At 32.3% G+C, this 57,671-nt stretch carries 45 protein-coding genes, 1 other RNA gene and 1 other annotated feature (1 of these 47 running past the window's edge); of the genes, 34 read left to right on the top strand and 12 right to left on the bottom strand.

From position 1 onward, the window contains the following. The 12 genes from cobA to Q5I67_RS06835 form a co-directional block, all read left to right on the top strand. Positions 1-1,427 carry the 3' portion of a uroporphyrinogen-III C-methyltransferase gene (gene cobA, locus Q5I67_RS06890; RefSeq protein WP_296923398.1) on the top strand. It extends 85 nt beyond the left edge of the window, so only the last 1,427 of its 1,512 coding nucleotides appear in the window; its start codon lies off the left edge, out of view; its stop codon occupies positions 1,425-1,427. 6 nt (positions 1,428-1,433) lie between these two features. Further along, positions 1,434-2,408 carry a porphobilinogen synthase gene (hemB, locus tag Q5I67_RS06885; protein ID WP_296923401.1) on the top strand — a complete coding sequence of 325 codons (975 nt, stop codon included), beginning with the start codon at positions 1,434-1,436 and terminating at the stop codon, positions 2,406-2,408. A gap of 494 nt (positions 2,409-2,902) precedes the next feature. Further along, an RNA gene (gene ffs, locus Q5I67_RS06880) (signal recognition particle sRNA small type) lies at positions 2,903-3,002 on the top strand. A gap of 60 nt (positions 3,003-3,062) precedes the next feature. Further along, entirely contained in the window at positions 3,063-5,015 is a 1,953-nt protein-coding gene (gene dnaX / locus Q5I67_RS06875) for a DNA polymerase III subunit gamma/tau (RefSeq protein ID WP_302486832.1), read from the top strand. 73 nt (positions 5,016-5,088) lie between these two features. Then, positions 5,089-5,412 (top strand): YbaB/EbfC family nucleoid-associated protein, encoded by a 324-nt coding sequence (locus Q5I67_RS06870; protein WP_008539847.1) that lies wholly within the window; start codon positions 5,089-5,091, stop codon positions 5,410-5,412. Then, positions 5,412-6,008, top strand: a complete 597-nt coding sequence (recR, locus tag Q5I67_RS06865) for a recombination mediator RecR (protein ID WP_302486831.1) — start codon at positions 5,412-5,414, stop codon at positions 6,006-6,008. The genes Q5I67_RS06870 and recR overlap by 1 nt, the downstream gene beginning before the upstream one ends. 27 nt (positions 6,009-6,035) lie before the next feature. After that, positions 6,036-6,287: a pro-sigmaK processing inhibitor BofA family protein gene (locus Q5I67_RS06860; protein WP_296898921.1), complete on the top strand. Its 252-nt coding sequence runs from the start codon at positions 6,036-6,038 to the stop codon at positions 6,285-6,287. A 155-nt stretch (positions 6,288-6,442) separates the two neighbouring features. Beyond that, complete coding sequence (locus Q5I67_RS06855) at positions 6,443-7,201, top strand: zinc ribbon domain-containing protein (protein ID WP_302486830.1); 759 nt, start codon at positions 6,443-6,445, stop codon at positions 7,199-7,201. A 120-nt stretch (positions 7,202-7,321) separates the two neighbouring features. Further along, a complete protein-coding gene (locus Q5I67_RS06850) occupies positions 7,322-7,552 on the top strand; it encodes a FeoA domain-containing protein (protein ID WP_296898917.1) in 231 nt (76 codons plus the stop codon). Beyond that, positions 7,545-9,596, top strand: coding sequence for a ferrous iron transport protein B (gene feoB, locus Q5I67_RS06845; RefSeq protein WP_302486829.1), 2,052 nt, complete (start codon positions 7,545-7,547; stop codon positions 9,594-9,596). The genes Q5I67_RS06850 and feoB overlap by 8 nt, the downstream gene beginning before the upstream one ends. Before the next feature lie 193 nt (positions 9,597-9,789). After that, positions 9,790-10,245 (top strand): GNAT family N-acetyltransferase, encoded by a 456-nt coding sequence (locus Q5I67_RS06840; protein WP_296922511.1) that lies wholly within the window; start codon positions 9,790-9,792, stop codon positions 10,243-10,245. Between the two features lie 33 nt (positions 10,246-10,278). Beyond that, the gene (locus Q5I67_RS06835; RefSeq protein ID WP_302486828.1) at positions 10,279-10,902 is read left to right on the top strand and encodes a PepSY domain-containing protein; all 624 of its coding nucleotides are present in this window, start codon (positions 10,279-10,281) and stop codon (positions 10,900-10,902) included. Positions 10,903-10,951: 49 nt separating this feature from the next. On the opposite strand, the gene leuS is transcribed toward Q5I67_RS06835, so the two are convergent. Continuing rightward, complete coding sequence (gene leuS, locus Q5I67_RS06830) at positions 10,952-13,423, bottom strand: leucine--tRNA ligase (protein WP_302486827.1); 2,472 nt, start codon at positions 13,421-13,423, stop codon at positions 10,952-10,954. A 53-nt stretch (positions 13,424-13,476) separates the two neighbouring features. After that, positions 13,477-13,667, bottom strand: a binding site (T-box leader). Positions 13,668-13,915: 248 nt separating this feature from the next. On the opposite strand from leuS, the gene Q5I67_RS06825 reads away from it, so the two are divergent. The 5 genes from Q5I67_RS06825 to Q5I67_RS06805 all read left to right on the top strand — a co-directional run bounded on the left by Q5I67_RS06825 (position 13,916) and on the right by Q5I67_RS06805 (position 20,816). Next, the gene (locus tag Q5I67_RS06825) at positions 13,916-14,377 is read left to right on the top strand and encodes an Rrf2 family transcriptional regulator (protein WP_302486826.1); all 462 of its coding nucleotides are present in this window, start codon (positions 13,916-13,918) and stop codon (positions 14,375-14,377) included. A gap of 221 nt (positions 14,378-14,598) precedes the next feature. Beyond that, entirely contained in the window at positions 14,599-15,759 is a 1,161-nt protein-coding gene (gene brnQ / locus Q5I67_RS06820) for a branched-chain amino acid transport system II carrier protein (protein WP_302486825.1), read from the top strand. Positions 15,760-15,971: 212 nt separating this feature from the next. After that, the gene (gene lepA, locus Q5I67_RS06815) at positions 15,972-17,768 is read left to right on the top strand and encodes a translation elongation factor 4 (protein ID WP_302486824.1); all 1,797 of its coding nucleotides are present in this window, start codon (positions 15,972-15,974) and stop codon (positions 17,766-17,768) included. Continuing rightward, a complete protein-coding gene (hemW, locus tag Q5I67_RS06810; RefSeq protein ID WP_302486823.1) occupies positions 17,768-18,910 on the top strand; it encodes a radical SAM family heme chaperone HemW in 1,143 nt (380 codons plus the stop codon). Before lepA ends, hemW begins: the two co-directional genes overlap by 1 nt. 238 nt (positions 18,911-19,148) lie before the next feature. Then, the gene (locus Q5I67_RS06805; protein ID WP_302486822.1) at positions 19,149-20,816 is read left to right on the top strand and encodes a ribonuclease J; all 1,668 of its coding nucleotides are present in this window, start codon (positions 19,149-19,151) and stop codon (positions 20,814-20,816) included. Positions 20,817-20,986: 170 nt separating this feature from the next. Here Q5I67_RS06805 and Q5I67_RS06800 read toward each other — a convergent pair whose 3' ends face one another. Beyond that, complete coding sequence (locus Q5I67_RS06800) at positions 20,987-21,871, bottom strand: diacylglycerol kinase family protein (protein WP_302486821.1); 885 nt, start codon at positions 21,869-21,871, stop codon at positions 20,987-20,989. Between the two features lie 15 nt (positions 21,872-21,886). Next, the gene (locus Q5I67_RS06795; RefSeq protein ID WP_302486820.1) at positions 21,887-23,542 is read right to left on the bottom strand and encodes a polysaccharide biosynthesis protein; all 1,656 of its coding nucleotides are present in this window, start codon (positions 23,540-23,542) and stop codon (positions 21,887-21,889) included. A 195-nt stretch (positions 23,543-23,737) separates the two neighbouring features. Here Q5I67_RS06795 and Q5I67_RS06790 point away from each other — a divergent pair, with 195 nt between their 5' ends. Then, positions 23,738-24,511 (top strand): DUF4931 domain-containing protein, encoded by a 774-nt coding sequence (locus tag Q5I67_RS06790; protein ID WP_302486819.1) that lies wholly within the window; start codon positions 23,738-23,740, stop codon positions 24,509-24,511. Between the two features lie 33 nt (positions 24,512-24,544). Here the strand turns inward: Q5I67_RS06790 and Q5I67_RS06785 are convergent, their stop codons facing one another. Next, entirely contained in the window at positions 24,545-26,173 is a 1,629-nt protein-coding gene (locus Q5I67_RS06785) for a peptide chain release factor 3 (RefSeq protein WP_302486818.1), read from the bottom strand. A gap of 402 nt (positions 26,174-26,575) precedes the next feature. Here Q5I67_RS06785 and Q5I67_RS06780 point away from each other — a divergent pair, with 402 nt between their 5' ends. From Q5I67_RS06780 to Q5I67_RS06750, 7 genes are all read left to right on the top strand, one after another. After that, on the top strand, positions 26,576-27,760 hold the full coding sequence (locus Q5I67_RS06780) for an ABC transporter substrate-binding protein (protein WP_302486817.1): 1,185 nt from the start codon (positions 26,576-26,578) through the stop codon (positions 27,758-27,760). Positions 27,761-27,825: 65 nt separating this feature from the next. Beyond that, positions 27,826-28,713, top strand: a complete 888-nt coding sequence (locus tag Q5I67_RS06775) for a branched-chain amino acid ABC transporter permease (protein ID WP_302486816.1) — start codon at positions 27,826-27,828, stop codon at positions 28,711-28,713. A 9-nt stretch (positions 28,714-28,722) separates the two neighbouring features. Further along, positions 28,723-29,670 (top strand): branched-chain amino acid ABC transporter permease, encoded by a 948-nt coding sequence (locus Q5I67_RS06770; RefSeq protein ID WP_302486815.1) that lies wholly within the window; start codon positions 28,723-28,725, stop codon positions 29,668-29,670. Then, complete coding sequence (locus Q5I67_RS06765; protein ID WP_302486814.1) at positions 29,667-30,434, top strand: ABC transporter ATP-binding protein; 768 nt, start codon at positions 29,667-29,669, stop codon at positions 30,432-30,434. Before Q5I67_RS06770 ends, Q5I67_RS06765 begins: the two co-directional genes overlap by 4 nt. Positions 30,435-30,437: 3 nt before the next feature. Further along, positions 30,438-31,151 (top strand): ABC transporter ATP-binding protein, encoded by a 714-nt coding sequence (locus Q5I67_RS06760; protein ID WP_302486813.1) that lies wholly within the window; start codon positions 30,438-30,440, stop codon positions 31,149-31,151. 89 nt (positions 31,152-31,240) lie between these two features. After that, entirely contained in the window at positions 31,241-31,885 is a 645-nt protein-coding gene (locus Q5I67_RS06755; RefSeq protein WP_302486812.1) for a CBS domain-containing protein, read from the top strand. 89 nt (positions 31,886-31,974) lie between these two features. Continuing rightward, positions 31,975-33,774 (top strand): AIPR family protein, encoded by a 1,800-nt coding sequence (locus Q5I67_RS06750; protein ID WP_302486811.1) that lies wholly within the window; start codon positions 31,975-31,977, stop codon positions 33,772-33,774. A 117-nt stretch (positions 33,775-33,891) separates the two neighbouring features. Here the strand turns inward: Q5I67_RS06750 and Q5I67_RS06745 are convergent, their stop codons facing one another. From Q5I67_RS06745 to Q5I67_RS06710, 8 genes are all read right to left on the bottom strand, one after another. Further along, positions 33,892-35,013, bottom strand: a complete 1,122-nt coding sequence (locus Q5I67_RS06745) for an MBL fold metallo-hydrolase (protein ID WP_302486810.1) — start codon at positions 35,011-35,013, stop codon at positions 33,892-33,894. A gap of 371 nt (positions 35,014-35,384) precedes the next feature. Beyond that, a complete protein-coding gene (locus Q5I67_RS06740) occupies positions 35,385-35,918 on the bottom strand; it encodes a flavodoxin family protein (protein WP_302486809.1) in 534 nt (177 codons plus the stop codon). A 71-nt stretch (positions 35,919-35,989) separates the two neighbouring features. Next, positions 35,990-37,363, bottom strand: coding sequence for a 23S rRNA (uracil(1939)-C(5))-methyltransferase RlmD (gene rlmD, locus Q5I67_RS06735; protein ID WP_302486808.1), 1,374 nt, complete (start codon positions 37,361-37,363; stop codon positions 35,990-35,992). A 30-nt stretch (positions 37,364-37,393) separates the two neighbouring features. After that, on the bottom strand, positions 37,394-38,050 hold the full coding sequence (locus tag Q5I67_RS06730) for an HAD family hydrolase (RefSeq protein WP_302486807.1): 657 nt from the start codon (positions 38,048-38,050) through the stop codon (positions 37,394-37,396). 32 nt (positions 38,051-38,082) lie between these two features. After that, complete coding sequence (locus Q5I67_RS06725) at positions 38,083-38,547, bottom strand: methylated-DNA--[protein]-cysteine S-methyltransferase (protein ID WP_302486806.1); 465 nt, start codon at positions 38,545-38,547, stop codon at positions 38,083-38,085. 2 nt (positions 38,548-38,549) lie between these two features. Beyond that, the gene (locus Q5I67_RS06720) at positions 38,550-38,915 is read right to left on the bottom strand and encodes a dihydropteroate synthase (protein WP_302486805.1); all 366 of its coding nucleotides are present in this window, start codon (positions 38,913-38,915) and stop codon (positions 38,550-38,552) included. A gap of 5 nt (positions 38,916-38,920) precedes the next feature. Continuing rightward, positions 38,921-39,547, bottom strand: coding sequence for an MBL fold metallo-hydrolase (locus tag Q5I67_RS06715; protein ID WP_302486804.1), 627 nt, complete (start codon positions 39,545-39,547; stop codon positions 38,921-38,923). A 24-nt stretch (positions 39,548-39,571) separates the two neighbouring features. Continuing rightward, complete coding sequence (locus Q5I67_RS06710) at positions 39,572-41,794, bottom strand: bifunctional (p)ppGpp synthetase/guanosine-3',5'-bis(diphosphate) 3'-pyrophosphohydrolase (protein ID WP_302486803.1); 2,223 nt, start codon at positions 41,792-41,794, stop codon at positions 39,572-39,574. 203 nt (positions 41,795-41,997) lie between these two features. On the opposite strand from Q5I67_RS06710, the gene Q5I67_RS06705 reads away from it, so the two are divergent. From Q5I67_RS06705 to Q5I67_RS06665, 9 genes are all read left to right on the top strand, one after another. Continuing rightward, complete coding sequence (locus tag Q5I67_RS06705) at positions 41,998-42,435, top strand: hypothetical protein (RefSeq protein ID WP_302486802.1); 438 nt, start codon at positions 41,998-42,000, stop codon at positions 42,433-42,435. Between the two features lie 240 nt (positions 42,436-42,675). After that, positions 42,676-44,220: a ribonuclease Y gene (rny, locus tag Q5I67_RS06700; protein WP_302486801.1), complete on the top strand. Its 1,545-nt coding sequence runs from the start codon at positions 42,676-42,678 to the stop codon at positions 44,218-44,220. A gap of 168 nt (positions 44,221-44,388) precedes the next feature. Next, complete coding sequence (locus Q5I67_RS06695; protein WP_302486800.1) at positions 44,389-44,913, top strand: hypothetical protein; 525 nt, start codon at positions 44,389-44,391, stop codon at positions 44,911-44,913. Positions 44,914-44,948: 35 nt separating this feature from the next. Continuing rightward, complete coding sequence (locus tag Q5I67_RS06690) at positions 44,949-45,722, top strand: TIGR00282 family metallophosphoesterase (protein ID WP_302486799.1); 774 nt, start codon at positions 44,949-44,951, stop codon at positions 45,720-45,722. 101 nt (positions 45,723-45,823) lie between these two features. Then, on the top strand, positions 45,824-46,084 hold the full coding sequence (locus Q5I67_RS06685; protein WP_008539893.1) for a stage V sporulation protein S: 261 nt from the start codon (positions 45,824-45,826) through the stop codon (positions 46,082-46,084). 242 nt (positions 46,085-46,326) lie between these two features. Further along, positions 46,327-47,157 carry an Asp23/Gls24 family envelope stress response protein gene (locus tag Q5I67_RS06680; protein ID WP_302486798.1) on the top strand — a complete coding sequence of 277 codons (831 nt, stop codon included), beginning with the start codon at positions 46,327-46,329 and terminating at the stop codon, positions 47,155-47,157. Positions 47,158-47,454: 297 nt separating this feature from the next. Next, entirely contained in the window at positions 47,455-49,101 is a 1,647-nt protein-coding gene (locus Q5I67_RS06675; RefSeq protein WP_302486797.1) for a ShlB/FhaC/HecB family hemolysin secretion/activation protein, read from the top strand. Positions 49,102-49,129: 28 nt separating this feature from the next. Beyond that, entirely contained in the window at positions 49,130-49,624 is a 495-nt protein-coding gene (locus Q5I67_RS06670) for a filamentous hemagglutinin N-terminal domain-containing protein (RefSeq protein ID WP_302486796.1), read from the top strand. A 33-nt stretch (positions 49,625-49,657) separates the two neighbouring features. Continuing rightward, positions 49,658-57,671, top strand: an 8,014-nt coding sequence (locus Q5I67_RS06665; RefSeq protein WP_302486795.1) for a hypothetical protein, incomplete at its 3' end; no start/stop codon positions are given.

The raw sequence follows: 57,671 nt of genomic DNA, 5'->3' as shown, positions 1-57,671 counted from the left end.
CCGATGTAGTCATTTGCGACTATTTAGCAGATAAACGCTTGATGGCTTTTGCTAGAGATGATGTCGAATATATTTATGTAGGTAAAAAAGCAGGCAATCATGCAATGCGTCAAGAAGATATCAGCCAACTTATCGCCGATAAAGCTAAAGAAGGAAAATGCGTGGTGCGTTTAAAAGGTGGCGATCCATTTGTATTTGGTCGTGGCGGTGAAGAAGCAGAAGTTTTAAAGAAAAATAATGTAGCTTTTGAAATCGTACCAGGTATCAGCTCTGCTATTGCAGCACCTGCTTATGCAGGTATTCCTGTGACTAATCGTAAAGTGGCAGTATCTTTTGCTGTAATCACAGGCCATGAAGATCCAACAAAGGGAAAATCTGATATAAATTGGGAAAAATTAGCTACCGCTGTAGATACATTAGTATTTTTGATGGGGGTAGGTAATTTACCACATATCACAAGTCAGTTGATTAAATACGGTAGAAGTGCAGATACGCCAGCTGCTTTAGTGCGTTGGGGTACAAAAGCAGAACAAGAAGTATTAGTGACTACAGTAGGTAATGCTGTAGAAGATGTAAAAAAACATAATTTAAAACCACCAGCAGTTTTTGTAGTCGGTAATGTAGTAAATTTACGTCAGACAATTCAATGGTTTGATAATAAACCATTATTTGGCAAAAATATCTTAGTTACAAGAGCTCGCGAACAGGCTTCTAAATTGACAACAGCATTAGAAGCTTTAGGTGCAAATTGTATCGAAGCTCCAGCTATAAAAATCACAACTCCTGATGATGATTTTGCAAGCTTAGATAAAGCTATCGCTAAAATCGGTGAATATGAATGGATTATCTTCACTAGTACAAATGGTGTAGATAGATTTTTTGCTCGTTTAAATGAAAAAGGATTAGATGTACGTAGTTTAAGAGATGCTAAAGTAGCAGCTATTGGTACATCTACTGCAAATAGATTGAAAAATTATGGTATCATCGCAGATAAAGTACCAACAATGTTTATGGCAGAAGGTATTTTAAATGTCTTAAAAGATGATATCAAAGAAGGCACAAAAGTTTTAATACCGAGAGCACAAAAAGCTCGCGAAGCTTTGCCAATAGGACTTCGTCAATTAGGTGCTATTGTAGATGTAGCAGAAACATATACTACAAAAATGGCAGATACAAATAAAGAAGAAATAAAAGCTTTATTGAAAGAACATAAAGTAGATATGGTAACATTTACAAGTTCATCCACAGTAGAAAATCTTTTAAAATTAATTGATGAAGATAAATCTTTATTAAATAATGTAGCTAAAGCAAGCATTGGCCCTATCACAGCCAATACTTGTAAAAACCATGGGCTTACAGTTGATGTAGAAGCCGATGTATATACTATAGATGGTTTAGTAGCAAAAATAAAAAATTTTGGATGGTGACTATTGATGAAACTCAATACTTTAAGACCACGCCGTTTGCGTTTAAATAACGCTGTTCGCGACATGGTTCGTGAAAATTCTTTATCTGTAAAAGATTTAGTTTATCCTATCTTTGTGGTTGCTGGTGAAAATGTAAAAGAAGAAATTCCTAGCATGCCAGAGGTATATCATCTTTCTGTAGATAATGCAGTAAAAGTAGCTAAAGAAGTTTATGAACTTGGAATACCAGCAATTGAAGTTTTTGGTCTTCCTGAATATAAAGATGAAATAGGTTCTAGTGCATGGGATTTAAATAGTCCTGTACAACGTGCTATGCGTGCGATTAAAGAAGCTGTGCCAAATCTCGTAATCATCGGTGATGTATGTCTTTGCCAATATACAACACATGGTCATTGCGGTCAGCTCTGTGGTCATGAAGTAGATAATGATGCTACTTTAAAATTATTAGCAAAAGTAGCTGTAAGCCAAGCACAAAGTGGTGCAGACATCATCGCTCCATCTGATATGATGGATGGTAGAATTGCAGTGCTTCGTGAAGCTTTAGATGAAGCTGGCTTTAAAAATGTATCTATCATGTCTTATGCAGTAAAATATGCTTCTGGATATTATGGACCATTCAGAGATGCAGCAGATTCTGCTCCTCAATTTGGTGATAGAAGAGCTTATCAGATGGATCCTGCTAATAGCCGTGAAGCGATGAAAGAAGTAGAACTTGATATGGAAGAAGGAGCAGATTTCATCATGGTAAAACCTGCTTTATGCTATCTCGATATCGTTCGTCAAGTTCGCGATAAAATCGATCGCCCTGTAGCTGTATATAATGTAAGTGGTGAATATTCCATGGTAAAAGCAGCAGCTCAAAATGGCTGGATTGATGAAAAACGCATCGTCATGGAAACACTTCTCAGTATGAAACGTGCAGGTGCAGATATCATCATCACATATCATGCTATTGATGTAGCAAAATGGTTAAAAGGTTAAATATTCATTTTTCTTTTGTTTAAAAGAAAAACGAACCAAAAAGAAAATACACCCGCGATATTGATTTTACTTTGGCAAAGATAAAATCATGTCTACAACGCTCTAAACTCGCTTCGCTCAAACAGTAGGACTAAAACCGTAGCCCTGATTTTATCTTTGCCAATAGCTTTTAGCTACCGTAAAAGTCTGCTAACGCGGGGAAGTTTGGTATTTATTAATAATACCGTACTATTAATTTCCGCATTATAAAATTTGAATGGTAACCTTTAGGTTATTGAAAATAATTATCGCTGAATACGTTTTTAGTCTGAATGTTTGAGCGAAGCGAGTTTCTAAGCGTTGTATGAAGCGATAATTATTTTCAAAGTTCAAATTTTATCTGCGGTGGCTTTCTTTGGTTCGTTTCTTTGCCATCAAAGAAATGAACACTTGTAATAATTCTTTTTTTATGCTAAAATATCATTCATGAGCAGTTTCTCATGTAAGACTGCGGTATTCGGGTCTCGCGCAATGGAGACTCATGAACCCCGCCAGGTCCGGAAGGGAGCAACGGTAAGTGATCATCTTCATGTGCCGTGAGGGCGCCTGAATACCGTGTTCTTACCTGAGAAGCTGCTTTTTTTATATCCAAAAATAGGAGGAGGAGCATTTATTATGGCTTATATGGCACTTTACCGAAAGTGGAGACCACAGGATTTTTCGGATCTTATAGGCCAAGAACATATCAGTGAAACTTTATCAAATGCCATAAATACAGGTAAAGTAGCTCATGCATATTTATTTTCTGGGCCACGTGGTACAGGAAAGACAAGCACAGCTAAGATTTTGGCAAAAGCTTTAAATTGCGAGCATGGACCGACACCAATACCTTGTAATCAATGTGTATGTTGTCAAAAGATAAATGATGGTTCATTCATGGATGTTTTTGAAATAGATGCGGCTTCTAATCGTGGTATTGATGAAATCCGTGATTTACGTGAAACTGTAAAATTCGCTCCTGTAGATGGTAAATATAAAGTATATATCATTGATGAAGTTCATATGTTGACGACAGAAGCTTTTAATGCTCTGTTGAAGACTTTAGAAGAACCACCATCTCATGTTGTATTTATTTTGGCAACGACAGAAGTGCATAAGGTGCCAATAACAATACAATCACGTTGTCAAAGATATGATTTTAAACGCATAACCAAAGATGATATCTTAAAGCGACTGGTGATGATTACCGATGAGATGGGATTAAATGCAGATAAAGATGCATTGTCTGTAATTGCTATCCAAGCCGATGGTGGTATGCGTGATGCACTTAGTTTGTTAGACCAATGCCTTGCTTTTACTAAAGATGAACTTACAGTCACTCAGGTAAGAAAAGTATTAGGGCTTGTCGGTCATGATTGGATATGGCAGATAACAGATGCTTTAGCTCAAAAAGATAGTCAAACTATTTTAACTGTCCTCGATGAGGTAATAGCTCAAGGTAAGGAAATAAAACAATTATTGAATGAATTGGTATTGCATTTCCGTTCAATTATGCTCTACAAAGCTTCAAATAAATTATTAAATTTAAATATGTATTTTGAAGATGAAGAAATATTAGCTCGTCAGGCCAAATCATTTACGCATGAGCAAATAATGCAAATCATTCAAAAAATACATGAAGCGATTAATGAAATAAAATGGGCAAGTCAACCTAGAATAACAGCAGAAGTTTTATTTTTAAAATTATGCTGGCAAGGCGAAGCTGAAGATAACAGTTCAGAAAAAATAATGCCAATGATAAATAATAATATATCTGCAGTAAACAACAAAGGTGCTTCAGAGGCTAAAATAATGGCATTAGAGCAGACTGTTTCTCGTTTGGATAGAATAGTGAAAGCATTAAGCAGTCAACTTGCCAATATGCAAGAAAAATATAAGACTGCATCTACAGGAAATACTCCAGTAAGTACGAATAATAATATAGAACAAATGCAAACAATGCCATTGCAACAACCGATGATGAAAGCAAAGGCAAATTCTATCAATAGTGGAAATAAAAATATTAATGTTAATGTGATGCCAATGGAAAATGCTGATGCTACAGCCATATGGCAAAATGTATTAGCAGGGCTTAATGCTCGTCGCAAAAAAGTTGTAGTGGCCTGCGTGAATAGGGCATTACCTTATCGCATAGCAGATAATCAATTTTTTATTCATTTTGATAGTCCATTTTTACAAGCTCGTACAGAAAAAGATGATTATCGTTTATTGATAGAAGATGTTTTACAAAATGTTACAGGTCATAATTTACGTTTAGTCTGTACTTGTGGAGATTTGAAAATAACGCAAATGCCACAAGCTAATAATTTTATAAATAATAATAATGACAATGTTGGTAAATTACAGGAAATAAAAGCACCAAAAGTAACAATCCCGATGATTGAAGATGAAGATGTATTACCGCAAGGTGATTATCAAGCAGATATACCAATGCCTACAGATGATGATTATGTAGATATAGCTTCTTCAGATGTCAATTATGATGATATGACTCCAGAAGGTAAACATACATTACAGACGGCGATTGAGATTTTTGGTGGAAAGATAATTCCTGAAAATAATAAATAAGATTGATAATTGACGATTTTATTTTATTTTGATACTCTAGATAGAGAAAAATATTTTATATGGAGGTATTTTGATGTTTAACCAAGGTAATATGGCTGGCATGATGAAAAAAGTTCAGAAAATGCAAGCTGATATGAAAAAAATGCAAGATGAACTCAAAAAGAAAACTGTTGAAGTAAGCGTTGGTGGCGGTGTTGTTAAAGTCGTTATGAACGGTGAAAAACAGATGCAATCCCTTGTTATTGATAAAGCTGCAGTAGACCCAGAAGATGTAGAAATGTTACAAGACCTTATTTTATCTGCTGTAAATCAAGCTATGGTAAAAGTAGATGAAATGATGGCTAGTGAAATGAGCAAATTAACTAGTGGTTTAAATCTTCCAGCTGGATTATTCTAATGAGATATATTGAGCCTATGGCTAAGCTAATAGAGCATTTTCGTGCTTTGCCAGGAATTGGTTCTAAGACAGCTGTACGCTTAGCATATCATATTTTAGACATGGAGCCTGCCCAAGCAAAAGCCTTGGCGCAGGCTATTATTGAAGCTAAAGAAAAAATAGGCTTTTGTAGTTGTTGTTTTAATCTCAGTGATACAGATCCTTGTGCTATCTGTACATCACCAAATAGAGATCATTCTACTATTTGTGTGGTTGAACAGCCCAAAGATGTAGTGGCCATGGAACGTATGCGAGATTATAAAGGTGTTTATCATGTATTACATGGTGCATTATCGCCGATTGAAGGAGTAGGGCCAGAGGATATTCATATCAAAGAATTATTAAATCGTTTGTATGATGATAAAGTGAAAGAAGTTATCATGGCTACAAATCCTAATATCGAAGGTGAAGCAACAGCTATGTACATTGCCAAATTATTGAAACCACTAGGCATAAAAGTAACAAGAATTGCTCATGGGCTTCCAGTTGGTGGCGATTTAGAATATGCAGATGAGGTAACTTTGGCTAAAGCTATTGAAAATCGTCGAGAAATGTAAGCTCATTAAGATAAAGGTTGTGATTTTATGATAGAATCTACATTAGTTATTGCATTTTTTGTTGGTCTATTAGTTTTATGTGCATTCACTAAAATCTTTTCTATGCCACTTAAAATTTTATGGAATTGTATTTATAATAGCATTATTGGTGCTATTGTTTTATATGTTATAAACTTTTTAGGTTTTGTTTATATTCCTATTAATTTTATAACGGCATTAATAGCGGGAATATTTGGTGTACCAGGTGTTTTGGTACTAGCGATTTATGCGATGTTATAAAAGCTACAGTTATTGACTGTAGCTTTTTTTAGATTAAATATAGATTAAAATTAGATATAATAGTTAATTAGATAATTGATTGATTATATTTTATATGTTAAAATAACTATAATTTAGATAGAAAATAACTATTAAAATAAAAGAGAGTGTGTATAATGAATTTCAAAAAAATATTAGCAATTGTGATGGTGTGTGTTTTTGCTTTTAGTGGTATCGGCATGGCAAAAGCAAAATCTGGTGGAGGCGGTTTTAAAGCTTCAGCTAGTACAACAAAATCTTTGACTCCATCTACAAAATCAACAACAACTACAACACCAAAAACAGATGCTCCAAAATCCAATGCTACAGAAGCACCTAAGTCTAACGCAACTACAAATAATACGACAAATAATGCAAGTACAAATACTGCCAATAAAACAAATACTACAAATAACACTGCAAATACTGCTAATAATCAGCAGTCTGGTAGTCGTTGGGGTAGTGCATTGAGAAATATTGGCTTATTTGCTGGTGGTATGTTTTTAGGTAGCATGCTCAGTAATATGTTTGGTTTTGGCGGTTTCATGGGTGATATTTTAGGTTTAATTGCCAATGTGGTACTTATCGGTATCGTAGTAATGGTGATTATGGCTATTTACCGTAAACTTTTTGGCAAAAAAAATGAAACTAATGCTTATGCTAGTAGCAGATATGCTGAAGATAATTTCCGTTGTCCTAATTGTGGATGGATGGCTCTAGATAGAAATAATCCACCAAAATTCTGCCCTGAATGTGGAAACCGTTTAAATGGTGCAAATCAAAGTGAATATCAGCAGTATAACCAATATACAAATGAACAGGATGCAGAGTATACTGAGTCTAAAAGTGGGAAAATAATAGATATTACGCCACCAAAAGATAAAAATAAATTTTAATTAAATAATGATTTTATGTATAAAAGCGACACTATTTAAAGGTGTCGTTTTTTATTTTTTAGATAAAATTTGCCTAGATGTGATAAAATGAGAATTGTTTATATTTAGGAGGCGATAAATTTGAATGTATCACAAGCAAAAAAAGGGAAATCTTATATTGTAAAAAAAGTGAACTTAGAAGGCAATATTGAACGTCGTCTAGAAATGTTAGGCATGACAGACCAAGTAAAACTTACAGTTTTGAATAAAAAAAATCAAGGTGCTGTAATTATAAAAGTACGTGGCACTCGTTTTGCCATAGGTAAAGAAATAGCAGATGCTATAGAAATCGAGGAATTAGAAAATGAGTAAAGATGTTCATGTAGCTTTTATTGGCAATCCTAATTGTGGGAAAACTACTTTATTTAATGCTTATACAGGTGCACATCTAAAAGTAGCCAATTGGCCTGGTGTAACTGTAGAGAAAAAAGAAGGTGCAATGCAATTCCATAATGAAAATTATAAATTGGTGGATTTGCCAGGTATTTATAGTTTGACTTCTTATACTATGGAAGAGCAAGTATCTCGTCAATATATATTAGATGATGAGGTTGATATAGTTGTAGATGTAGCAGATGCTTCTTCTTTAGAACGAAATTTATATTTAGCTCTACAACTTATTGAATTGGGAAAACCGATGGTTTTAGCCTTGAATATGATGGATATTGTTGAAGAACGAGGTATGGATATCGATTTTCATAGATTGCCAGAAATGCTAGGGATACCAGTAGTTCCTGTTAGTGCTAGAAAAAAACGTGGTCTGGAAATCTTAATGCATGCAGTAGCTCATCATCAGGGTAAAAAAGTTAAAGACAAAATAGAACATCATCATGATGAAGAAATTTTAAATCGTAAACACAGACATAATCATCATAAAGATTGTGTAGTTGTTTATAGCGATGAAATCGAGGATAAAATCGATATTATCGAGGAAGCTCTCGTTGAAAAATATGGTCAATTACCGAATTTGCGTTGGCACGCTATCAAGGAATTAGCTCAAGATAAGGAAATAATTGAAAAATATCCTTTGGATTTGCCCGATGTATTGGATAGAAGTTATGAAAAGGATATCATCAAGCAAAAATATGACTTTATCGAAGAGATAATACAAGAAGTATTGGTAAATAAGGATAAAGAAGCACGCTCTACAGATAGAATAGATGTTGTGCTTACTGATAATGTATGGGGTATTCCTATATTTTTGGCTATCATGGCATTTATATTCTTTTTAACTTTTACTATAGGTGATATTTTCAAAAATTATTTGGTAGAAGGCATTGATATTGTAAGTAATAATTTAATGGCGATATTAGAGTCTATCAATGTAAGTCCAGTGATATCTTCATTGCTGATTGATGGAGCAATAGCTGGTATAGGTGGTATATTAGCATTCTTGCCGAATATCTTCATTTTGTTTTTGGCTTTAGCTGTATTAGAAGATAGTGGATATATGTCGCGTGTAGCCTATGTCATGGATTCCGTGATGGGCAAAATCGGTTTATCAGGTAGAGCATTTATTCCTTTATTATTGGGTTTTGGTTGTTCAGTGCCAGCGATTATGGCATCAAGAGCCTTAGAAGATCCGAAAGATAGATTGCGTACTATTTTGGTGACTCCATTTATGTCATGTAGTGCTAGACTTCCAATATATATTTTATTTTCAGGAATGTTTTTCCCAGAATATGCGATGTTTGTAGCTTTTTCTATGTATGTAATCGGCATAGTCATGGCGATAATCATAGCTAAAATCTTTTATAAGGTGAGCGATAAGAGCGATAAAAAAGTATTGTTGATAGAACTTCCAGAATATAAATCACCAAATGTAATGTCTATATTCTTATATGCTTGGGAAAAAGTTAAATCGTATTTAGCCAAAGCAGGTACAACTATTTTTGTAGCTTCAATTATTATTTGGTTTATTTTAAACTTTAATTTCTCCGGCATGGTAGAAATTGGAGATAGTTTTGGAGCTCAAATAGGTAGATTGATAGCACCGCTTTTAGTTCCAGCTGGACTTGGTTTGTGGCAGATAGCAGTGGCTTTGATATCTGGTATCGCTGCTAAAGAAATAGTTGTAGCAAGTTTAAGTGTATTGTATGGTATTTTAAATATCAATTCAGTAGAAGGTATGAATACTTTAGTTGGACAATTAGCACAAGTTGGTTTCCATGAGCTAAATGCTTATGTATTGATGGTATTTTGTTTATTATATACTCCATGTATAGCTAGTATCGTGACGATAAAAAAAGAAACTAATTCTAATAAATGGACTTGTTTTGCTATAGTCTTTCAATTATTAGTAGCTTATGTAGTAGCCGTACTTATTTACCAGATTGTAAGTAGAATAATTTATTAATGATAAAATATAAGTAAAATTTTTATTTAGAATTGAATTATGTTGAACAGTACTGATGAGAGTTTTTCATTTTTAATATTTATTGGAAAAACTTTTATTGGTGCTGTTTTTATTTTTATTTATAAAATATATGGGAATAGTTGTATAATAGATATTATTGAGAGCGATTTTCATGATATAATATAAATAAAATATGATTAGTAAAGGTGTAAATATGGAATATAAATATAAGTTTTTTGCTTATTTACCACAAGAAGCGAAAGATATACGTACAGAAGTATTTGTGAATGAACAAAAATTTGAAAATGAATTTGATGATATAGATGATATTGCGTATCATTTAATTATTTGGAATGGAGCAAAAGCTATAGCAAATGCAAGATTATATCGAGATGATAAGCAGGAAAATTCATATATAATAGGCAGATTAGCTGTGCTTAAATCATATCGCAATTGTCATATAGGCAGTGAATTAATGCGTTTATTAGAAGAAAAGGTGAAAACTTTATCAGGTAAAAAAATCAGCTTATCGGCACAGTGCAGAGCAAGAGCTTTTTATGAAAAACTAGGTTATAAAGCTAGTGGTGAGATTTATTTAGATGAATATTGTCCACATGTACATATGGAAAAATTAATAAATGATAAATAAAATATTAAAAAAATAAAGGAAGGATATGATTTTGTGAGAATTATAGGAATTATAATTATCATAGTAGTATTAGGATTTTTTGGTGGATATGGAATAATGCACTCTCAACTAGATAATAGTATCGGTTCTAAAGAAGCAAAAAATATTATTCCTATGGATAATAAAACGGAACAACAATTACAAGAGTCACCAAATAATTTAAAAGTTGAAAAATCAGGTACGATTTCTAAAGAACAAGCTGAAACTATTGTTTTAGATAATGCTGATATACAGGCAAAGGATATCAGTAAATTAAAGACTAAAATAGAGAATTATTATGGTAAAGATATTTATGATATTGAATTTTATGCTGATAATAAAAAATATGATTATAATGTAGATATGTATGGCGGAGAAATTCTAGCTATGGATTATGAGATTGATAAAAAATATTATGCCAAATTAAAGGGCAAATCCATAGATGAAGAAGAAGCGAAAGCATTAGTAGTAGCTCAAATACCAAATGTGGATGCTCAAAGTATTAGATTGAATTTAGAACATGACGATGATTATTTACAATATGAAGGTATGGTACAAGTAGATGGTATTTTATACGAATTTACGATAGATAAAAATACAGGAACTTTTGTAGAATGGAAATGGAAGAAAAATAAATAAAAATAAGCTATAGCAATTTCTGCTATAGCTTATTTTTTATGAGTTAATATTAACCTTTAACAACGATATTAACAAGTTTTTTAGGAACGCTGATTACTTTAACGATAGTTTTACCTTCAATTAAGCCTTTGATTTTTTCATCAGCAAGAGCGATTTCTTGTTGTTTTTCGCGAGTTGCAGAAGAAGAAACCATTATTTTGCTACGTAATTTACCATTGATTTGAACAACAACTTCAACTTCATCAGCAATAGTAGCTTTAGGATCAAATGTTGGCCATGTAGTATGATGTACACTGCCTTCTTGACCGATTTGTTGCCAGAGTTCTTCAGTAACATGTGGAGCAAATGGTGCTAAGAGTTTAATTAAGTTAACAACTACTTCACGAGCAAGACCTGCATTTAAGTTGCCATCTTTGAATGTGTAGAAAGCATTTACAAGTTCCATGATGGAGCTAATTGCAGTATTGAATGTACCGCGAGTACCGATATCTTCAGTTACTTTTTCAATAGTAACATTTAAAATACGGAATAATTCTTTTTCTTCTTTAGTGAGTGCAGTTACATCAAAAGCAGGATTTTCTTTGATTTTATCAGCATAAGAAAGAACAATTCTCCATACACGCTGAATGAAACGCCAAGCACCTTCAACACCTTGGTCACTCCATTCAAGGTCACGTTCTGGTGGTGCAGCAAATAAGATGAAGAGACGAGCTGTATCAGCACCATATTTTTTGATGATTTCTTCAGGAGATACTACGTTTCCTTTAGATTTGCTCATTTTGGAACCATCTTTGATAACCATACCTTGAGTTAAAAGATTTGTAAATGGTTCGTCGAATTCTACAAGACCTGCATCTTTTAATACTTTGGTGAAGAAACGGGAATATAATAAGTGTAAGATAGCATGTTCAATACCACCGATATATTGGTCAACAGGGAGCCAATAATTGATAGCATCTTTGCTAAATGGAGCTTTATCATTATGTGGATCAGAATAACGCATATAATACCAGGAAGAACAGATGAATGTATCCATAGTATCTGTTTCGCGTTTTGCAGGAGCACCGCATTTTGGACATGTGCAATTTACGAAATCTTCAGCTTGAGCAAGTGGAGAAGTGGCACCAGTTTCGAATTTTACATCTTTTGGTAATTTTACAGGTAATTGTTCTTCAGGAACGAGTACTTCACCGCAATGAGGGCAGTAAATAATAGGAATTGGAGCACCCCAATAGCGTTGACGGGAGATGAGCCAATCACGTAAACGATAATTTACACGACGTTTGCCGAGATTGTTTTCTTCGAGCCAATCAATCATAGCAGTGATAGCTTTACGGTTGTTCATACCTGTAAATTGACCAGATTCGATGAGTTCGCCATCTTCAACGTAAGCATTTTCCATAGTTTCAAGAGTTAAATTATGTTCTTTATTTTGAATAACAATTTTCATTGGTAAATTGTATTTTTTAGCGAACATAAAGTCACGTTCATCATGAGTTGGAACACCCATGACAGCACCAGTACCATATTCAAAGAGTACATAGTTTGTTACCCATACAGGAACTTTTTCACCGTTAAATGGATTGATAGCATAAACACCAGTGAACATACCTTTTTTCTCAGATTCACTAGAAGTACGTTCGATTTCATTCATGTTATGAACTTCTTCGATGAATTTTAAGATTTCTTGTTCATTTTCTTTACCTTTGATGAATTTTTTTACAAGTGGATGTTCTGCTGCAAGTACAACGTAAGATACACCAAATACAGTATCTGGGCGAGTTGTATAAACAGGAATTTTTTCATTATATTCAGGTACATCAAAGCTAAATTCAGCACCTTCACTACGACCAATCCAGTTATCCTGCATGATTTTTACGCGGTTTGGCCAGCCTTTGAGTTTATCGAGGTCCTTTAATAAAACATCAGCATAATCTGTAATTTTTAAGAACCATTGTTCGAGGTCTTTTTTCACTACAGTATTATCACAACGCCAACATTTGCCATCAATAACTTGTTCATTAGCAAGTACTGTGTGACAAGTTTCACACCAGTTAGCAGAAGCTTTTTTCTTATAAGCTAAACCTTTTTTATAGAATAATTCAAAGAGCCATTGAGTCCATTTGTAATAATCTTCATGACAAGTAGCGACTTTTCTATCCCAGTCATAAGAAAGGCCCATTTCTTTTTGTTGACGAGTCATATTTGCCATATTGTCTTCTGTCCAATCAGAAGGACTGATGCCATGTTTGATAGCAGCATTTTCTGCAGGCATACCAAATGCGTCAAAGCCCATTGGATGAAGAACGTTGAAACCATTCATAGTTTTATAACGAGCAATAACATCACCGATAGAGTAATTGCGAACATGTCCCATATGTAAATTACCAGATGGGTAAGGGAACATTTCAAGTACATAATATTTTGGTTTGTTAGGGTCCATATTAATCTGGTAAGCTTTAGTTTCGTCCCAGATTTTTTGCCATTTTTTTTCAATGGATTGAGGACAATATTTTTCCATAAAATTAACACTCCTATACTGTTTTTGGACATTAAAAAAGTCCCTGGCAAAATGCCAGGGACGAATTATCGCGGTACCACCCTGATTGATAACAAAAAGTTATCCTCTTTAAAATCTTAACGGGATCAGCGGTGCTTTAGCACTCCTCCACAGCGAGTTCAACTACAAGATTATAGGCTCACATCAACCGCCTACTTTCTGAAATCTCTTTAAATAGTTTACTACTCTGTATCATTGGATTTGAACTTGATATAAACAAATATCATTATACTTAGCTACTATATTAAAGTCAAGTAATATTGTTACATTGTTAATTTTTAGCTAATTGAAGGTGAATTCTATTTAAATAAAAAAATACATAGTCTCATAATTTAATACCTAATATTTTATAGGTGAATGGAAAAATAAATTGGTTAAAAAATTGAAAATAAAGCATAAATTAAAATTGATTTCCTACTAAAACAATAGTAAAATAATTATGAGGTGATTTTGATGAAGGTATCGACAAAAGGACGATATGCCTTGCGAACAATGATTGATTTGACTGTTAATGAGACAGGTAATCCTATACCATTAAAAGATATTGCCAATAGACAAAATATAAGTTTAAAGTATATGGAACAAATAATTTCATTATTAATAAAAGCTAAATTAGTAAAAAGTGTACGTGGAAATAATGGTGGATATTTATTAGCTAAACCAAGCATGCAATATACAGCAGGTGATATCTTGCGTGCTGCTGAAGGTGATATGGCTCCGATTGCTTGTATCGAAAATGATCATAGTAAATGTAAACGAGCTGATTATTGTAGTGTATTGCCATTTTGGTTAGGTTTAAATAAAGTAATTAATGGATATTTAGATAGTGTTACTTTATCTGAATTGGCACGTCAAGCAAAAGAAACGAATAAATTATTTAGTTGTAAACAACATGAAGAAAAAGCTAAAAATTAAATTTAAAATAAAAAAATAATCCTTGGCAAGAGCTAAGGATTATTTTTATAAGATTGAATAATAATAAAATAAATAAATTTTGCATAAAATAGATTAGATTTTATTTACTAAAAAAATATACAAATTTACATTTTTTATGTTGTATATATTGTATTTTGCCTATATAATATAAAAATATGACTGTAATCGTAACACATTAAATTAAAAGAAAGGATTTTATTATGCAGGTTAGAGTTAGTGACGTAGTAGTAACGGGATTTGCATTATTCGCAATGTTTTTTGGTGCGGGAAATGTAATTTTCCCCCCATACCTGGGAATGACTTCTGGTACGGAGTGGTTGTCAGGATTTTTATGTTTTATTTTTATTGATGTATTTTTATCTTGTATCGGTATATTTACTATAGTTTATGGTGGCGGTGGCATTAAAGCCTTAGAAAGTGTCGTAGGAAAAGTTCCGGGAATGATTTTAAACGTAGCGGCTGTATTATGTACAGGGGTGTTGATTGCACCACCTAGAACGGCAGCAACAACTTTTGAAATGAGTATTGCACCATTTACAGATAAGATTTCATTATTTATGTTTTCAATTGTGTTCTTTGCTATTGTATTCGCGTTTACTATTCGCCCTACGCGATTTGTAGATATTATTGGTAAGTTTTTAACACCAGTGCTTATTATTTGCACATTTATTTTAATCATCATAGGTATAATCAGTCCTATAGGTGATATAGCAGCACCAGTATCACAGACAGTAGCGGAAGATGGTATAATTGCAGGATATCAAACTATGGATATTTTAGTTGTATCAGGTTTTGGTCTTGTAATGCTCAATACTTTGCGTTTAAAAGGTTATGTAGATCGTAAATCGCAAATAAAGGCAATTATCGGCGTTTGTCTTGTAGCAGGTATATTATTATCTTTAATTTATGGTGGATTGGCTTATTTAGGAGCAACTTCTAGTATTGTTTTAGGCAGTAGCAATCTCAATCAAGCACAGCTTATTGTAGCTATAACTAATCATTTAATGGGCCATACAGGCATGGTTATTTTAGGGGTAATTGTAGGATTTGCTTGTTTGACAACAGCTGTAGGTCTTATTGGTTCAACAGCTTGTTTTTTTGAAGACTTTACAAATAAGAAAATCAAATATCCTGTATGGGTTGTTATCAATACATTAATCAGTATTTCTCTTTGTAATTTAGGATTGACAACTATTATTGAAGTAGCAGTGCCTATATTAACAACAATTTGTCCACCATTTATGGCAACTGTATTATTATTGTTATTCCGTAATCAAATAAAAAGTACAGTTGTATACAAAGGAATTGCTTTAATCGCATTTATGTATGGCTTGATTTCTACAATTCAATCTTATATGTGATAATTTTCTATTAATAAATATAAATGTAAATATAAATGATAAAAATATAGATTTATAAGTAAAAACTAGGAAGAGTATTCTCCCTAGTTTTTATTTTTTTAGTTTAAAGTGATTATTTTTATTTATATATTAGGGTAAAAGTATAACTATTGCTAGGAACTTCTACTAAATGATATAATTATAATAATAAAATAATAAATGGAGGAACAACGTTGGACGCAAAACATATTAGAAATTTTTCGATTATTGCTCATATCGACCATGGTAAATCTACTTTGGCAGATAGATTAATAGAATATACAGGCACGCTCACTGAACGTGAAATGGAATCTCAAGTTTTAGATAACATGGATTTGGAACGTGAACGTGGTATTACTATTAAAGCTCAGACTGTACGTTTACACTATAAAGCAAAAGATGGCGAAATCTATGAATTAAACTTAATTGACACACCAGGTCACGTTGACTTTAACTATGAAGTATCTCGTAGTCTAGCAGCTTGTGAAGGTGCGTTATTAGTTGTAGATGCTACTCAAGGTGTAGAAGCACAGACTTTGGCAAATGTTTATTTGGCATTAGAACATGATTTGGAAATCATTCCTGTAATCAATAAAATCGATTTACCAAGTGCCGAACCTGAAATGGTAAAACAAGAAATTGAAGATATCATTGGTTTAGATACTTCTGATGCAGTGCTTGCAAGTGCTAAAGCAGGTATTGGTATTGAGGAAATTTTGGAACAAATCGTGCAGAAAATCCCTGCTCCACCGGCTGATAATGATAAGCCATTAAAAGCACTTATTTTTGACTCTTATTTTGATGCTTATAAAGGTGTAATCGCTCATATTCGTGTAATTGATGGTTCTATTAAACCTGGCATGAAATTAAAAATGATGGCAACTGGTAAGGAATTTGAAGTTACAGATATCGGTTGTTTTAGACCACAGCCAGTTAATATCAATATGTTAGAGACTGGTGAAGTTGGATTTGTCGCTGGTAGTCTTAAAAATGTACGTGATGTTCGTGTTGGTGATACTATAACTGATGCGAATAATCCAGCTAGTGAAGCACTTCCTGGTTATCGTGGTGTAACACCAATGGTATATTGCGGTTTATATCCAGTGGATAGCTCTGATTATGAAAATTTAAAAGATGCTTTAGAAAAATTACAATTAAATGACGCTGCACTTACTTTTGAACCTGAAACATCTATTGCTTTAGGCTTTGGTTATCGTTGTGGTTTCTTAGGCCTTTTACACATGGACGTTATTCAGGAACGTTTAGAACGTGAATATAAATTAAAACTTATAACAACAGCACCAAGCGTTATTTATCATGTATATAAGACTAATAAAGAAATGGTAAAAATCGATAACCCAGCATTGATGCCACCACCAACTGAGATTGAACATATAGAAGAGCCATATGTAAAGGCTACAGTAATTGTACCAAATGATTATGTAGGACCTGTAATGGAGATTTCTCAAGAAAAACGTGGTGTATTCAAAACTATGGATTATCTTGATGTAAATCGTGTAATGGTAATCTATCACATTCCACTTAGTGAAATCATTTATGACTATTTTGATAAGTTAAAATCTGCTACTCGTGGATATGCTTCACTTGATTATGAAATGACAGATTATCAGCCATCCAAATTAGTAAAACTTGATATCTTGTTAAATGGGGATCCAGTAGATGCCTTATCCACTATTGTTCATGTAGATAAAGCAGCAGCTCGTGGTCGTCAATTAGCAGAAAAATTAAAAACTATAATTCCACGTCAGATGTTTGAAATTCCTATTCAGGCAGCAGTGGGTAATAAGATTATTGCTCGTGAAAATGTACGTGCTATGCGTAAAGACGTACTTGCAAAATGTTATGGTGGGGATATCACACGTAAACGTAAATTATTAGAAAAACAGAAAGAAGGTAAAAAACGTATGAAGGCTGTAGGTTCTGTAGAAGTGCCACAAGAAGCTTTCATGGCGATTTTAAAAATAGACTAATGGGATTTGGCATATATATTCATATTCCATTTTGTAAACAAAAATGTTTTTACTGTGATTTTGCTTCAACTGCAAAAAAAGTAGATGAAACTTTATATGAAAAGTATATAAATGCACTTTGTCAGGAAATAACCATGTATCAGGCGTTATTTCCTGATATTTGTATTGATACGATTTATTTTGGTGGCGGAACTCCTTCGATTTTGCCACCAAATTTAATTATACGAGCATTAAATACTATAAAAGCAAATTTTACTTTAAATTCTGATATAGAGATAACTTTAGAAGCAAATCCAGGGACTGTAGATGAGCAAAAATTACAGTATCTTTATCAAAATGGAATTAATAGATTGAGTTTTGGTGTACAAGCAGTACAAGATGATTTATTAAAAAAAATTGGGCGAATTCACACGATTAAAGAAGCTGATATGGCTATAGAAATGGCTCAAAAAATAGGTTTTAAAAATATAAGTGTAGATTTAATGTATGGACTTCCTACGCAGACGCTAAAGATGCTTAAAGAATCTGTATCTTGGGCAATAAATAAAAATATACAACATATATCTATATATGGTTTACAAATAGAAGAAAATACCGTTTTTGGCAGATTATATGATCAAGATAAATTGATATTGCCATCAGAAGATGAATGTGAAGAGATGTATGATTATTTGACAGAGCAATTGCCTAAAAATAATTATCATCGATATGAAATATCAAATTTTGCTAAGTCTGGTTATGAAAGTAGACATAATTTAGCTTATTGGCAAGATAAATTTTATCTAGGTTTAGGAGCAGGGGCACATGGATATTATGATGCAAAACGTGTGCAAAATCCTTTTGATATAGACGAATATATAAAAAAATGCAATCAAAATATATTGCCATTTATCAATGAAGAAATCGTGGATAAAAAAGCTCATATTGAAGAATTTTGTTTTTTAGGTTTGCGAATGAGTAAAGGTATAGATAAAGAAATTTTTAGGAAAAAATTTAATTTAGATATAGAAAATTTATACAGGGATATTTTAGTTAGACTGGAAAATGAAGATTTAATTATAAATACTGAAAAGTATATTTATTTAACCTCAAAAGGTATGAAATTTGGCAATCAAGTATTTAGTGAATTTTTATTGGATTAATAAAAATACAGAATAATATTGAGTTTTTATTTATAACTAAAAGACATCAATAACTAGGGACTTCTTTACAAAGAGTAAATTTAGTTATATAATTAATTCGAGTATTAAATGTTTCGGTGTATATATATTATCTCTAAAAGTGTATCTGTACGGGACGGTTTAACGTTTAAATTTACAATAATAATGAATACTAAAAAATAAATATATATATAAATATAAATTTGGAGGTGCTTTTTTTTTGGCAAAGGAAGCTCAAAAATTGCAAATAATTCCTTTGGGTGGACTTGGCGAAATTGGTAAAAATATGACCGTTGTACGTTACGGTGATGATATTATCGTTATTGATGCTGGGTTAATGTTCCCTGAGGAAGAGATGCTAGGTATAGATTTAGTTATTCCTGACATTACGTATTTATTAGAAAACAAAGATAAAATAAAGGCAATTGTACTCACACATGGTCATGAAGACCATATTGGAGCGTTGCCTTATGTTTTACGTCAAATTCCTAATATACCAGTTTATGGTACTCGTTTGACTCTAGGAATTTTAGAAGGTCGTTTAAAAGAAAATGGAGTAGATGCAAGTAATCTCCATCCTGTTTATCATGGAGATATAATAAGTGCAGGTTGCTTTACTGTTGGTTTTATTCGTGTAAATCATAGTATTGCTGATGCGTGTGGTTTATCCATTAAAACTCCTATTGGTATGATTGTGCATACTGGTGATTTTAAATTTGATTATACACCAGTAGATGGTAAAATGACTGATTTTAGAGCTTTTTCTGATTTGGGAAATAGAGGCGTTTTAGTATTATTAGCTGATAGTACAAATGCTGAACGCGAAGGACATACACCAAGTGAACGTACAGTAGGTATTGCTTTTGAAAAAGCTTTCCGTAAAGCAAAAAATCGTATAATCATTGCGACTTTCTCTTCAAATGTACATCGTATACAACAAGTTGTAGATACAGCTATAAAATATAATCGAAAAGTAGCTATTTTAGGTCGTAGTATGATAAATGTAGTGAACATATCTATAAAATTGGGCTATTTAAATATGCCAGAAGATATGTTAATCGACATTGATGAAATCAATAATTATCCAATGAACCAAGTAGTAATAATAACTACAGGTAGCCAAGGTGAACCAATGTCAGCTCTCACTCGTATGTCTACAGCAAATCATCGCAAAGTAGGCATTGTACCAGGTGATACAATTATTATTTCAGCTACACCTATTCCAGGCAATGAAAAATTAGTTTCAAGAACTATAGATAATCTATTAAAACAAGGTGCTGACGTTATCTATGGTCGTGATGAAGGAATTCACGTTTCAGGTCATGCTAGTAGAGAAGAATTAAAATTAATGCATAATTTAGTTCGTCCTAAATTTTTCATACCTGTACATGGTGAATATCATCATATCGTAAAACATGCTAAATTGGCTGAAAGTATTGGCATGCCAAAAGAAAATATTTTCATCAGTGAAATTGGACAGGTTTTAGAATTTACACGTGATAAAGGTCAGATTGTAGGAAAAGTAACTTCTGGTAAAGTCTTAATCGATGGTCTTGGTGTTGGTGATGTCGGCAATATTGTACTTCGTGACCGCCGTCAATTATCTCAAGATGGTATCTTAATCGTAGTTGTTACTATGGATAAAGAAGGTCGTTTTATCGCAGCTGGCCCAGATATCGTATCTCGTGGTTTTGTTTATGTCAGAGAATCTGAAGCTTTGATGGAAGAAGCAAAAGAAAGAGTAACTTCTGCCATTGAACATTGCTTGGATAATGATATTACAGAATGGTCCGTGATAAAAAATGATATTCGCGAAGCTATTGGCAGATATCTTTATGAAAAAACACGTCGCCGTCCAATGATTTTACCAATTATCATGGAAGTTTAAAAATAATAGTTAAAATAAAGGAGAAGAATGTAAGTTCTTCTCTTTTTTATTTTTTTTTGTAAAAGATAAATGAGGATAAAGATATTATTATATGTATAAAATATGTATAAAAAAATGCACTTTATTTGTTAACTTAAAAAGTAACGCCTAAAGTGCATTTTTATTTATTGTTATAAGACAAACATTTTTAATTTATTAGAAACGGTATGAATTTCTAATGGCAATACAGGGCCAAGTTCACCATCTAAATCACTTTCAACGCGGTCTGGACAAGTGAATTTAAAATAAGAAGCTTGTTTATAGATTATATTTTTATTATCAAAAGAAGTTTTTCCTGCAACAGTATCAGCTACGATTTTCATTAGTTCAGGAATATTACATTGTTTTAATAATATCATATCTAATTTGCCATCATCAATTTTGGCATCCATGGATATATTTTTAAAACTAGCTACTACTGGAGAATTGACAACTAAGACGAAGAATATTTTTTCTTGGATTATTTCACCATCAGCTTCAATGGTGAAATCTAAACCACGAAATCTAGGAAGTTCGCCAAGCCCACGGAAATAATAAGCCAATTTACCAAAGGTATTTTTTAGGCGAGTATCAACTTCGTGAGCGACACCTGTCATCATGCCAGCACTGATTACGTTTATAAAATACTCGTTGCCAATGGAACCAACGTCTACATATTGAGTTTTTCCAGTGATGATACTATTGATATATTCATCAAATTTGGTATCAATCCCTAAATGTGAAGCAAAATCATTAGATGTACCACTAGGAATAATACCCACAGGCACATCTAAATTTTCTTTTAAAGTCATATTTATGATTTTGTGCAATGTACCGTCGCCACCAGCGGCAATGATACCATCGGCATTTACATTGCGTACACAATTAGCGAAAAAAGGATCAAAGCTTTCTTTTTTTGTGCGGTAAGGCATGATAATGCAATCACGACTTTGGAATTTATTGATAATATCATCTAATTTTTTCTTAAACATAGCATCACCAGAAACGGGATTATATGCCAATAGAAATTTTTTCATTGTATGATCTCTCCATTAATTTTTTAAAACACCAATTTTTTTGAAGAAACGAATGCTTGGTGCACCAATCATTGGAATGCGTTCGATATCTGATTCCATGATACCACCAATTAGAATTAAGACAATAATATAGAAGAACATACCAACAAATAAAGATGCAAAAGTAGCTAAAGCATTACTTGCTGTTTCATATAATAAGAAATCATAGCCGAAATGTATAATACCAGCCATAATAGCAGCAGATACAATGGTTTTTAATAACTGCATGATTTCAATTTTATAATTGATATATTTATATAAGAAGTATAAATTGATTAAAGCTGCAATACCGATATCAGCAACAGTAGCCCAAGCAGCACCCATGATGCCAAGTGAAGGTTGTGCTGTTAATACCCAGTTTAAAATGACTTTAGCAATGGCGGCGATGACCATATTAATCATTGGAATGGTAGGGTGTCCAAGTCCTTGGAGAACACCTGTAGTAACTTGATGTAGTCCAAGTAAGACTATGCTAAAAGAGGAAACCCAAACGGCAGGGCCAGCTCCTGGTGCATTGTAGATTAAAGTAGAAATAGGCACAGCTAACATTAAAACTGTTACAAATGCAGGGAAACAAATGAAATTTGAAATACGCATAGCGGCTGCTGTTTGATTAAAACAACGAGTTTTATCTTTTAGCGTGCGAGCTTCAGAGATAGCAGGTACGATACTTACTGCAAGCGAAGCTGTTAAAATTGTAGAAAGATTTACAAGTGGTACAGCCATACCAGTCAAATAACCGAATAATTCTGTAGCTTCATTTACGCTATAACCAGCAACTTCCAAACGAGCTGGTACGATCAATAAATCAAGATTGGATACGATAGGAAGCATGATACTAGCAGCAGAAACTGGAAGTGCTAGTACAAAGATACGTTTAATAATCTTCCAGACAGAAGCTGTTTTAGGATCGTTTAGAGGTTTTAATTCGTTGCCATATGTTTTGACGATATCTCTTTCTAATTTTATATGGAAATAAATTAAAACGATAACACCTGTAATAGCACCTGCTAAAGCACCTAAAGAGGCACCGGCTGATGCATATTCTAAGCCATATGGTAAAAGAAGTTGAGCAAATAAAATCATGGTTACAACGCGGAATATTTGTTCAACAATTTGAGATACAGCAGTTGGCGTCATGCGTTGCCAACCTTGGAGATATCCTCGAGAACTAGCTAAGATAGTAACGAAGAATACAGCTGGAGCTAAAGCGATGATAGAGTAATATGCACGAGGATCACGTACAAATTGCCAATCTATAAGCCATTGAGCACCAAAATATGTCAGTAAACTGAAAAATAATCCAGTGCAAAACATAAAGCACATGGAAATACGAAAAATGCGTTTTGCCCCAAAAATATCATTTAAGGCTACTCGTTCAGCTGTTATAATAGAAATAGCTACAGGAACACCTGCGGAAGATACGGTCAAGGCTAAAAAATAAATTGGGAAAGCCATTTGATAAAGGCCGATACCTTCACCGCCTAAAACACGGGATACAAAAATCCAGTTTAATGAGCCGATAACTTTAACTACTAAGCTAGCGACTGTTAATATAAAAGTTCCTTTGAGAAAGCTTTCAGCTTTATGAGATTTTTTTGAAGAATTGTCTTGTTCGTTAATGGAAAACACCTGCTTTAAAACATCATTTTCTTTTGATTGAAAAGACTGTATAATAATAAATACAGTTTAAAAAAGTAATTATACTAGAAAATTATAGCATTTATCGTAAAACTATGCTAGTATATTTTATTTTTATAGTAATGAAGTCAAGATATAATGAATAGTAGATAATATTAATTGGAATGAAAAGAAAGGAAAATTCTTATGGATTATAATTATCTAGGATTTGATATCAATATTGGTAAATCAAAGCCTGAAAATATTGTACATAAAGATGTTGCTTGTCCATTTTGTGATGTAAAGAGTTTAAAAAATATCATAGAAATAAAAGATGATATGATTTTGTTGGAAAATAAATATCAAGTATTACAAGAAGCTTACCAATTATTGATTATTGAAGGCAGTGAATGTAATGTAGATATTCCAGATTATACTTTAGAACATATGCAAAAGTTAATGCACTTTAGCATAAATCATTGGTTGAACGTAATTGCAAGTAAAAAATATAAAACAGTGCTTTTCTTTAAAAATCATGGGCCTTTATCTGGCGGAACTATGCGTCATCCTCATATGCAAATTGTAGGTATTAAAAACTTAGAGTTTAAAAATATGTGTGATAAGCGTCAATTTGAAGGTATTAAAATTGCAGAAAAAAATAATGTAATCATGAATTTGTCTACAAAGCCACGCGTGGGATTTACAGAAGTCAATGTAATTATGCAAGGATTAAACGATATCGATACTTTAGCTGAATTTGTGCAGATAGGTGTCGATTATATCATGAATCATTTTAGCGTAAATTGCAGCAGTTATAATTTATTCTTCTATTTAATTGACGGTAATATACATGTAAAAATAATGCCTAGATTTGCGACATCTCCATTATTCATTGGCTATAATATCGAACTTGTACCAAATAATTTACAAGAAATTGCAAAACATATAAAACAATTATATTTTGATAAAAAAAACGACTAAGCATTTAAGCATAGTCGTTTTTTATTTATAAAATTATTTCATATCATCTTCAGCATCTTGTTTTTCTGGTGGCACAGGGAACATTTCTAAATCTGGGTTATTATCTTGAATCCAGCCTAATGCCCATTCGTTATTTACAAGAAGAACAGGGCGTTCTTTCATATCATATACGAACATTCCACGGTCAGCACCACGGAGAGATTCTGGAGTTACAGGACGATTATCTTTAAAACGAAGCCAACGAGCAACTTCAAATGGTTGCATATTCATGACTATTTCTGTATTATATTCGCTTTTTAAGCGGTATTCTAATACATCAAATTGCAATTGTCCTACAGTACCAACGATATAAGATTCCATACCAGCACCTGCTTGTTGGAATAATTGTACAGCACCTTCTTGTGTAAGCTGCATGATACCTTTTACGAATTGTTTGCGTTTCATAGTATCTTTAGCGGAAACACGAGCAAATCTTTCTGGTGGGAATACAGGGAAATCTGCAAATCTGAATTTATGAGAAGGCATACAAAGTGTATCACCGATGCCGAAAATACCTGGATCAAATAGACCGACGATATCTCCAGGATATGCAGTATCGATGATTTGACGGTCTTGAGCTAAGAATTGTTGTGGCTGAGAAAGTTTTACAGCTTTACCACCTTGCATATGATATACGCTCATACCACGTTCGAATTTACCAGAGCAAATACGAATAAAGGATAATCTATCATGATGAGCAGGGTTCATATTAGCCTGAATTTTGAAGATAAAGCCAGAGAATTTCTCATCATCAGGACTGATAAGACCATCAGAGCTCATGCGTGGCTGTGGTGGTGGTGCAAGACGAAGATATTCTTCTAAGAAGCCACGTACACCAAAGTTAGTCATGGCACTACCAAAGAACATAGGTGTCAATTCACCTTTATTTACTTTGTCCATAGACCACTGTTCGCCAGCAACATCAAGTAAATCAATATCATCTAATAAAGCTTGATAATCAGTGTCACCGATGATTTCTTTAGCTTTAGGATCTTTTAAATCATAAATTACAGATTCACGTTCTTCTTGACCATGAGATGTATCTTCACTGAATAATTCCACTTTTTCAGTTTCACGGTGATAAATACCTTTATAATGACCATCTGTGCCGATAGGCCAATTCATCGGATAAGAGCGAATACCTAAGACATCTTCGATTTCTTCCATTAATTCAAGTGGAGCTTTACCGAAACGGTCAAGTTTATTAACAAATGTAAAAATTGGAATATGACGTTGTTTACAAACTTTAAATAATTTTTTTGTTTGTGCTTCGACACCTTTGGCTACATCAATAATCATGACAGCACTATCTACAGCCATGAGTGTACGATAAGTATCTTCACTGAAGTCTTGGTGACCTGGAGTATCAAGGATATTGATACGACAACCAGCATAATCAAATTGAAGCACACTAGAAGTTACAGAAATACCACGCTGTTTTTCAATTTCCATCCAGTCAGAAACAGCATGACGTTGAGTTTTACGGGATTTTATAGAACCTGCTAAATGGATTGCACCTCCATAGAGCAATAATTTTTCAGTTAAAGTAGTTTTACCAGCATCTGGGTGAGAGATAATCGCAAAAGTACGTCGTTTTTGAATTTCAGTTTGTAATTCCGACAATTTAAATCCTCCTACAAAAAAATAGTACTATCTTTTTATTTTATCATAAGAATAGATAGAGTGGTAGGAATTTATTAAAATATATATCATAATCAGACATTATAAAGAGATGTCCTGTAATAAGATACATTAATATATATTTGAAAAAGTAACAGTTTATCAAATGTGCTGGAAAAATATAGTACTTATTGTAAAGAAAGCAATTTTTGTGTAAAAAATAAGGATGTTAAAAGTATGTAATAACTATTATTTGCTGATTAGTAAAAGATAAAAAATATGACTTTTTTTAATTTAGTACTTGACTACTGTAAACTTGTAAAGTATAATAAACAACATCAAGACTAAGACCTACATAAAGGAATTATATGAATTATATTTTAGGCCTATTTAGGAGGAATCATAATGAATTTTTCTAAAAAACGCTTGCGTGTAGCAGGGTTGCTTCTTGGTATGACAATGTTCGGTAGTATTTTCGCTGGTTGTGGCGGTCAAGAAGCAGCAAATAGTGACGAAATTAAAATCGGTGCTAACTTTGAAATGACTGGTAATGTTGCTAACTATGGTACAACAACATTAGATGGTTTGAAATTAGCTATTAAAGAAGCTAATGATGCTGGTGGTATTAATGGCAAAAAGATTACTTTAATCGAAGCTGATAATAAATCCGATCCAGCAGAAGCAGCAAATGCAGCTACAAAACTTATTTCTGATGATAAAGTTGTAGCTATCGTAGGACCTGCAACTTCTGGTGCAGTTCAGGCTGAATCTCAGGTAGCAGCAGAAAATAAAGTTCCAATTATTGCACCTGATGCAACAAGCCCTGATATTACAGTTGAAAATGGTCAAGTTAAACCATTTGTATTCCGCGGTTGTTTCATCGACCCATTACAAAGTAATACAATGGCAGCATTTGCAGCTAATGAATTAAAAGCAAAAACTGCTGTTATTTATTTAGATTCCAGTACAGATTATTCTAAGAGCTTAGCTGAAGTATTCAAAAATAAATTTGAAGCTTTAGGCGGTAAAGTTGTTATGGAAGAAGCTTTCGTAGCTAAAGACCAAGACTTTAAAGCAACTCTTACAAATATTAAAACAGCAAACGCTGATATAATTTATATTCCTGCTTACTATGAAGAAGTCGGTAAAATCGTAAAACAAGCTCGTGAACTTGGTATTACACAGCCAATTTTAGGTACTGATGGTTGGGATGATACAAAAGTAGTAGATATTGCTGGTGCAGATGCACTTAACAATACTTATTATGTTACTCATTATATTGACACTGATCCAGATGCTAAAGCATTTGTTGATGCATTCACAAAAGAATATGGTCATGCTCCAGGTGTATTTGCTGCTCTTGGTTATGATGCAGGTAAAATGCTTATTGATGCTATTAAACGTGCTGGTAGCACAGACCCTGAAGCAATTCAGAAAGCACTTGCTGAAACTAAAGATTTGCAAGTTGGTACTGGTAAACTTACAGTTGATGAAAATCATAACTTGATTAAAAATGCGTTTATCATTGAAATGAAAGATGGCGTAAAAACTCTTAAAGAAAGAGTAACACCAACAACTGCAGAAGGTTGATTGATTACTAGATAAGTGCAAAGAAGCCGCAGAAATGCGGCTTTTTTTGTGAAGGAGGAACGAAGATGGATTTTTTTCAGCAACTCGTGCAACAGCTGATAAACGGTATTTCTTTGGGTAGTATCTATGCACTTATTGCCCTCGGTTATACAATGGTTTACGGTATTATTAAATTGATTAACTTCGCTCATGGCGATATTTATATGGTAGGTGCTTATATCGGTTTCTTCGCTGTTAGCATAGCACATTTTTCTATTATTCCATCATTGATTATTTCCATGGTGGTTACAGCTATTTTAGGTATGTTAGTAGAACGCATTGCATATAAGCCATTGCGTAAAGCACCTCGTCTTTCACTGCTCATTACAGCGATTGGTGTATCATTCTTCTTGGAATATACTAGCATGTATTTCGTATCACCAACACCACGTACATTCCCAAATGTTGTAGACATACCGGCTATTAACATTGGTTCTTTTATCATTAATGGACAACAGTTGATGATTTTTGCGATAACTATAGTACTTATGATTATCTTAACTTATATCGTACAAAAAACTAAAATGGGTAAAGCCATGCGTGCAGTTTCTTTTGATACAGAAACAGCTCAGCTCATGGGGATCAATGCTGACCGCATTATTTCTTTTACATTCGGTATTGGTTCAGCACTTGCAGCTGCAGGTGGTGTACTTGTAGGGGTTTATTATAATTCTATAGATCCACTCATGGGTATTATGCCAGGTCTTAAAGCTTTCGTAGCAGCTGTTCTCGGTGGTATCGGTAGTATTCCAGGGGCTATGACGGGTGGTATTGTACTTGGCGTAGTTGAAGCACTCGTTTCAGGTTTTATTTCTTCAACTTTCCGTGATGCGGCAGCTTTTGCTATTTTGATTTTAGTATTGTTGTTTAAACCATCTGGTATTTTCGGTAAGAATACTAACGAGAAAGTGTAGGTGGTAAAAGTGAATTCATTGAGAAAAAGAGATTTAACAACATTAATATTATCTTTAGTATTATTCGGTGTTTTATATTTTTTAATGGAAACAGGTGTTATCGGTTCTTTCTGGGAATTGAATATTTTTCTTATCTGTATCAACATCATAATGGCAGTAAGTTTGAATTTGATTAATGGTTATACAGGTCAATTTTCACTAGGTCATGCTGGATTTATGGCTGTTGGTGCATATGTTGGTGTAGTATGCACAGTTAATTTTCATGTTCCATTTGGGTTGGCTTTAATACTTGGTGGTTTAGCAGCTGGTGTTTTGGGCTGTTTGATCGGTCTTCCTACACTTCGCTTAAAAGGTGACTATTTAGCCATTGCCACATTAGGTCTTGGTGAAATCATTCGTATTGTCATCATGAATATCGAATATGTAGGCGGTGCAGCAGGTTTTAAAGGTATTCCACACTATACAACTTTTCCATGGGTATTTTTAGTAATGCTCTTTACATTGTTTTTCATTAAAAACTTTGTTAATTCAAGATTTGGTCGTTCTTGCATAGCTGTGCGTGAAAATGAAATAGCAGCTGAAGCTATGGGTGTAAATACTACAAAATATAAAGTTATGGCATTTACTATCGGTGCAATATTTGCAGGTATTGGTGGCGGTTTATTTGCACATTGCTTCTATATCATTAATCCATCATCCTTTACTTTTATGGCATCTTTCAATTATTTAATCATGGTTGTACTTGGTGGTTTAGGTTCGATTACAGGATCTATCGCTGGTGCATTTGTCGTAACATTCGTTTCTGCGGCTCTTGCTAGCTGGCCAGAATTCCGTATGATTATATACGCAATTGTATTGATATTATTGATGTTCTATCGTCCACAAGGGCTTTTTGGCTATAAAGAAATTACTAGTATGAAATTTTTCCAGCGTTTCAAAGGAGGCCATAAAGCATGAGCGAATTATTAAAAACAAGTGGTGTATCTAAAGTATTTGGTGGTCTTAAAGCTGTATCAAATTTTGATATGCAGATAAATGAAGGCGAACTTATCGGTTTAATCGGGCCAAATGGTGCGGGTAAAACAACAGCATTTAATTTACTTACTGGTGTATATCAGCCTACAACAGGAACGATTGATTTTAATGGAAAAAGTATTATTGGCTTAAAACCATATGAAATAACAGGCAGAGGCATTGCCCGTACATTCCAAAATATTCGTTTGTTCTCTGAACTTACTGTATTGGATAATGTAAAAATCGCTTATGGTATTCATGCTAATTGTAGTTTAATAGAATCAGTATTACGTGTTGGTCGTTATCTTAAAGAAGAAAAAGATATTGAACAGCAAAGTTTAGATTTGCTTAAGATTTTTAAATTAGATGATAAAGCGTATGAAGTAGCTAAAAATTTGCCATATGGTGCACAGCGTCGTTTGGAAATTGCTCGTGCTTTGGCAACAAAACCAAAACTTTTATTGCTTGATGAACCGGCAGCTGGCATGAACCCTCAAGAAACACAAGAACTCATGAATATGATACGCTGGATACGTAAAGAATTTGGTCTTACTATTTTGCTTATCGAACATGATATGAGTCTTGTTATGGGAATTTGTGAACGTATTTATGTACTTGAATATGGTAGCATTATTGCCAGTGGCACACCTGATGAAATTAAGACTAATCCAGAAGTAATCAAGGCATATTTAGGTGGGGAGGCATAAATAATGGCATCATTGTTAAAGATAAATGACATAAATGTGTATTATGGTGCAATTCATGCAATAAAAGGTATTAGCTTAGAGGTAAATGAAGGCGAAATTGTTACACTTATTGGTGCTAATGGTGCTGGTAAATCCACAACTTTGCGTACAATTTCTGGGCTTTTAAAACCTAAGACAGGTTCTATTGAATTTGAAGGTAAAAATATTGCTGGTATAGCTGCTCAAAATATTGTAAAAGCAGGTATTTCACAAGTTCCAGAAGGTCGTCGTGTTTTTGCAGAAATGACTGTTATGGAAAACTTAGAACTTGGTGCATTTATTCGTAAGGATAAAGATGGCATAGCTAAGGATTTAAAGATGGTATTTGAACGTTTTCCAAGACTTGAAGAAAGAATAAATCAACAAGCAGGGACTTTATCTGGCGGGGAACAACAGATGCTTGCTATGGGGCGAGCTTTGATGAGTAGACCGCGTTTACTGTTATTAGATGAACCTTCTATGGGTCTTGCACCTTTATTGATAAAAGAAATTTTTTCGATAATACAAGATATCAATAAAGCAGGAACGACTGTTTTATTAGTAGAACAAAATGCTAATATGGCACTTTCTATTGCTAATCGTGCATATGTTTTGGAAACAGGACGAATTACACTTTCTGGCGATGCAAAAGAACTTGCTGCTAGTGAAGAAGTAAGAAAAGCATATCTTGGTGGTTGATCATTAATATATTATTGTGTGCAGGGATTCGTTAGATTTATAGCGAATCCTTTCTTATAGGATTATAAAAATTATGTGGGGTGAGAATAATGTTTGTTATTAATAGAATGACAAAAAATCCTATGACTGTAACAGCTGATACAAAGGTCGATGAAGTGGCTTATTTAATGAAAAAGCATAATTTTCGTCGTTTACCTGTTGTAGAAAATGGTAAGTTAGTAGGATTTTTGAGTGACAGTGATATAATACGAGTATCACCATCACCTGCAACTACATTATCTAGATATGAAATAAATTCACTACTTGCTAAAATGTGTGTTCGAGACATTATGAAAAAAGATGTTATTTCAGTAAATGTAGATGCTACTATTGAAGAAGCTGCACTTATTATGTATAAAAATAAAATCGGTGGCATGCCAGTTGTAAGTAATATGGGTGCTGTAGTAGGCGTTATCACAGAGACAGATATTTTTAAAACATTTGTAGATGTAATGGGCTTAGCTGATGGAAAAACTCGTATTACTTTGGAAGTTACAGATAAAATCGGTGTAGTAAAAGATATTGCAGAAATATTTGGACAAGCAGGTGTTAGCATTGATAGCTTGATAACTTGCAAAAAAGAAGATAATAAATATGAAATCGTTATTCGTGGCGATATCACCGATATTGATGATATTAAAGCAAAATTAGAGGCAAAAGGCTATAAAGTTATTCATACAGTAAAAATTGGGTAATTTATAAAAAAATAAAAAGGCAGAATATATATTCATATTCTGCCTTTTTCTGATCTATTTATTAAATAAAATGATAAGAGGAATCGAATATGAAACAAAATATAATTGCAAATAGAATAGATTCTTTTAAGAAGAAATATGTAAATTTTAAAGATAAAACAGATTATCATGTTTTCACTTTGTTATGTATGAGATATTTCTTTTTTTGTGAAGATAATGCAAAATTTGATGAAGATGAAGTAATTGATTATTTGACGGATGGTGCAAATGATGGTGGTATAGATGCTATTTTTAATGATCCTAATAGTGAAGATAATGATGTTATTATTATGCAAAGTAAATATTATAATAAATCTAGATTAAAAATAAATGATATTATAATGGAATTACATAAAATAAAGAATACTTTAAATTCGTTTAAAGAAGAAAAATTTGCTTCATTTAATAAGAATTTAGTAATGGCTTATAAAAATTCTATAAATCAAAAGAATGAAATAGGTACTATAAGAATATGTTTTTTTACTACATATCAAGGACGAACAAAAGAGGATCGCGATAATATTATAAAAGAAGCTAGGGAACTTTTCAGAGATTTTGATATTGATATAGATATATATTTTAAGAAAGATATAGAAAATCAAATTGAATTATGTGAAAATGGAAAATTATTTATTGAAGATGATAATTTAATTATTGATGAAGAAAATAATTATTTAAAGTATAAGAATTCTGTTATTGTAAATATCTCAGCAAAATCACTTCAAGATTTATATTATAGAAAAGGTAATAATTTACTAGGTATGAATTTGAGATATTATGTTAGACAGAAAATTGTAGATAATGCTATAGAGAATACTATAAAAAATGAACCACAAAATTTTTGGTATAAAAATAATGGTATAATTATTGTTTGTGAAAATTATAATATTGAAAACAATGTATTAAAATTAAAAAATTTTTCTATTATAAATGGAGGTCAAACTACAACTCGAATAGGAAAAATCGATATAGAAGAAGATTTTTATCTACAATGTAAAGTGATTGTGTATCAAGGATGTAATATTCAAGAAAAAAGTAAATTTGTTTATGATATAGCAGAAGCATCTAATGCACAAAAGCCAATAAAGAAAGCTGATTTAAAAGCTAATGCTCCAGAACAATTACTTTTAAAAGAAAATTTAGCTAAAGTAGGAGTATATTATATTACAAAAAGAGGAGAAGTGGTTCCAAAGCAATATAAGGATAAGCTTTATAAAAATACTAAATTGGATGAAGTAGGAAAGTTATCATTAGCAGGTATATTACAAATGCCAGGATCCGCTAGAAGTAATTCAGCAAAGATGTATGATAGTGAATATGATTATATATTTAAAGATATAAAGGCTGGAATTATAGCAGATTTACTAAAAATAGATTATTATTACAAAAATTTTCTTAAAAATAAGTTAAAAGAGTTTGAATTTGAGCAAGATATTATATTGCCAATGATAAAAAATGGAAGAACTTTTCAATTGGCATGTATAGTTTTTTTACTTAAAATAAAAAGAAACATTTTTTTATATAATGATATTGCTGGATTAATGAATGATATGAGTGAGTTAAAAAATATTTTAAAGAAAGTAGGAGATATAGAATATTTAATAAAAAGAAAAATCAATGCAGAAGAAGAAATTTTTTATAAAATTTTTTGCGTCATAGGACAAGAAGTATTAGGATATTGTTTCCAATTTGCGAAAGATGTAGCTATGGAAAAAAATGAAACAATAGTAGCTTCTGATTATTTAAAAAGTGATAATAATTATTATAAAAAAGTTATACAGAGATTATGGATTGTATATAATAGTAATAAAGAATTAAGAAATTATATTGATAAAATTTGTGCTAAATAGATATTTAGAATAATATAAAAATTAGTAATGAGATATTAAATTTTATTTTGATATCTCATTTTTATTATAGAAAAATATTTTTAATTAAATTATCTAATATATTTTGAGAAGTAGTATCTAGGAAATAGTAGTCCACCATTTGTTGAATTTTTGATTATTTTGGTCAAGAAATACAGTTTCCCCTAATAGTGGAGTGAGCAGTTTATATGATTTATTTTGACTAGCTGTATAAATGCGTTCAAAAGGATCTTGCCAGTGGTGAGGGCTTAGTGCAAATTTTCCACAATGCACAGGTAAAAGCATTTTAGCTTGTAAATCCATAGTAGCTTGAGCTACTTCTTCTGGCATCATGTGAATTTGTGCCCAAGATGTATTGTATTGACCATTTTCCATGATAGCTATATCAAAGCCTTGAAAATAATCACCAATTTCGCGGAATTGAGGACTATATCCTCCATCACCACTATAAAAAATTTTTTTGGTAGGTGTAATGATGGCAAAAGAAGCCCAAAGCGTCTTATTATTTTCTAAAAATCTTCCTGAAAAATGGCGAGAAGGTAAAATATAGATTTTTAAATTATCACTAAGTTTTATTTCGCTATACCAATCTTCATCATGAATTATATCAGGATTAAATCCCCAATGATAAAAATGACTACTAACACCTAGAGGACAAACAATATGCTTGATTTTATGCTTTATGTTCATAACAGTAGCGTAATCTAAATGGTCCCAGTGGTCATGAGAGATGATTAAAACATCAATATCAGGCATATCATTAGCTGTATATATATTTGTACCAGCAAAGGCTTTATTGATGAAAAACAAAGGAGAGGCATAATCACTGAATACAGGATCAACTAATATCTTGATACCATTAATTTGCAGGTAAAAACTAGAATGACCAAACCAAATAAGTAAATTTTCTTTAGGATTTAAAGCTTTTAAATCTGTTTTTTGCGTAGGAATATTTTCCTTAGGTATGGTTACACCTTTAGTAGGAAATAGAATTTCTTTAATGCCATTATAATAATTATCTTTATTGACTAAGACAGATGTAGGCTCAAGATTTTGGAATGCTCCATTTACATAATGAGGAGATTTTAAAATTTTAGCCAATTCATCACCCTTAGGTGAGCGACCAATTTTAGGCTGATTGATAAAACCAATACCACCCATAGCTAATAAAGCTGTAGTAATCCCAGCTAATTTAAAGAAATTGCGACGAGAAATAGACATAAAAATTACTCCAATATATAATAATTAATTTAATTATACATATTGGAGTAAACACAAAGTCAACATTTTATTCGTTTTTCTTTTATATAAAAGAAAAATGAACCAAAAAGAAAAAGCCCCGCAATATTGATTTTACTTTGGCAAAGATAAAACTATGTCTACAACGCTCTAAACTCGCTTCGCTCAAACAGTAGGACTAAAACCGTAGCCCTAGTTTTATCTTTGCCAATAGCTTTCAGCTACCGTAAAAGTCTGCTAATGCGGGGAAAATTTGCATTTATCAGATAAACTAAGACTTTATCTATGGTAGGTATTTTTTATTGTTTGTGTATCAAAGAAGAATAAGTTAATTAATAGGATAAGAAAAAATATTATACATTTTTTCCCATTTGATATGCTTCATCTATAATGGGGGTTCCAAGTACTTTTCCAGCTTCCATTGCGTCAGTAGCATATAGACGACCTTTAATAGTATAAGCTTCAAGATGTTCAACAAAACCATCTAAATCACCTAAAGAACGTTCTATAATTTTTTTATCTAGTCCAGCTGAAACGATATAATATACTTCTTTTTTTCCTAATTTTTGCCAAATAGGGTAAGTGCGGTCGATGAATGTTTTCATCTGTGCACAAATGCCATAGAAATAAACTGGTGTAGCAAGTACTATGACATCTGCTTGTTGAAATTGTTCTAATATATATTGCATATCATCTTTTAATATGCAGGTACCGCCATTTTTCATACAAGCATCACAAGCACGGCAAAAGTGAATATTTTTATCTGCAAGTCGTATTAAATTTACGCAATGTCCCGCTTCTACAGCTCCTTTGCGAAAACTTTCGCATAATAATTGTGAATTTCCTTTTTTGCGAGGACTTCCTGAGATTATTAAAATATTTTTCATGATATATGCCTTCTTTACGTGTATGATAATGTATTTTTTTATTCATTGAAGAAAGATGAATAGATAAATGATTATTTTTTTACGAGTAAACATACAGATTCTACATGACCTGTTTGTGGGAACATGTCTACAGGTTGAATTTCTAATGCTTTATAACCGAGTTCATCTAAAATAGCGATATCGCGAGCAAGTGAAGCTGGGTTACAAGATACATAGACAATGCGTTTTGGTCTCATAGCAGCGAAAGTTTTTAAAACTTCTGGTGCACAGCCTGCTCTTGGTGGGTCAGTTACGATTACGTCTGGACGAAGTCCTTTGCGATAAAGTTGAGGCATTAATTTAGCAGCATCGCCTGTTAAAAATTCAGCATTTCTTATATTGTTATCACGAGCATTAGCAATAGCGTCGCGGATTGCTTCAGGTACGATTTCCATACCGTAAACTTTTTTTGCTTTTTGAGCTAAGAATAAAGAGATAGTACCTGTGCCACAATAGCCGTCAATTACAGTTTCTTTGCCCGTTAAATTAGCGTATTTTAAAGCACATTCATATAATTTTTCTGCTTGTTCTGTATTTACTTGGAAGAAGGAAAGTGCAGATATTTTGAATTTTAGACTGCCTAATCTGTCTGTGATATGAGAGGCACCCCAAAGAATTTTGCATTCTTTGCCCATGATGATATTATTTCTACCAGTATTGATATTTTGTACGACACTTGTCAAATTTGGAATTTTGGAGCGTAGGAAATTTACGATTTCACGCATGCGAGGTATTTTTGGTTGAGCAGTAACGAGTACGACCATACATTCAGTTTCATCGCGATTAGTACGGCCTACGACATGGCGTAAAAGACCATAATGAGTTTTTTCATCATAGACACTTAATTTAAATTTTGTAGCCATTTCGCGTACAGCATTGGCGATTACATTATTTGTATGTTTTTGAATATGGCAGTTTTCAGTATTGATGATATTATGACTGCTATGAGCATAACAACCGACGATAATGCCTTCTTTTTTACTTCTGCCGATTGGAAATTGCATTTTATTGCGATAATGCCATTCATGAACAGATGGCATAGTAGGGTGAATGATGATATCTTTTTTGATGGCGATATGTTCCATCATATCGATTACTTTTTGTTTTTTAGCATTGAGTTGAGCTTCATAAGAATAATGCTGAAGCTGGCAAGCACCGCAGTCATCATATACTTTACAGATTGGTTTTATTCTGTCTGAAGTTTTTTCAATTATAGATACTATTTCGCCTGTAGCATAATTTTTTTTCACAAGTGTGATTTTGGCTTCTACAGTTTCACCAGGAAGTGCATAAGGAATAAATACAGTGAAATTTTCAAAGCGACCGACACCTTCACCGCTTTGTCCCATTCCTGTGATTTTTATTTCATATTTCTGTCCTACTTGAACAGGAATTTTACTTTTCATTAATTAAAAAATCCTTTCTGTAATAAATAATTATTTAGCAAATGATACTTGAGTTAATAAATCAAGTGGTTTAGCGATTAAAACATCGGCACCATTATTTTTTAATTCATCAGCAGGTCTAAAGCCCCATAATACACCAACAGCTAACATATCGGCATTTTTGGCAGTTTGCATATCTACATCAGAGTCTCCAAGATAAGCTATTTCTTGAGGTTTTAATTGCCAGTTTTGAGCAATCATCAAGACTTTGCCTGGATCTGGTTTGCGTTTTAATCCAGCTTTATCGCCAATTATTTCACTGAAAATACCTTCGCCAAATAATAATTTTACGATATCTTTAGCAGCTTCATCATGTTTATTTGTGCAGATACCGAGTTTTATATTTTGCTGTTGGAGTGTTTTTAATAAAGGCAAGATATCTTCATAAGGAGCTGTATGATCTAAATTGTGTTTAGCATATATTTGTTTAAATTTAGCTAATGCTTCATCTAAAAGATATTGTTTATCTTGAGGTAAGGAGCGTTCAACTAATTTTCGTATGCCATTACCTACACGATATTTATAACTTTCAATATCATAGGTGGGGAGATTATATTCTGCAAGTACGGTATTTACACTATTTGCTAAGTCTGTTAAAGAATTGACAAGAGTACCATCAAGGTCAAATATAACACCTTTGTAATTCATAAAATCAACCTTCTTATATTTGTAGTTTTATATTAAAGATTAGTATGTGACTTTTCTAATTGTAAGAGATAATTTTTAAAATTTAAGCCACCAGCATATCCTGTTAGTTTTCCATTGGAGCCAATCACACGATGACAGGGAATAATAATAGGCAGTGGGTTTTTATTATTAGCCATGCCTACAGCTCGATATGCTTTAGGCTTATTGATTTTCTGAGCGATTTCTTTATAACTAGTAGTTTGCCCATAGGGGATATTTTGAAGCTCTTTCCATACTGCAAGTTGAAAAGGAGTACCTGTTAATTTAAATGGTAAAGAAAATACAGTGCGTTTTCCTTGAAAATATTCATCTAATTGAATAGTAGCCATAGATAAAAGCTCTGTTGTTTGAAACAGAGCTTTTTGTGGTTGATTAAAGTGAATATTGATTAAATGAGTTTTTGTCGCTACTAGATATAAAGAGATATTTTCAAATTGATATTTACAAGTGTAAAGCATATTTAGACCTCTTTTATCATAGTGGTTAAAATTTCAGCGATTTGTTTTAATTTCCAAGGTTGCATTTTCAATACAGGTATGGCTCTTTTGTATTGATGTATAGTCGCCATGATGATGACATCACTAGTTTCTTTGCTTAAATCAGCACAATGACGAGAGATAGCGACTTCACCGCCTTTACTTAAAAAAGTTTGTTTTAAAATATTGGCAGCTTTGCTATTTACATCACAGAGTTTTATCACTTTGAAAAGTGCTTTATCTTGCATTAATTTTATACCAGCATCAGTGCAGTTGATATTTTCCATGGCTTGGCGAACATCATCGATAGTATTTAAATTTAAAATTTGAGGTGTGAAATCATTTGTCATTTTGCTTAACCTAAATAAGGATTAATTTGTTTTTCATAAGCGATAGTAGTAGCTCCACCATGGCCAGGATAAACAGTTAAGCTTTCATCTAAAGTCAAGATTTTAGCTTTTAGATTGGATACTAGATCAGTCATGGAACCTGTAGGAAAATCTGTTCTACCGATAGAGCCAGCAAATAAAGAATCACCACTCATGACTACACCTTCACCGACAAGGCAGATACCGCCAGGTGTATGTCCTGGAGTATGGATTACTTTTAAATTACAATTGCCAAAAGAAATAATATCGCCTTCGTGTAAGATTATATCGGCAGGTTGAGAGATGATAGGTCTACCCATATAACCACTTTCAGAGAGATTGAGATGAGGGTCAGTGAGCATGCAAGCGTCATCAGCATGAATGGCTAATTTTGCTTTTAGAGCTAAACCTAATTCTTTATTAGCTCCGATATGGTCAGCATGACCATGTGTATTTACGATATATTTAATATGAAGCTTTAAATTATTGATCACATTTAAAATGCTAGTAGCTTCATCACCAGGGTCAACAACTATGCCTTCTAAAGTTTGTTCATCATATAAAATATAGCAATTTTCCATGATAGGTCCAACTACTAAGGCTTTTATTTTCATAATAATGCTCCTTTATTTATTAAATTATTTTTCTTTGGCAGAACTACTTAAATTACGACGAACACTATAAACATCTTTAAGACGGCGAAGTGTATTCATCAACTGTTCTGCACGAGCTAGATTTTTTGTATGGAAGGTAATGGTCATTACAGCAGTTTTATTGCTAGGAATACTGCGAGAGGAAATATTTTCAATATTTATTTTCGCATCAGAAATTCTAGCGATGATTTCTGTTAAGATGCCTTGTCTATCATAGCAACCGACTTCGATAGTTACAGGATAAGATTGATCAGTGCTGATATCCCAATTTACATCGATGACACGCATCATATCATTGCCTTCACGCAATACATTTGGACAATCTGCACGATGGACGGATACACCGCGACCGCGAGTTATATAACCGATTATTTGGTCGCCTGGGATAGGATTACAGCATTTGGCTAAATGTACGAGGAAGCCGTCTTCTCCTTCGACTAAAATACCATGACTTGCTTTTTTCTTAGGTGTTTTTGGTTTGATTTTTTCCAGCATTTGAGAGATATCTGGTGGTGTGATATCTTGAAGGTCTTTTTTATAGAAAGCAATGAGTTTACTCATAATGCTATTTACAGTGATACCACCAAAACCAATGGAGGCAAACATATCATCAATATTTTGGATATTGAGTTTTTGTGCTACTTGTAATAGTCGATCATTTTTAGCTAAATCTTTAAAATTATAGCCTAAATGTTTAGCTTCATTTTCTAGTAATTCCATACCGCGAGCGATATTTTCTTCACGGCGTTGTTTTTTGAACCATTGGCGGATTTTTGTTCTTGTCTGTGAGGAGGCTACGATATTTAACCAATCCGGACTTGGGCCATTATTTTGTTTATTGGTGATTACAGAGACTATATCACCGTTTTGCAATGTATATTCAAGTGGAACAATTTTACCATTTACTTTAGCACCTACACAGTGATTGCCGATATCTGTATGAATATGATAAGCAAAATCTATAGGATTTGAGCCTTTTGGTAGGTTGATAACATCACCGCGAGGAGTATATACGAATACTTCATCAGAGAAAATATCAATTTTGAGTGCTTCAAAATATTCGCGTGGGTCAGAGAATTCATCTTGAAGTGTGATCATCTGGCGAAGCCAAGAGAGTTTTTTATCGTATTCACTGTTGGCACCGATACTTTTATTGCCAGCTTCTTTATATTTCCAGTGAGCAGCAATACCATATTCAGAAATAGCATGCATGGCAAAAGTACGAATTTGAATTTCAAGTGGTAGACCGTTATCTGTGATTACTGTAGTATGCAAAGATTGGTAGCCGTTAGTTTTTGGTACAGCGATATAATCTTTAAATCTGCCAGGTAGAGGTTTCCACATAGCATGGATGATGCCAAGCACAGTGTAACAATCAGGAATAGTTTCTACGAGTACACGCACAGCGAGTAAATCAAAAATATCGGAAATATCTTTGTTTCCCTTTTTCATCTTGCGGTAGATACTATAAAAATGTTTTGCTCTACCTTTGATTTCACCTTTTAAATGAATTTTATCAAATTCTTGTTGGATTTTTGCCACAGCATCGTTGATAAAACCTTGACGTTCTTCACGTTTTTGATTTACTTTGTCCACTAAATCATAGTAAGTTTCTGGTTCAAGATAACGCAAACATAAATCTTCAAGTTCCCATTTGATATTGGAAATACCGAGACGATTGGCAAGTGGTGCATAAACTTCTAGCGTTTCTTTGGCAATGCGTTTTTGTTTTTCTTCACGCATATATTTTAATGTACGCATATTATGCAAACGGTCGGCTAATTTTATCATGATTACACGAATATCTTTAGCCATAGCTAAAAACATTTTACGATATGTTTCGAGCTGTTGATCCTCTTTGGATTTGTATTTCATTTTACTGAGTTTAGTCACGCCGTCAATGAGCATGGCTACTTCTTCGCCAAAGAGTTCTTTCATTTGTTCAATAGTATAGATAGTATCTTCCACAACATCATGTAATAAAGCAGCAGCGATAGTAACGTCATCAATATGTAAATCAGTCAAAATCATCGCAACATGTAATGGATGTGTGATATACATTTCACCTGAAATACGTTTTTGATCAGCGTGTGCTTCATATGCTAAATTATATGCTCTAGTAATTAAATCAAAATTAGCTTGTGGGTTATAACTTTTTACAGTATTGATAATATCATCAATTGAAATGTCCATATTATCATTTTTCATCTTAATCACTCCAGAGATTATGAAAAACATAATCATAAAATTTATCTAAAGACTAAAAAGGAATATATAAAATTATAAAATAATGATAATATATATATATAACATAATCAAGATAATATGTGTTTTATGACTTGTAGATATTGGTTTTAAGCTTAATATTTTTCAAGAAAGAGAATATATTTTAATGAAGGAATGGTGTGAAAATGAATATAAAAGCCGAAAAATTTAAAGCCTATATAGCAAAAAATAGTCTTACAAACTTTAAAGTAGAAGAAAATCAAAATGGTGAGAATGAAAATACAAGAGTTACTTTTCATACATATGTAAAAGTATTTGGTCAAAAATTACCTGCTGTAATCGTGATGGATGAAAGTATTTATGTCATTTTACGCGTGCAGGTAATACCAGATATTGAATATATGAAGAACAAAGATGAATTTATTCGTTGTGTAAATGAAATGAATATAAATTATAAAGCAGTAAAATACTATTTAGGCACAGATAATGCATTGTATCTTGATATGTACATTCCAAATAAGAATGATGAATTAGATGGAGATTTAGTAATGGATTTATTAAATGCCATCACTGCACATCTAGAAAAAGAATATCCAAATTGGATGAAATTGTTATGGAGTTAATGAACTAGTAAATAATTTTCATGGACAAATGAAGAAGACATGAAGATAAGGCAGTGAAATTTATCGCTAAAAAGCTATTGTTTAGGTATTTACAATAGCTTTTTTTATTGTCCACGATGGAACTGTTAGTGTGTATGAAATCTTGACACTATTTCTAAAAACCTTTAAAATACTTCTATATGGTTACGTCAGCTATATGAATTTGTAAAGAATATTTAGAAAAATTTAACGTAAAGGGGGGTGGAGATTATCGTTGAATTATTATTAGCGATAATACTTGCACTAGTTGTAGGATTAGCTGTAGGCTATTGGATGAGAAAACGAAGTGCGGAAACACAAATTGGCTCTGCTGAAGCTGAAGCAAGAAGAATTGTTACAGAAGCTGAAAAACAGATTGAAACTAAAAAGAAAGAAGCTACTCTTGAAGCAAAAGAAGAAATACATAGAATGCGTCAAGAGTTAGACCGCGATACAAAAGACCGTAGAAATGAACTTTCCCGTCAAGAACGTCGTTTGGTACAAAAAGAAGAAAATTTAGATAGAAAAATTGATTCTTTAGAGAAAAAAGAAGAAGTTTTAAATCGTAAAGAAGCTGAGATTGATAAATCTCAAGCTAAAATAGAAGCACTTCATGCAAAACAAATGGAAGAATTAGAACGTATTTCTGGACTTACTACAGAAGATGCACGTAATATGTTACTTGCAGATGCTGAAATTGAAATCAAACATGATAAAGCTGTAATGATCAAAGAATATGAACAGCAAGCAAAAGAAGAAGCAGAAAAACGTGCTAGAAATATTATTTCTTTGGCTATTCAAAGATGTGCTGCTGACCATGTAGCAGAAACAACAGTTTCTGTAGTAGCATTGCCTAATGATGAGATGAAAGGTCGCATCATTGGTCGTGAAGGTAGAAATATTCGTGCATTAGAGACAATGACAGGTATTGATTTAATTATCGATGATACACCAGAAGCTGTAATCTTATCTGGTTTTGATCCTGTTCGTCGTGAAATTGCACGTATTGCGTTGGAAAAACTCATTACAGATGGACGCATTCATCCAGCTCGTATTGAAGAGATGGTAGAAAAAGCTCGTAAGGAAGTAGATCAACGTATAAAAGAAGCAGGAGAACAAGCTTGCTTTGAAACTGGAGTACATGGATTACATCCAGAAATTGTAAAATTATTAGGTAGATTAAAATATCGTACAAGTTATGGTCAGAATGTATTAAATCATTCTGTAGAAGTATCTCATTTAGCAGGTGTAATGGCTGCTGAATTAGGTGTGGATATAAACCTCGCAAAACGTGGCGGTTTATTACATGATATAGGTAAAGCTATTGACCATGAAGTTGAAGGTCCACATGTTACTATTGGTGCTGATTTAGCGAAAAAATATCGCGAATCTGTTGATGTTGTAAATGCTATAGCTGCTCATCATGGTGATGAAGAAGCAAAAACTGTAGAAGCTGTACTTGTTGCAGCAGCTGATGCTGTATCAGCCGCACGTCCAGGAGCTAGACGTGAAAGTTTAGAATCATACTTAAAACGTTTAAAACGTCTTGAAGAAATAGCGGAATCTTTTGATGGTGTTGATCGTTCATTTGCTATTCAGGCAGGTAGAGAAATCCGTATTATGGTAAAACCAGAAAAAATGGATGATATCTCAACTGTTGCTTTAGCTCATGATATTACTAAGAAAATTGAAGCTGAACTTGAATATCCAGGACAGATAAAAGTAACTGTAATTAGAGAAACTCGTGTAGTTGATTATGCAAAATAAAGATAATAATTTCTTTTGACATAAAGTTAATGGAGAATAAAAAAGTAGTTATTAGTATTGATAACTACTTTTTTTGCATTAAATTTCTTTTGAGGTTATTAGTTGAATAGATATAAAATAAGATTATAATAAATATTATTTGCTTGGCATAAAAGAAAGGTTACGAAAATGCAGATTAGTAAAACTAAAAATGATAAAAAACCTAATATGGATTGTGTAAATTTATTGACTTCGATATTGATTTATTATTCGGAGATAAGCAAGATATCCATAGAACCAGATGAAAAAATATATATAAATTATATTATTCAAACAATATTAACTGACGAAGAAATAAATAAAATAAGAATATTATTAGAAGAAAGTTTAAAGTCATATCATTATTTAGAAAAGATGAATATAGATTGTAGTGAAATAGATATAAATATAAAAGAAAAAGCAACTTTTATAGATATAAAAAGAGATATAAAGACTTTTTCTCATGGTGAACTTCGTTTAATAAATACATTGATTGCTCAAAATTTTAATGAAGAACTTATTGTGGACATGAATAAAATACCAATGATAGACTCATCTATGTTGGCTCAAATAGATTTAATAGATACAATGTTTGCTAGTTTGAAGATTAATCCTGTTTCAGAAAAAATGATAGGTATTCGTGAAGCTGGTAGAGTAATTGTTTTTAATAAATGATTTTAATTTATAAAGAAAAAAGAGGAGAATGGATTTTGAAAATTTTAATTGTTGGCGATGTATGTGGTAGACCTGGTAGAGAAGCTTTTAGAAGATATGTTCCAGAATTGAAAAAAGAACATAATATAGATATAGTGGTAGTAAATGGAGAAAACATCGCAGGCGGTAGAGGTATCAATCGCAAAACTTTAGATGAGATGTATAGAGCAGGTGCAGATATAGTAACTTCAGGTAATCATATTTGGGATCAAAAAGAAATTGTATCTTTTATTGATGATGAGCCATTTTTAATAAGACCTGCCAATTATCCAGAAGGTGCTCCTGGTAAAGGATATTGTATTTATCCTTTTAAGGCTAAAAATATCGGTGTAATCAATGTATCTGGTAGAACATTTATGCCACCAATGGACTGTCCATTCCAAAAGGTCGATGAAATTTTAAAAGAAATTAAAAATCAGTGCGATATTATATTGGTAGATATACATGCAGAAGCTACGTCAGAAAAGATAGCAATGGGATTTTATCTCGATGGTAGAGTAACTTGTGTAGTAGGAACTCATACTCATGTGCAGACAGCAGATAATAGAATATTACCAAACGGCACAGCGTATATCAGTGATTTAGGTATGGTAGGGCCTTATAATTCAAGCCTTGGCATAAATGTAAATAATGCTATTGATAAGTTTATTACATGTAGACCAGTGCGTTTTGAAATGGCAGAAGGTCCAAATATTTTTTCAGCAGTTGTATTGGATTTAGCGGATGATGATAGCGTAAAATCCTTTGAAAGAATACTATTTAATGAATAATAAAGAATATACAAGTATACAGTTATAAAAAAAGGGTTTTTGGACTTGTTTGGCGAACTTTATCTATATAATAATTCCTAAATCTTTAAGGGGTGTACATCATGGAAGTATTAAGAGTGTCAACAAAATCCAATCCAAATTCTGTAGCAGGGGCATTAGCAGGTGTTTTAAGAGAAAAAGGAACAGCAGAGTTGCAGGCTGTAGGTGCAGGTGCTTTAAATCAAGCAGTAAAAGCTGTCGCCATAGCACGTGGTTTTGTTGCACCTAGTGGAATTGATTTAGTTTGTGTACCTGCATTTGCTGACATTGAAATTGACGGCGAAGAAAGGACTGCAATTAAATTGATTATTGAATCAAGATAGTATTGCTTTTATACATAAACTAAATTGTTCATGATTGGTAACTAGTATTTTACAACGGAGTATGTCTAAGGTTTGATAAATTTATTATTGAACTTTAGACATACTTTGCGTTTAAGGATATTAATAGTTATAATATATATATATAATAAAGATAGCATTGAAATATAAATTATTAATAAAAAACGAAAAATTCTAAAAATAATTTAGTGAAATAAATTGACGTAGAAAGAGGAGCGTAAAATATGGATGTTATTGCATTAGTAGGACCAAGTGGAACAGGAAAGTCCCATAGGGCATTGATGGTAGCAAGACAAAATAAAGCAGATGCTATTATAGATGATGGGATTTTGATAAAAGATAATAAAATCATAGCAGGACATTCTGCAAAAAGAGAAGCTAGTAAAATTATGGCAATAAGAAGAGCTGTTTTTGTAGTGCCAGGACATGCTGAAGAAGTGAGAGCTGCTATAGAAAAAGAACAACCAAAGCGAATTTTGATTTTAGGCACTTCTGAGAATATGGTACATCGCATTGATAAAGCTTTAAATTTACCACCAATTAGCAAAATTATCAATATAGCAGATATTGCTACAAAAGCAGAAATGGCAAAAGCCCAATTTTATCGCAATCGTGAAGGAAAACATATTATTCCTGTACCAACTATTGAATTAAAGCCACATTTTTCAGGGTATTTAATCGATCCAATCCAATCATTTTTCAAAAAATCAAGTACAAAACGTCGTCGTTTAGGTGAAAAATCTATAGTTAGACCTATTTTTAGTTATTATGGAAGATTAATAATCGATGATGCAACAATTTTATCTATTATTAAATATATTGCTAAAGATGAAAATTTTGATTTTAAAGTATCGCATATACATGTAGACCATGTTTGGGAACAAGGTGAAGATAAAGGTATAAAAGTTTCATTTGAGGTAGTATTAAATTATGGAAAACACATTCCAACCATTATACAGGGAATACAAAAAAAGATAAAAGAAGTTGTAGAATATATGACAGGTATGTTTGTTCATGATGTCGATATAGTAGTAAAGGGTTTAAAATTTAATTGAGTTGAAAGTACATTAGGAAAGTAATAAAATATATACTAGATATTTTAAGAAATTTTATATTAGATGAGCAATTTTTATTGCTTATCTAATAATCATTTTAATTTATGGACTATTAAATATATTTTGTAATATATTTATAATTTAATTAAATTCTTTGACTAGGATAAAAAATAATGATATATTATAAATATAATTTAATAAATTATAGATATTATATATAATTAAATCGCCCCTACAACCTCCGATTTTTTTCGGGGGGGGTAGGGATGATTTTTTTATTAAAAGGGGTGGATGATAATGAATAAAAGCATTAAATTGACAACTATGATATGTTTATTATGCTCTGGATCAGCGATGGCAGCTTCGCCAATACCAACTTTTGATAAAGAAGCTGTTACAACACATCCATATAATAGGACAGGACAGCAAGAAGTGGTAGATAGTAGTAAACTACAAAAGGAACACTATCAAGAAGGTAATACCGGAACAGAGGAAGATCCTGCTTTTTTTGTAAATGAAATTAAATTAACAGGATATACTTTGCCAGATAATGATGGAAAATTAACAACTATACTGGACAAATACAGTAAACGAAATGTAAAAATAAGTGAATTATCTACATTAACTAGTGAACTTAATGAATATTGTAGAACATGCGGATATACAGTACCGCAAGCAATAATACCAGCACAAGAAATTAAAGATGGAATATTAGAAGTAAAAATATATGTAGCATCATATGATGAAATAAATATAGTAAAAAATGAATCAGACGTAGCAGATAGAGTTTTAGAAAAGTACATAGATTATTTAGCAGATGAAGATGTAATATTAGATAAAAAATTAGAATTAGCAGTGAATAACATCAATGATTTACCAGGGGTTATAGCGACAGCTGTATTGAAACCAGGTTCTAAACCAGGCACAACAAGTTTAGATTTAGTAGTAGATAAAAGACCTGTTTGGAATAACTATATTTTCACCGATAATGGTGGGGGGTATTATTCTGGACGTTATCGTTATGGATTTAATACAGAAATTAATAACCCAGGACATCAAGGTGATAAATTTATTATCAATGGCTCATTGACAAGTCATGATGTAAAAAATTATGGCATTCGTTATGAAACACCTGTTGGCAGTAGAGGAACTAGAGCAGGTATAGCATATAGTCAATCAAATTATGAATTGAATACAAATAGTATGTATGATTCACTTGGTAGATCAAAAGGTATTTCTATATATGGAATGACTCCAATATACAGAGATAGAGAAGATAGAGTAACTGCTATTTATGGTTATGATAGAAGAGATATACGTGATGAAATAAAATTTAGAATCTTGCCAGGTATATTGCCGAATATAACTACAGATAAAACTGCAGATGTTTGGCATGTAGGTGTTAGCGGTAGTCAATATAATCCAAATCAATTTACACAGTATGATTTAATTTATTGGTATGGAAATTTAGATACTGATGGCGGTTCATATTTAGATGGTGATTATCATAAATTAACAGCTGATTGGCTCAATATTTGGTATGACAATAAATTCAATTATCGCATTAATATGCATGGGCAGATGGCAAGCAGAGCATTAGATGGTAGTGAACAATTCTTCTTAGGCGGTATAAATGGTGTTCGTGCTTATGGCAATGGAGATGGATACGGTGATGATGCTTATCTTGCTACATTTGAAGTACGTTGTAAAACAGATATAGAAGGATTAGAAGCTGCGGCTTTTATTGATACAGGATATGCTGAAAATAAAGCTGCTGAATATAGTGAACACTTATCTGGTTGGGGCTTAGGACTTCGCTATGCTAAACCAAATGATTGGTATGCTCAACTGGATTGGTCAAGAAAAATAAATGCACGTGAAGATTGGGTAGAACCAGATGACCATAGCGGTAGATGGTGGTTCCAAATGTATAAGATGTTTTAAGGATATAAAGTAAGAAAGGAGAACTATCATGAAGATAAGAAATAAAAAACTATTGACAAAAAGTATTGCTATGGCAATATTTATGAGTTCAACTTTATATACAATGCCAATAACGCATGCGGCATTTAACAATAACACATTACCTAGTGTTGATAAAGTGGTAGCAGGAACAAATGTTAATATTTCTGATCCAGCTAATATTACACAAGGAAGTGAAAATGCTGTAATTCAATGGAAAGACTTTTCTATAGGTGCTAATGCAACTGTTAATTTTAAAGGTCCAGAGAATTTCAATACATTAAACTATGTTAATAGTGGTAATTTATCACAGATTTACGGCACGATAAATGCTACAGATACTAAGGGAAATACTACTGGTAATATTTATATTGTAAATCCAGCTGGGGTACAAATTGGCAACTCTGCTCAAATTAATGTAGGTAGTCTCTATGTATCTAATAAAAATTTAGATACACCACTAAAGAATATTGATAACGAAAATCTCGATATTAATAATATTTAAAAAAAAGGAACAGCATCACCTAATGCAGAACTTATGAGTTTAGGTAATATTAATGCTACAAATGTTACATTTGATGGTAATAGAATTGTATTAGATGTAGATAGAGTAAAAAATGGTCAAACTCAATTAGGCAAAGATAATATCACTATTAAAACAACACAAACAGATTTTGATAATAAAAATGTAGTGCTTGGTTATACTGCTTATGATGGAACATATGATAGAAAAAATGATAGTAGTTATAATTTAGCAAAATTAGAAGGTGTAGAAAATAAAGAAACGCTCACTAAAGCAGATGGTTTTATGTGGGTTAAAGATGGCGAACAATTGCAAGCCATGAACACTAATTTAGATGGTAACTATGCTTTCCGCAATAGTATCGATTTAAATGCCACTGCAGATAATAATGTAACATTTTATTCTGTTGGTAATAGTAGTAATCCTTTCACTGGAAATTTAGATGGTTTAGGAAATGAAGTATATGGTCTTCATATTAAAGAAGATGATGCAAATACAGGATTATTTGGCGTTGTTAAAGGAAGTACTGATAAACAAGTAATTATACGTAATTTTAATCTTATTTCAGGTAGTATTACTAATGAATCAAAAAATGCTGGGACGATAGTAAGTAATACTGGGGCTGTAGTAGGTAATGCAACTAATGCATTTATTGAAAATGTGAAAAATACTATCAATGTAACGGGAGAAAATTGTGTTGGTGGTATTATTGGTACAGGGACAAATGTTACCCTAAATGGTGTAGTTAACTCAGGTGCAATATCAGGTACTGCTAATGTAGGTGGTTTAGCAGGTAATCTAGCAGGTAGTACTCTTGAGGGTGAGTCCTATAATTTAGGTGATATAAAAGGTACAGCAAATAATATAGGTGGGTTAGTAGGTTCAGCAAGTGATTCTACAATTGGTAATGAAACAGGCTTTCAGATGTATAATCACCTTGATGTAGAAGGTGGCTATAATGTAGGTGGTATTGTAGGTAATTTAAAAAATGGCTCTACAGTACAAAATGTATATAATGATGGTATGATTAAAGCTACAGGAATGACTACAGAAGATTATACTTTCCATACAGCAAATAAGACTAATCCTAATAATAAAGATGAATTAACATGGAGTGATGGTATTAGTAAAACTGTAGAAGATGTTGCAGTTGCTAATGTAGGTGGTATAGTCGGTAATTCAACTAATAGTACGATAAATGATGCTACAAATAAGGCTGATGTACAAAGTAATGAAACAACTAAAAGTAGTGACACATATTATATTGCTGGCAATGTAGGTGGTATAGTTGGTAAAGCTATGAACACTAATATGAAAAATGTTACTAATGAAGAAAGTAATATACGTGGTGCTCATAATGTAGGTGGTATAGCTGGCTATTTTGGTAATACAGATAATATTGCAAGCGATATTAAATATACTATAGAAAATGCCATCAATAATGGTGGAGATATCATGGGAACAAGTGCAAGAGATATAAATGGCGATGTAATTACAGAAATTGTTCGTCCTCTAGGTGGCAGTAGAGAAATATTTAATGTAGGCAATATTGGTGGTATAGTTGGTTATATGGATGGAGATAATGTTTATGTAACTGCTAGTGGTAACAGAGGAACAGTACATTCTAAAGAAATAGCAGAAGCTAATAAAGAGAATCCGTTAAATAGTAGTACAGCAGCTAATGTTGGTGGTATTGTAGGAAAAATTGATAGAAGTAGTAATGCAGATTTAAACACTATAAAACAAAATGTAAAGGATGCAGCTGTAAGTAATTCTTATAATAGTGCTGATGTATTGGGTTATACTGGTGTTGGTGGTATAGCAGGTATGATGTATAATGGCAGTGTAGCTAGCTCATACAATACAGGTTATTTAAGAACTACAAGACTATTAGCTGATAAAGGTGGTATAGATTCTTTAAATATGGGTGGTATTGTTGGAGATACTACAGAAAATACAAATTCAAGATCTGTTTTATATGATGTGTATAATAAAGGTCAAATAGGTGATGATACGTATACTTATTATGGTCGTCATATAGGTGGTGTAGTTGGTCGTCTATCAGGTACTGTGGAAAAAGCGTATAATAACGGTGCTATTTATAATGGTTATAATGTAGTTGGTGGTATTGTTGGTTGGTTGAGTGCTGGTAATGTAAATAATGTATTTAATACAGGTAATATTACAGTAATAAATCAAAATTCAGCTAATTCAGGTACTAGCCAAGTAGGTGGTATAGTTGGTGCTGTAGGTAATGCTCATGGAGCTGTGACTATATCTAATGCATACAATTTAGGGGCATTGAGAACTTTTAAAAATATCAAGATAAATAATGTAGGGGAAAATAGTATTGGCGGTATTTTAGGTGAAGTATCAGATGGTACCGGTGGTATTAATAAAGCGGTTACAATAAAAGATGTATATACAACAGGTAATATTTATGCTGGTGATATAGCTGGAATTGAAGGAAATGCTAGTAAAGATGAAAATGCACAGATAGGAAAAATCTTTGGACGTAGCATAAAAAAAAGTGGAGAGTATAACAAAGTTGTAGAGGTAGATAATGCTTATTATATAAAACCAGCAAGTGAAAATGGTTTTAATGAAATAAAAAATAATACTCATGAACAAAGTTCTAATATTATAGATGTTGATTATACTGCTCGAATGAATGATAACTATAATTTTTCTGATAGTAGTGCTTGGCGTATATATGAAGGTATGACTACTCCTATTTTAAATGCATTTATGCCAAATTCATATAATTATTTAGGAGATAAAGATACTACTGGAAAGAAACCAGAAAAATGGAAGGAATTAAATATAGATAATGTTCAATATGGTACAGCATATGACCCATTAATGACTTTTATTACGGCAAATAATAATTTAAGTTTAAATTTCTCTGATTTAGGAATTACAAATTCTGCTGGTTTAGTAGTAAAAGATTATGGTTTGATTTTAAATGATTTTACTACAGCTAATGGTGCAGGTGGATATTTTGGTGGTTTGATTTATGCTGATGGGGCTTTAGTTCTTAATGGAATGGGTAATGAAGATATAAAATTAGCCGGAACATCAAAATTATATGGTTCATCTGTAGATATTAACAGCAGAGGAGATTTGACAATTAATGGATTAGTACAAGCAACAGCTAATGATAAAATTACAAATGATAAAAATTCTGGAAATATTAATCTTACTGCCAACAATATAAATGTTTATGGTACTTTAAAGACAGCAAGAGATGGCGAAACTGTAACAATAGAAGGATTAAACCCGACAAGAGGAGCAAATACAGTTCAAGGTACTATAAATAATCCAAATCAAGATTTAACAGCAATAGAAAGCCTATATGCATATACAGTAACATCAAATAAAAATGGTGATTTAACAATAGAAAGTAATTCTTATGAAGATGAAAATGATCAAAATCAATATAAAGGAGATGTTAATCTTTATTACGGTAATTTAGGTCAAGGATTAATAGATGTAGCTGGAGATGTAAATTTAGAAGGTAAGAATATCTATGTCGATAGTGATATGGTTATAGATGGAAATTTAAATGCTACAGCAGATAGTACAGGTGAAATTGTAGTAGATATTTCCAATATAGGTAAAGTAAGCTTGAATCAATATACTAATAATTTATATGAAGGATTAATTCAAGCTGGTATAACAGAAAGTAATATTAACAGTACTGCGAATAATGATATAAGAGATGTAATAGATAAATTAGAAATTAATTTAGACGAAGAGCAATTAGATAAGTTTATAACATATTTAAAAAATTATGATAGTACAACAACAAAATTAACTTTTGAAGAATATGTTAGTGATGCTATTATTAAAGGTAGAATGCATAATTTCTTAAAATCATTTGAAAAACCTGCTACTGGTACAGAAAATGATAAGTATATTAATTTTGCAGGTACAGATAATGCAAAAATCACTGTTGATATGTGGGATTATAATAAGAATGTATTTAATTTAAAAAAATATGACCAAGGCGGTAATACTTTATCAACAGAGTTAGATAGTTTATATATAAAAACTAATGGAGATAATTTACCTAATACTCAAACAGGAAAAGATTTTGTTTATATCTGGATAGCTGATGGAGAGCAGTTAAAAGGTATACAGAATTATGCTAATAAAGATACAAATAGTAAGATTTTATCTTATAATTTTGCTCTTAAAAATGATATTAATGCTACAGATGTAAGTGATTACCAAGCTATTGGTGGCAGTGGTACAGTTTTCACTGGTAAATTTGATGGTAGAGGAAATCGTATTATTGGTTTAAATGTAAGTAGTTCTAATTCTAATGATAATGTAGGTGTATTTGGTGTAAATGCGGGCACTATTAAGAACTTAAAAGTATATTCTTCCACTTTTAAAGGTTATGATAATGTAGGTGCTATTGCTGGTACTAATAATGGTAAAATTGATAATGTAACTACACTTGGTAATACAGTAGAAGCTTTAGGTAGTGTAAATAGTGCTAGCTTAGATGGTACTCCTTTTGATAATACCGATAATATATTTGTAAATGTTGGAGCAGCAGGTGGTGTAGTAGGTACTAATAATGGTACAGTTGATAATGCTACATCTAGAGATAGTGTTATTGCCGGAGAAGATAAAAATTCTAATGGAGCATTAACAACAGCAGGTGGTATTGCTGGTATTAATAATGGCTTAGTATCTAATTCACAAAGTCATTCAGCTGTTACTGCTAGTAAGACTAGTACTTACAGTTTAGGCGGTATAGTCGGTGTAAATACGGCTAAAGATAATACTACTGATAATGAAATAACTGCTGGCTTGGATAATGTAAATGCCTATGGTGTAACTAGTGGCATTTATAGTGAAGCTAATAAAGATGCATATGCAACATCTTCTAATATAGGTGGTATTGTTGGTATAAATAGTGGTACTTTACATGATGCCTATAATGAAAGTATTGTTAAAGGTTTAAATAATGTAGGTGGTATAGCTGGTACAAACTCTGGTGATATATCTTTAATCGTAAATGGTGCAAGTGTTACGGCTGAAAAAAATGTAAATATTACAGATGTAGATGCAGAAAATGGATTTTATGTAGGTGGTCTTGTAGGTAAAACAACTGGTAGTATATCTGATGGTAGAAATAATGGAGTAATTACAGGTAATAAATATGTAGGTGGTCTTGTAGGTAGTAATGGCACTAAGGATATTACAGAGATTACACTTAAAAATTTAACAAATGATAGTTCTGCTGAAATTATTGGCAATGAATATGTAGGTGGTATTGCTGGTAGCAATTATGGGACTATTACTGCTGAAAATCAAACAAATTTAATTAATCGAGGTAGTATTACAGGTAATAAATATGTAGGTGGTATTGCTGGCGAAAATAATGGCACTATTACAAATGTAAATAATGATATTGTTTTAAATGCAATAGGTTCAGATGCAATGTATTTTGGTGGCGTAACTGGTATAAATACTGAAAATGGTACTATTACCGATGCTACTAATAGTGGTAACATCAATGCTAGTGGAGCTACTTATGTAGGTGGTATTGCTGGTGAAAATAATGGTGAATTAAATAAATTCAATGGAAACTATGGTAATGTAACTGGCGGAGATAAAGTTGGTGGTGCAGTAGGTAAAAATACTGTAGATATTAATAATGCTGAATTGGTTAGTGCCGGTACAGTAACATCAGCTGGTGGAGCTGGCGGTATCTTTGCTGAAAATAGTGGTAATATTACTAATTCAGATCTCAGTAATAATGGTGCCGTTAAAGGTGATAACAATAATCTAAATAGTGGCACAGGTGGACTTATTGGTATCAATAGCGGAAATATCAGTAATACTTCACTTAGAAATGAAGTAAATGGTAAAGTAAGTGGTGTATATAATGTTGGTGGCTTAATCGGTATCAATAGCGGTACTATCACTGGTGGTAGAGATGATGCTAATACTTATTATAAATACCAGATTTATAATAATGGTACTATCAAAGCTGAAAATGGTTCTAATATTGGTGGTTTAATTGGATATAATAAAAATAATGGTAGTTTAACTGCTGGATATAATACAGGAAATATTGCTGCTAGTGGTAGCACTAATGTTGGTGGTATTGTAGGTATTAATGAAGGTACTGTAAAAGAAGTATTTAATACTATTATGACGGCTGACGGAAAAAATGAAACTATTGTTGGTGGAAGTAATGTTGGTGCAATAATTGGTAATAATACTGGAACAGGAAAATTAACTAATGCTTATAGTACAAATGGTGCAACTTATCTTGTAGGCTCAGATACATCATCAACAAAAAAATATAAAATAGATGATACGAGCGTTTGGAAAACTTATAAAAAAGATATCAGTAGTACAAAAAAAGAAGGCGTATCATATGATGTATTAAAAGTATTTTTAACAAATGTAAAATATGATTCTAGCAAAAAACCTAATCTTGTATATAATGGTGCAGATCAGAAATTAAATGTTAATGCTAATGAAAAAGATTCTTTTTTGAATAGTGCTTTTGAAGATTTATCAGGTAAAGAATTTTTAGCACAAAAAAATACAGGTAATAATTTAATCGGTTCAAACGGTTATAAGAACGCAGGAACACATACTGATTGGTTATACTCTGGACAGATTGCTTCTAGTGGTGAAGGAGAAACATTTAATCCTAATAATCTTGGTTATGATATTGATTTATCAACATTTGATATTAAAAAGGCAACACTTACTATTGATGGTAGTATAGTAGAACGTATATATGGTGATAAAGCCTTGATAAATAACACAAATTATACCATAGGACAGATAAGTGGTTGGGTAGATAGTGAAAATTATAATGATTATATTAAGATAAATGATATAACAGATGGAGCATTAGCAGATCCTTCTACAGGAAAAGTAACAAATAATGCAGGTAAAAATTATAATTGGACAGGTAAGCTTACTATATCTGGCGAAGCTGCTAATAATTATCAGTTTAGTAATAATGAAATAAGTGGACAATCTATAGTATATAAAGCTAATCTAGATGTATATGTAAATGATGTAAAAACAACATATGGAACAAAATTTGATGAAAGTAAATATGGATATAGAGTAGGAAACGTAGTAAATGGAGATAATGAGAATGAAGTAAGAGGAGAAATAGATAAAAATAATATTGCATATACAAATGATAAAGCATTAGATGGAACAAATGGAAAATGGACAGGAAATGCAGGTACAGGAACAATAGATTTTAAAGATGGAAATATAGATTTAGGAAACTATGAAGTAACTGTACATGAAGGACAATCTACAGTAAATAAAGCTAAATTAGATGTATATGTAGATGGTGTAAATACAACATATGGAACAAAATTTGATGAAAGTAAATATGGATATACAGTAGGAAACGTAGTAAATGGAGATAATGAGAATGAAGTAAGAGGAGAAATAGATAAAAATAATATTGCATATACAAATGATAAAGCACTAGATGGAACAAATGGAAAATGGACAGGAGATGCAGGTACAGGAACAATAGATTTTGTAAATGGAAATATAGATTTAGAAAACTATGAAGTAACTGTACATGAAGGACAATCTGTAGTAAACAAAGCAGATTTAGTAGTAGATTTAAATAAGGTATATCACACATATGGTGATCCAAACTTAGAGGATTATGGAATAGATAAAGTAGAAGGATTAACAAATGGTGATAAAATATCTGAAGATAAATTAGCTGTAGAAATGACTAAAGATAATGCCTTAAAAGATAATAATAAACATACAAATAATGCAGGAGATTATACTTGGACAGGCAGTGTCAGCGGTATTGAAGGATTAGAAAATAACTATAATATTAAAGTTAATGATGGAGAATCCGTAGTAAACAAAGCAGCTTTGACAATTGATTTAAATAAGGTATATCACACATATGGTAATCCAAACTTAAGTGATTATGGAGTAAGCAGTGTAACAGGATTAACAAATGGAGATAAAGCAAACATTGGTGTAACAATGACCAAGG

It is taken from the genome of uncultured Megamonas sp., assembly GCF_958438645.1.
GTDB lineage: Bacteria > Bacillota > Negativicutes > Selenomonadales > Selenomonadaceae > Megamonas.
This window is presented reverse-complemented; position numbering and strand designations above follow the sequence as displayed.

Bases quoted from the DNA above. Each gene is read 5' to 3' on its own strand.
- hemB (WP_296923401.1), top strand. From the start codon at position 1,434: ATGAAACTCAATACTTTAAGACCACGCCGTTTGCGTTTAAATAACGCT.
- dnaX (WP_302486832.1), top strand. From the start codon at position 3,063: ATGGCTTATATGGCACTTTACCGAAAGTGGAGACCACAGGATTTTTCG.
- Q5I67_RS06870 (WP_008539847.1), top strand. From the start codon at position 5,089: ATGTTTAACCAAGGTAATATGGCTGGCATGATGAAAAAAGTTCAGAAA.
- recR (WP_302486831.1), top strand. From the start codon at position 5,412: ATGAGATATATTGAGCCTATGGCTAAGCTAATAGAGCATTTTCGTGCT.
- Q5I67_RS06860 (WP_296898921.1), top strand. From the start codon at position 6,036: ATGATAGAATCTACATTAGTTATTGCATTTTTTGTTGGTCTATTAGTT.
- Q5I67_RS06855 (WP_302486830.1), top strand. From the start codon at position 6,443: ATGAATTTCAAAAAAATATTAGCAATTGTGATGGTGTGTGTTTTTGCT.
- feoB (WP_302486829.1), top strand. From the start codon at position 7,545: ATGAGTAAAGATGTTCATGTAGCTTTTATTGGCAATCCTAATTGTGGG.
- Q5I67_RS06840 (WP_296922511.1), top strand. From the start codon at position 9,790: ATGATTAGTAAAGGTGTAAATATGGAATATAAATATAAGTTTTTTGCT.
- leuS (WP_302486827.1), bottom strand. From the start codon at position 13,423: ATGGAAAAATATTGTCCTCAATCCATTGAAAAAAAATGGCAAAAAATC.
- Q5I67_RS06825 (WP_302486826.1), top strand. From the start codon at position 13,916: ATGAAGGTATCGACAAAAGGACGATATGCCTTGCGAACAATGATTGAT.
- brnQ (WP_302486825.1), top strand. From the start codon at position 14,599: ATGCAGGTTAGAGTTAGTGACGTAGTAGTAACGGGATTTGCATTATTC.
- hemW (WP_302486823.1), top strand. From the start codon at position 17,768: ATGGGATTTGGCATATATATTCATATTCCATTTTGTAAACAAAAATGT.
- Q5I67_RS06800 (WP_302486821.1), bottom strand. From the start codon at position 21,871: ATGAAAAAATTTCTATTGGCATATAATCCCGTTTCTGGTGATGCTATG.
- Q5I67_RS06790 (WP_302486819.1), top strand. From the start codon at position 23,738: ATGGATTATAATTATCTAGGATTTGATATCAATATTGGTAAATCAAAG.
- Q5I67_RS06780 (WP_302486817.1), top strand. From the start codon at position 26,576: ATGAATTTTTCTAAAAAACGCTTGCGTGTAGCAGGGTTGCTTCTTGGT.
- Q5I67_RS06775 (WP_302486816.1), top strand. From the start codon at position 27,826: ATGGATTTTTTTCAGCAACTCGTGCAACAGCTGATAAACGGTATTTCT.
- Q5I67_RS06765 (WP_302486814.1), top strand. From the start codon at position 29,667: ATGAGCGAATTATTAAAAACAAGTGGTGTATCTAAAGTATTTGGTGGT.
- Q5I67_RS06760 (WP_302486813.1), top strand. From the start codon at position 30,438: ATGGCATCATTGTTAAAGATAAATGACATAAATGTGTATTATGGTGCA.
- Q5I67_RS06755 (WP_302486812.1), top strand. From the start codon at position 31,241: ATGTTTGTTATTAATAGAATGACAAAAAATCCTATGACTGTAACAGCT.
- Q5I67_RS06750 (WP_302486811.1), top strand. From the start codon at position 31,975: ATGAAACAAAATATAATTGCAAATAGAATAGATTCTTTTAAGAAGAAA.
- Q5I67_RS06745 (WP_302486810.1), bottom strand. From the start codon at position 35,013: ATGTCTATTTCTCGTCGCAATTTCTTTAAATTAGCTGGGATTACTACA.
- Q5I67_RS06740 (WP_302486809.1), bottom strand. From the start codon at position 35,918: ATGAAAAATATTTTAATAATCTCAGGAAGTCCTCGCAAAAAAGGAAAT.
- rlmD (WP_302486808.1), bottom strand. From the start codon at position 37,363: ATGAAAAGTAAAATTCCTGTTCAAGTAGGACAGAAATATGAAATAAAA.
- Q5I67_RS06730 (WP_302486807.1), bottom strand. From the start codon at position 38,050: ATGAATTACAAAGGTGTTATATTTGACCTTGATGGTACTCTTGTCAAT.
- Q5I67_RS06725 (WP_302486806.1), bottom strand. From the start codon at position 38,547: ATGCTTTACACTTGTAAATATCAATTTGAAAATATCTCTTTATATCTA.
- Q5I67_RS06720 (WP_302486805.1), bottom strand. From the start codon at position 38,915: ATGACAAATGATTTCACACCTCAAATTTTAAATTTAAATACTATCGAT.
- Q5I67_RS06715 (WP_302486804.1), bottom strand. From the start codon at position 39,547: ATGAAAATAAAAGCCTTAGTAGTTGGACCTATCATGGAAAATTGCTAT.
- Q5I67_RS06710 (WP_302486803.1), bottom strand. From the start codon at position 41,794: ATGAAAAATGATAATATGGACATTTCAATTGATGATATTATCAATACT.
- Q5I67_RS06705 (WP_302486802.1), top strand. From the start codon at position 41,998: ATGAATATAAAAGCCGAAAAATTTAAAGCCTATATAGCAAAAAATAGT.
- Q5I67_RS06695 (WP_302486800.1), top strand. From the start codon at position 44,389: ATGCAGATTAGTAAAACTAAAAATGATAAAAAACCTAATATGGATTGT.
- Q5I67_RS06685 (WP_008539893.1), top strand. From the start codon at position 45,824: ATGGAAGTATTAAGAGTGTCAACAAAATCCAATCCAAATTCTGTAGCA.
- Q5I67_RS06680 (WP_302486798.1), top strand. From the start codon at position 46,327: ATGGATGTTATTGCATTAGTAGGACCAAGTGGAACAGGAAAGTCCCAT.
- Q5I67_RS06675 (WP_302486797.1), top strand. From the start codon at position 47,455: ATGAATAAAAGCATTAAATTGACAACTATGATATGTTTATTATGCTCT.
- Q5I67_RS06670 (WP_302486796.1), top strand. From the start codon at position 49,130: ATGAAGATAAGAAATAAAAAACTATTGACAAAAAGTATTGCTATGGCA.